This window comes from Prosthecobacter sp. (genome assembly GCF_044232965.1).
Classification (GTDB): Bacteria; Verrucomicrobiota; Verrucomicrobiia; order Verrucomicrobiales; family Verrucomicrobiaceae; genus Prosthecobacter.
In genome coordinates this window covers 1-57,671 of record NZ_JBIIKX010000005.1, presented here as the reverse complement: position 1 = coordinate 57,671, position 57,671 = coordinate 1, and the positions used below count along the sequence as shown (strand labels likewise).

Annotated in this window: 48 protein-coding genes and 1 pseudogene (1 of these 49 running past the window's edge); 29 read left to right on the top strand and 20 right to left on the bottom strand. The window is 60.3% G+C overall.

Annotated elements, in window-relative coordinates; genetic code table 11:
- On the top strand, positions 1-124 hold the final stretch of the coding sequence (locus ACILSI_RS03715) for a hypothetical protein (protein WP_395720499.1). It extends 194 nt beyond the left edge of the window; the window shows 124 of its 318 coding nt (coding positions 195-318); the start codon falls outside the window, past its left edge; it ends in the stop codon at positions 122-124.
- 15 nt (positions 125-139) lie between these two features.
- Here ACILSI_RS03715 and recN read toward each other — a convergent pair whose 3' ends face one another.
- Together recN and ACILSI_RS03705 are read right to left on the bottom strand one after the other, a co-directional pair.
- Positions 140-1,804, bottom strand: coding sequence for a DNA repair protein RecN (gene recN, locus ACILSI_RS03710; protein ID WP_395720498.1), 1,665 nt, complete (start codon positions 1,802-1,804; stop codon positions 140-142).
- 47 nt (positions 1,805-1,851) lie between these two features.
- A complete protein-coding gene (locus ACILSI_RS03705) occupies positions 1,852-2,712 on the bottom strand; it encodes an AraC family transcriptional regulator (protein WP_395720497.1) in 861 nt (286 codons plus the stop codon).
- A gap of 102 nt (positions 2,713-2,814) precedes the next feature.
- Between ACILSI_RS03705 and ACILSI_RS03700 the strand changes: the two genes are divergently transcribed.
- The 4 genes from ACILSI_RS03700 to ACILSI_RS03685 all read left to right on the top strand — a co-directional run bounded on the left by ACILSI_RS03700 (position 2,815) and on the right by ACILSI_RS03685 (position 6,582).
- Complete coding sequence (locus tag ACILSI_RS03700; RefSeq protein WP_395720496.1) at positions 2,815-3,723, top strand: dihydrodipicolinate synthase family protein; 909 nt, start codon at positions 2,815-2,817, stop codon at positions 3,721-3,723.
- 95 nt (positions 3,724-3,818) lie between these two features.
- Positions 3,819-4,178: a GxxExxY protein gene (locus ACILSI_RS03695; protein WP_395720495.1), complete on the top strand. Its 360-nt coding sequence runs from the start codon at positions 3,819-3,821 to the stop codon at positions 4,176-4,178.
- Positions 4,179-4,244: 66 nt separating this feature from the next.
- Complete coding sequence (locus ACILSI_RS03690; RefSeq protein ID WP_395720494.1) at positions 4,245-5,306, top strand: exo-alpha-sialidase; 1,062 nt, start codon at positions 4,245-4,247, stop codon at positions 5,304-5,306.
- 67 nt (positions 5,307-5,373) lie between these two features.
- Positions 5,374-6,582, top strand: a complete 1,209-nt coding sequence (locus tag ACILSI_RS03685; RefSeq protein WP_395720493.1) for an exo-alpha-sialidase — start codon at positions 5,374-5,376, stop codon at positions 6,580-6,582.
- Positions 6,583-6,709: 127 nt separating this feature from the next.
- Here the strand turns inward: ACILSI_RS03685 and ACILSI_RS03680 are convergent, their stop codons facing one another.
- Positions 6,710-7,123 carry a hypothetical protein gene (locus tag ACILSI_RS03680; RefSeq protein ID WP_395720492.1) on the bottom strand — a complete coding sequence of 138 codons (414 nt, stop codon included), beginning with the start codon at positions 7,121-7,123 and terminating at the stop codon, positions 6,710-6,712.
- A 656-nt stretch (positions 7,124-7,779) separates the two neighbouring features.
- Here ACILSI_RS03680 and ACILSI_RS03675 point away from each other — a divergent pair.
- On the top strand, positions 7,780-8,856 hold the full coding sequence (locus ACILSI_RS03675) for an exo-alpha-sialidase (protein WP_395720491.1): 1,077 nt from the start codon (positions 7,780-7,782) through the stop codon (positions 8,854-8,856).
- A complete protein-coding gene (locus tag ACILSI_RS03670) occupies positions 8,853-10,073 on the top strand; it encodes an MFS transporter (RefSeq protein WP_395720490.1) in 1,221 nt (406 codons plus the stop codon). The genes ACILSI_RS03675 and ACILSI_RS03670 overlap by 4 nt, the downstream gene beginning before the upstream one ends.
- Here ACILSI_RS03670 and ACILSI_RS03665 read toward each other — a convergent pair.
- On the bottom strand, positions 10,045-10,656 hold the full coding sequence (locus ACILSI_RS03665; RefSeq protein WP_395720489.1) for a phosphatase PAP2 family protein: 612 nt from the start codon (positions 10,654-10,656) through the stop codon (positions 10,045-10,047). The genes ACILSI_RS03670 and ACILSI_RS03665 overlap by 29 nt on opposite strands.
- Positions 10,653-12,188, bottom strand: coding sequence for an ArnT family glycosyltransferase (locus ACILSI_RS03660; RefSeq protein ID WP_395720488.1), 1,536 nt, complete (start codon positions 12,186-12,188; stop codon positions 10,653-10,655). Before ACILSI_RS03660 ends, ACILSI_RS03665 begins: the two co-directional genes overlap by 4 nt.
- Positions 12,189-12,287: 99 nt before the next feature.
- Between ACILSI_RS03660 and ACILSI_RS03655 the strand changes: the two genes are divergently transcribed.
- The 4 genes from ACILSI_RS03655 to ACILSI_RS03640 all read left to right on the top strand — a co-directional run bounded on the left by ACILSI_RS03655 (position 12,288) and on the right by ACILSI_RS03640 (position 15,542).
- Positions 12,288-13,163, top strand: coding sequence for a PEP-CTERM sorting domain-containing protein (locus ACILSI_RS03655; protein ID WP_395720487.1), 876 nt, complete (start codon positions 12,288-12,290; stop codon positions 13,161-13,163).
- A complete protein-coding gene (locus ACILSI_RS03650) occupies positions 13,160-14,386 on the top strand; it encodes a bifunctional folylpolyglutamate synthase/dihydrofolate synthase (RefSeq protein WP_395720486.1) in 1,227 nt (408 codons plus the stop codon). The genes ACILSI_RS03655 and ACILSI_RS03650 overlap by 4 nt, the downstream gene beginning before the upstream one ends.
- Before the next feature lie 75 nt (positions 14,387-14,461).
- The gene (gene pgsA, locus ACILSI_RS03645) at positions 14,462-15,061 is read left to right on the top strand and encodes a CDP-diacylglycerol--glycerol-3-phosphate 3-phosphatidyltransferase (protein ID WP_395720485.1); all 600 of its coding nucleotides are present in this window, start codon (positions 14,462-14,464) and stop codon (positions 15,059-15,061) included.
- A gap of 13 nt (positions 15,062-15,074) precedes the next feature.
- Positions 15,075-15,542, top strand: a complete 468-nt coding sequence (locus ACILSI_RS03640) for a RidA family protein (protein WP_395720484.1) — start codon at positions 15,075-15,077, stop codon at positions 15,540-15,542.
- Positions 15,543-15,595: 53 nt separating this feature from the next.
- Here the strand turns inward: ACILSI_RS03640 and ACILSI_RS03635 are convergent, their stop codons facing one another.
- Complete coding sequence (locus tag ACILSI_RS03635) at positions 15,596-15,994, bottom strand: hypothetical protein (RefSeq protein ID WP_395720483.1); 399 nt, start codon at positions 15,992-15,994, stop codon at positions 15,596-15,598.
- A gap of 138 nt (positions 15,995-16,132) precedes the next feature.
- Entirely contained in the window at positions 16,133-16,900 is a 768-nt protein-coding gene (locus tag ACILSI_RS03630; protein WP_395720482.1) for a DUF3313 family protein, read from the bottom strand.
- Positions 16,901-17,108: 208 nt separating this feature from the next.
- Here ACILSI_RS03630 and rseP point away from each other — a divergent pair, with 208 nt between their 5' ends.
- From rseP to ACILSI_RS03605, 5 genes are all read left to right on the top strand, one after another.
- Entirely contained in the window at positions 17,109-18,632 is a 1,524-nt protein-coding gene (gene rseP, locus ACILSI_RS03625) for an RIP metalloprotease RseP (protein ID WP_395720481.1), read from the top strand.
- A gap of 12 nt (positions 18,633-18,644) precedes the next feature.
- Complete coding sequence (locus ACILSI_RS03620) at positions 18,645-19,814, top strand: glycosyltransferase family 4 protein (RefSeq protein ID WP_395720480.1); 1,170 nt, start codon at positions 18,645-18,647, stop codon at positions 19,812-19,814.
- 106 nt (positions 19,815-19,920) lie between these two features.
- Positions 19,921-21,507 carry a serine/threonine-protein kinase gene (locus ACILSI_RS03615; RefSeq protein WP_395720479.1) on the top strand — a complete coding sequence of 529 codons (1,587 nt, stop codon included), beginning with the start codon at positions 19,921-19,923 and terminating at the stop codon, positions 21,505-21,507.
- A gap of 32 nt (positions 21,508-21,539) precedes the next feature.
- The gene (locus ACILSI_RS03610; RefSeq protein ID WP_395720478.1) at positions 21,540-22,973 is read left to right on the top strand and encodes a glycosyltransferase family 4 protein; all 1,434 of its coding nucleotides are present in this window, start codon (positions 21,540-21,542) and stop codon (positions 22,971-22,973) included.
- Complete coding sequence (locus ACILSI_RS03605) at positions 22,970-23,854, top strand: polysaccharide pyruvyl transferase family protein (protein WP_395720477.1); 885 nt, start codon at positions 22,970-22,972, stop codon at positions 23,852-23,854. Before ACILSI_RS03610 ends, ACILSI_RS03605 begins: the two co-directional genes overlap by 4 nt.
- A gap of 1 nt (position 23,855) precedes the next feature.
- Here ACILSI_RS03605 and ACILSI_RS03600 read toward each other — a convergent pair whose 3' ends face one another.
- Positions 23,856-24,659, bottom strand: coding sequence for a hypothetical protein (locus ACILSI_RS03600; RefSeq protein ID WP_395720476.1), 804 nt, complete (start codon positions 24,657-24,659; stop codon positions 23,856-23,858).
- 57 nt (positions 24,660-24,716) lie between these two features.
- Here ACILSI_RS03600 and ACILSI_RS03595 point away from each other — a divergent pair, with 57 nt between their 5' ends.
- The 5 genes and pseudogenes from ACILSI_RS03595 to ACILSI_RS03575 all read left to right on the top strand — a co-directional run.
- On the top strand, positions 24,717-26,195 hold the full coding sequence (locus ACILSI_RS03595) for a sialate O-acetylesterase (protein ID WP_395720475.1): 1,479 nt from the start codon (positions 24,717-24,719) through the stop codon (positions 26,193-26,195).
- A 5-nt stretch (positions 26,196-26,200) separates the two neighbouring features.
- On the top strand, positions 26,201-26,800 hold the full coding sequence (locus ACILSI_RS03590; RefSeq protein ID WP_395720474.1) for a methyltransferase domain-containing protein: 600 nt from the start codon (positions 26,201-26,203) through the stop codon (positions 26,798-26,800).
- Positions 26,801-26,845: 45 nt separating this feature from the next.
- The gene (locus ACILSI_RS03585; RefSeq protein ID WP_395720473.1) at positions 26,846-29,068 is read left to right on the top strand and encodes an ATP-binding protein; all 2,223 of its coding nucleotides are present in this window, start codon (positions 26,846-26,848) and stop codon (positions 29,066-29,068) included.
- An 85-nt stretch (positions 29,069-29,153) separates the two neighbouring features.
- Positions 29,154-31,307: a tetratricopeptide repeat protein gene (locus ACILSI_RS03580; RefSeq protein ID WP_395720472.1), complete on the top strand. Its 2,154-nt coding sequence runs from the start codon at positions 29,154-29,156 to the stop codon at positions 31,305-31,307.
- 148 nt (positions 31,308-31,455) lie between these two features.
- A pseudogene (locus tag ACILSI_RS03575) lies at positions 31,456-31,914 on the top strand (M15 family metallopeptidase); the annotation flags it as partial.
- A gap of 36 nt (positions 31,915-31,950) precedes the next feature.
- On the opposite strand, the gene ACILSI_RS03570 reads toward ACILSI_RS03575, so the two are convergent.
- The 6 genes from ACILSI_RS03570 to recF all read right to left on the bottom strand — a co-directional run bounded on the left by ACILSI_RS03570 (position 31,951) and on the right by recF (position 39,686).
- On the bottom strand, positions 31,951-33,534 hold the full coding sequence (locus ACILSI_RS03570; RefSeq protein WP_395720471.1) for a ribonuclease E/G: 1,584 nt from the start codon (positions 33,532-33,534) through the stop codon (positions 31,951-31,953).
- A gap of 32 nt (positions 33,535-33,566) precedes the next feature.
- Entirely contained in the window at positions 33,567-35,846 is a 2,280-nt protein-coding gene (gene mrdA, locus ACILSI_RS03565) for a penicillin-binding protein 2 (RefSeq protein WP_395720470.1), read from the bottom strand.
- Positions 35,836-36,450 (bottom strand): hypothetical protein, encoded by a 615-nt coding sequence (locus ACILSI_RS03560; RefSeq protein WP_395720469.1) that lies wholly within the window; start codon positions 36,448-36,450, stop codon positions 35,836-35,838. Before ACILSI_RS03560 ends, mrdA begins: the two co-directional genes overlap by 11 nt.
- Positions 36,451-36,455: 5 nt before the next feature.
- Entirely contained in the window at positions 36,456-37,292 is an 837-nt protein-coding gene (mreC, locus tag ACILSI_RS03555; RefSeq protein WP_395720468.1) for a rod shape-determining protein MreC, read from the bottom strand.
- A 76-nt stretch (positions 37,293-37,368) separates the two neighbouring features.
- Positions 37,369-38,400 carry a rod shape-determining protein gene (locus ACILSI_RS03550; protein ID WP_395720467.1) on the bottom strand — a complete coding sequence of 344 codons (1,032 nt, stop codon included), beginning with the start codon at positions 38,398-38,400 and terminating at the stop codon, positions 37,369-37,371.
- A 215-nt stretch (positions 38,401-38,615) separates the two neighbouring features.
- A complete protein-coding gene (recF, locus tag ACILSI_RS03545) occupies positions 38,616-39,686 on the bottom strand; it encodes a DNA replication/repair protein RecF (RefSeq protein ID WP_395720466.1) in 1,071 nt (356 codons plus the stop codon).
- A gap of 50 nt (positions 39,687-39,736) precedes the next feature.
- On the opposite strand from recF, the gene hisS reads away from it, so the two are divergent.
- The 5 genes from hisS (at position 39,737) to ACILSI_RS03520 (ending at position 48,671) form a co-directional block, all read left to right on the top strand.
- Positions 39,737-41,044 carry a histidine--tRNA ligase gene (gene hisS, locus ACILSI_RS03540; protein ID WP_395720465.1) on the top strand — a complete coding sequence of 436 codons (1,308 nt, stop codon included), beginning with the start codon at positions 39,737-39,739 and terminating at the stop codon, positions 41,042-41,044.
- A 49-nt stretch (positions 41,045-41,093) separates the two neighbouring features.
- Entirely contained in the window at positions 41,094-46,502 is a 5,409-nt protein-coding gene (locus ACILSI_RS03535; RefSeq protein ID WP_395720464.1) for a PVC-type heme-binding CxxCH protein, read from the top strand.
- Between the two features lie 105 nt (positions 46,503-46,607).
- Positions 46,608-47,510 carry a heme o synthase gene (gene cyoE / locus ACILSI_RS03530; RefSeq protein ID WP_395720463.1) on the top strand — a complete coding sequence of 301 codons (903 nt, stop codon included), beginning with the start codon at positions 46,608-46,610 and terminating at the stop codon, positions 47,508-47,510.
- 12 nt (positions 47,511-47,522) lie between these two features.
- The gene (locus tag ACILSI_RS03525) at positions 47,523-48,233 is read left to right on the top strand and encodes an SCO family protein (RefSeq protein WP_395720462.1); all 711 of its coding nucleotides are present in this window, start codon (positions 47,523-47,525) and stop codon (positions 48,231-48,233) included.
- A gap of 3 nt (positions 48,234-48,236) precedes the next feature.
- On the top strand, positions 48,237-48,671 hold the full coding sequence (locus ACILSI_RS03520; RefSeq protein ID WP_395720461.1) for a DUF420 domain-containing protein: 435 nt from the start codon (positions 48,237-48,239) through the stop codon (positions 48,669-48,671).
- A gap of 6 nt (positions 48,672-48,677) precedes the next feature.
- Here the strand turns inward: ACILSI_RS03520 and ACILSI_RS03515 are convergent, their stop codons facing one another.
- Entirely contained in the window at positions 48,678-48,986 is a 309-nt protein-coding gene (locus ACILSI_RS03515; protein WP_395720460.1) for a putative quorum-sensing-regulated virulence factor, read from the bottom strand.
- Positions 48,983-50,029 (bottom strand): 3-deoxy-7-phosphoheptulonate synthase, encoded by a 1,047-nt coding sequence (locus ACILSI_RS03510; RefSeq protein ID WP_395720459.1) that lies wholly within the window; start codon positions 50,027-50,029, stop codon positions 48,983-48,985. Before ACILSI_RS03510 ends, ACILSI_RS03515 begins: the two co-directional genes overlap by 4 nt.
- A gap of 391 nt (positions 50,030-50,420) precedes the next feature.
- Between ACILSI_RS03510 and ACILSI_RS03505 the strand changes: the two genes are divergently transcribed.
- A complete protein-coding gene (locus ACILSI_RS03505) occupies positions 50,421-52,256 on the top strand; it encodes a serine/threonine-protein kinase (RefSeq protein WP_395720458.1) in 1,836 nt (611 codons plus the stop codon).
- Positions 52,257-52,263: 7 nt separating this feature from the next.
- Positions 52,264-52,995, top strand: a complete 732-nt coding sequence (locus ACILSI_RS03500) for an RNA polymerase sigma factor (RefSeq protein WP_395720457.1) — start codon at positions 52,264-52,266, stop codon at positions 52,993-52,995.
- A 115-nt stretch (positions 52,996-53,110) separates the two neighbouring features.
- Here ACILSI_RS03500 and ACILSI_RS03495 read toward each other — a convergent pair whose 3' ends face one another.
- The 4 genes from ACILSI_RS03495 to ACILSI_RS03480 all read right to left on the bottom strand — a co-directional run bounded on the left by ACILSI_RS03495 (position 53,111) and on the right by ACILSI_RS03480 (position 56,468).
- Entirely contained in the window at positions 53,111-54,487 is a 1,377-nt protein-coding gene (locus tag ACILSI_RS03495) for an APC family permease (protein WP_395720456.1), read from the bottom strand.
- 110 nt (positions 54,488-54,597) lie between these two features.
- Positions 54,598-54,978 (bottom strand): Hsp20/alpha crystallin family protein, encoded by a 381-nt coding sequence (locus tag ACILSI_RS03490; RefSeq protein ID WP_395720455.1) that lies wholly within the window; start codon positions 54,976-54,978, stop codon positions 54,598-54,600.
- Positions 54,979-55,012: 34 nt separating this feature from the next.
- Positions 55,013-55,450, bottom strand: coding sequence for an Hsp20/alpha crystallin family protein (locus ACILSI_RS03485; protein ID WP_395720454.1), 438 nt, complete (start codon positions 55,448-55,450; stop codon positions 55,013-55,015).
- 241 nt (positions 55,451-55,691) lie between these two features.
- On the bottom strand, positions 55,692-56,468 hold the full coding sequence (locus tag ACILSI_RS03480) for a TerC family protein (protein WP_395720453.1): 777 nt from the start codon (positions 56,466-56,468) through the stop codon (positions 55,692-55,694).
- Between the two features lie 86 nt (positions 56,469-56,554).
- Between ACILSI_RS03480 and ACILSI_RS03475 the strand changes: the two genes are divergently transcribed.
- Complete coding sequence (locus ACILSI_RS03475) at positions 56,555-57,520, top strand: amidohydrolase family protein (protein ID WP_395720452.1); 966 nt, start codon at positions 56,555-56,557, stop codon at positions 57,518-57,520.
- Positions 57,521-57,671: the final 151 nt, after the last annotated feature.

Sequence of the window (57,671 nt, the reverse complement as noted above, 5' to 3'; positions counted from 1 at the left end):
CGGCAAAGGCAAAAAGGCCCCCAAGGGTTGGAATCCACAGACCCAGCTTGGTGCCCTCGCCCGCCTGGCCACGCTCAAACGTGTCAAAGGCCGCCCGCCACGTATGTCGATGCAGTTGGTGTGAGAAAGTTCGCGAGGCTCACTTTGCCGCGCCCTTGAGCAGGCTCTTGGCATGCTCCCGGGCGCTTGCCGCGCTGCCGCCGAGCATTCGCGCCAGTTCCTCAATGCGCTCGTCTGCGCTCACTTCCTGAATTTGCGAGCGCGTCGTGTTCCCCGTGATCTCCTTCGTCACGACAAAGTGACTGCGAGCCAGTGACGCCACCTGCGGGAAGTGCGTGATGGCGATCACCTGGTGCGTCGCCCCCAGTGCCGCCATCTTGCGGCCCACCGCCTCGGCGATGTTGCCGCCGACGTTCGCGTCGATCTCGTCAAACACCAGCAGCGGCACCGCGTCCTGCTTCGCCAGAGCGCTTTTCACCGCCAGCAGCACGCGTGACATCTCACCGCTGCTCGCCGTCAACCGCAGCGGCTTTGATGGCTCGCCCGGATTCGGCGCAAAATGGAAATCCACCTCCTCCAGGCCGCATTTCTCCGGCGAGGGCAGGTTGGCAAGCTGCGCCTCGAACACGCTGCGCTTGAATCCAAGGTCGATGAGATGAGAAGCCACCTCTTTGGCCAGTTTTGGGGCTGAATCGGCTCGTTTCTTCGAAATCTGCTTCCCAAGCTTCATCACCTCGACCTCGCGCTCCTTCACCAGCTTTTGCAGCTTAGCGATCTCCTCGCCGCGATTCTCCATCTTCGCGAGTTTGCGCTCCGTTTCGGCCAGGAACTCCAAAATCTCCGCGATGCTGCGGCCATACTTCCGCTTCAGCGTTTGGATCGTGTGAATGCGCCCTTCGAGCTTGTCCAACTCAGCAGGATCTATCTCCAAATCGCCCGCGTAATCCGCCACACTGCTCTCCAGCTCCGTCAGCTCGATCTGCGCCGACTTAAAGCCTTCAAACATCGCCGCCGTGCCGGGATCAATCTTCTCCAGTTCATGCAGGCTGCGGCTGATCTCACGCAAGCCATCAATCACACTGCCTTCGCCCTCGCTCAGGCGGCTCGTGATCGCTCCGCACAGCTCGGCAAGTCTCGCACCATTCGCGGCGATGCGATGACGCGATTCGATCTCCTCTTCCTCGCCTGCCTTGAGATTGGCCACCGCGATTTCGTTCGCCTGAAACTTCAGCATGTCGATCTGCTGGCTGGAGGCCCGCTCAGAGTTCTCCAGTTCATCGAGTTCCGTGACCACCGCACGCCACTGCTTCCAGGCGTCCTGATACTTGCCCAGCAGCTCCTCGATGCCGGTGAATTTGTCCAGCATCTCAAGCTGCCGCTCACGCGAGTGCAGCGACTGATGATCATGCGGCCCATGCAGATCCACCAAAAACTCGCCCAGGCTCTTGAGCACCTGAATCGTCACCGGCGAGCAGTTCACAAACTGCCTGTTCGCCCCGCTGGTGCTGATGGTGCGTTTGATCAGCAATTCCCCGTCCTGGCACGGCTCCAGCCCCGCTTCTTCGAGCACCGCATCAATCGCCCGCGTGTCCTTCAGATGAAAACTCGCCTCCACCGTGCAGGCATCCTGCCCATTGCGGATCAGCGACCGGTCCGCCCGCTCGCCGAGGATCAGCTTCAAAGCACCCACAATGATCGACTTGCCCGCGCCCGTCTCCCCCGTCACACCCACCAGTCCCGCCGCCAGCTCCCACGTCACATCTTCGACGAGGGCCAGGTTGCGGATTTTGAGGAAGGAAAGCATGCGGTGTGGATGGGGAGTGCGCGAAGATGGGAAGTCCCCGCCGCATTTCAACCACCACGAGGCGATCTTCCGCTCCACGCCTTGAAAGCACGCGAAAAATGCGCGGCGGACTTGTAGCCGAGCTCGGCGGCCACGTTTTTCACCAAGGCGTCCGGCTGGCGCAGCTTGATCGCAGCTTGGGAGAGTTTCAGGCGCGTGAGGCAGGCGAGGGGAGTTTCGGTGTCGTAACGCTGAAACAACCGCGTGAAATACGCCGCCGAGACGTGGCAGGCCTTCGCTGCTTGCTCAATGCTGCTTAGAACCGGGTAATTCCGCAGCAGATGACCGCGACAGCGCAGATACGTCGCGTAGGCGGGGTCGATCTTCGTCGTTGCAGGCTGGCGGCTGTCCGCGCAGAGCACCAAAGCGTGCTCCAGCGCCGCACAAGCCGCTCGTAGCCCGAATCGACCGCCACGCAGCGCATGATCGATCACCTCCTCCAGCAGCGTGACCACGCGTGAGGCATCCGCCACGCGCAAAACACTGCCGGGGGAGAGATCAAGATCGCTCATCATCTGCGCGGCGCGTTTGCCGGTAAAATTAAAGAAATACTTCACCATCGGCTCCTCTGCCGAGCTGCGGATGACGTGCGGCGTGGTGGAATCAAAAAAGAACGCATGCCCGGCCTCGACCGAGTGCTTTTGATCGGCCAGCGTGACGCTGCCCTGGCCGCGCGAGACGAACTCGAAAGCGAGAAACGGAAAGTCCCGCCGATCCACGACAAAATCCGGCGCACACCACTCGCAGCCGCCGCCCACGAGGCTGAGCGTGCCCGCATCACGCTGACGTTCCTCCCACTCCGGCAGAAAAAAGCGTCGGGTGCGCACGACTTGCGTCGAAAAGTAGTCGGCCTGGTCGGTGGCGGGCATGGCTTGGAGCATGTCAGGGCCATCAAGAATCGTCAAGCGGCTGCCAAGGATGGTCAGAACACGCGGTTTGCGTTGTTGGCGCGTTGAACTTGGTTGCGGCTTATGTCCCAACCACTTCGCGGCATCATCCCGCCTCTCGTCACCCCATTGCGTGATCGCGACGCGCTCGATTCCGCCGGCTTGGAGCGTCTGGTCGAGCACCTCATCAGCGGCGGTGTGTCCGGCCTGTTCATTCTCGGCACGACGGGTGAAGGCCCGAGCCTCAGCTACCGTTTGCGTCGTGAGTTGATCGAAAAGACCTGTCAGCTCACCAACGGCCGCGTTCCCGTGCTCGTCGGCATCACGGACACGTCGTTCACCGAGAGTGTGAACCTCGCGAAATACTCCGCCGACGCCGGAGCCACGCATGTGGTGCTCGCACCACCCTATTACTTCCCCGCCGCACCGCCGGAGATGCTCGAGTATGTGCAGGACCTCGTCGCCGAGATGCCGCTGCCGTTGTTTCTCTACAACATGCCCGGTCTGACGAAGGTGAGCTTCGAGATCGACCTCGTGCGGCGTGCGCTCGACATGCCCGGCGTCTGCGGCGTCAAAGACAGCTCGTGTGACATGATCTATTTTCACCGCCTCATCGAGATCGCCAAGCAACGCGCCGATTGGAGCGTACTCGTCGGACCCGAGGAACTCACTGCCGAGGCCGTGCTGCTCGGCGGCCACGGCGGCATCAATGGCGGAGCCAATCTGCATCCGAAACTCTACGTCGAGATGTATCAAGCCGCCGCCGCGCAGGACCTCCAGCGCACGCGAGAGCTTCACGCCCAGGTGATGAAGCTCGCCGGAGCCATCTACACCGTCGGCAAGCACAAGAGCGCCATCATCAAAGGCATCAAATGCGGCCTCAGTCTCCTCTGCATCTGCGAAGACCACATGGCCGAGCCTTTCCACCGCTTCCGCGAACCGGAACGCGAAATCATTCGTGAAAGACTCGTCACCCTCGGACTGCTCAGATAGGAACAACCACGGAATACACTGAATACACGGAAAGGTTTTTCTGGTTCAGTTTTCAGTGTGTCCTGTGTATTCCGTGGTCAATCCATCTCCTCCCAATGAACCCCAAACTCATCTATCCAGACGAAAGCTTCGCCATTCGCGGTGCGCTCTTTGAAGTCTATAAGAACAAGGGTTCTGGCTTTCTTGAGCCCGTTTACCAAGAGTGCCTCGAAATTGAGTTTCGACTTGCCGGGGTGCCTAGCATTTCTCAACCTCGGCTCCACCTCGACTACAAAGGAACCCCTCTGAAAAGCGAATACATCCCGGACTTCATCTGCTTCGACAAGATCATCATCGAACTCAAAGCCGTGAAGGAATTGACGGATGCTCATCGAGCGCAGGTTCAGAATTACCTCAAAGCCACCGGCTTCAAACTCCGCCTTCTTGGTCAATTTCGGCCACAACCCTCTCATTGAGATTGAGCGGATCGTACTCTGATAGCACAACCACGGAACCCAAACCAACCGAACAAACAACCCGCTATGAAACTTCATCATCTCATCCTTCCGTGTATTCTGTGTATTCCGTGGTTGTCTCATGCCGATCCCGCCATTCTCAAAACCGAATACATCTACGACACCGGCCCTTACCCGCAGATCCACGCTACCACGATCACCGAAACGCCCACGGGCCTAGTCACGGCCTGGTTTGGTGGCACGGCGGAGAAAAACCCGGACGTGTGCATCTGGGTCTCGCGGCATCTTCCCGATGGCAAATGGACCGAAGGCGTCGAAACGGCGAATGGCAAGCAAGCCGACGGCAAGCGGCACCCAACTTGGAATCCGGTGCTGTTTCAGCCGAAGGACGCGCCGCTGATGCTCTTCTACAAAGTCGGCCCGTCGCCGAGCACCTGGTGGGGCGAGCTGAAAACGAGCACCGATGGCGGCAAAACATGGTCGGCGGCTCAAAAGCTGCCGAAGGGCATCTTCGGCCCGATCAAGAACAAGCCTGTGCAGCTCTCAAACGGCGACATCCTCTGCCCCACGAGCAACGAGACCGACACGAAGCCCAGCGCGTGGGCCATCTACTTCGAACGCACGTCTGATCTCGGCAAAACATGGACGCGCACCGAGTTGCTGCACGACGGTTTGAAGATCGGAGCCATCCAGCCGAGCATTCTCTTCCTCGGCGGCGACAAGCTTCAAGCCGTCGGTCGCACGAAGCAGAGCAAAGTCTTCCAGATCACCTCCGACGATGCCGGCAAGACCTGGGGTGAGATTTCACTTACCGATTTGCCAAATCCGAACTCCGGCACCGACGCCGTCACCCTCGCCGATGGCCGTCACCTGCTCATCTATAACCACACCGCCAAAGGACGCAGTCCGCTGAATCTCGCCGTGAGCAAGGACGGCAAGACCTGGGAAGCCGCGCTGGTTTTTGAAGACGAACCGAAGAAGGAGTTCAGCTATCCAGCCATCATCCAGACGAAGGACGGCCTCGTGCATATTACCTACACCTGGAAGCGGGCGAAGGTGAAACACGTCGTCCTCGATCCCGCCAAGCTCACCACGAAGCCCATCTTGAACGGCCAGAGGCCGCAGTGACGTAGATTTGAGTGGCACTCGAATCCGAACCCCCTAGCCGATTCGATTACCAATCGAATCTACCATTATGAAAGCCGCCTTACTCGCTCTTCTCGCAGCCTCTGCACTGGCAGAGCCGCCGAGTCCCAGTTCGCCCGTGATGCTCTCCGGCCCGTGGGTGCCGGAGGATTCGCATCAACTCGACTTCGTCGCGCTTCCGCGTGTGCCGAGTCAGCATGTCGTAATCAACGACGTGACCGCCAAGGGCAACGACCCGACACAGCTCGACAAAAAGAAAGGTGGTGTGAATCAGCACAACTACCTCGCGCATCACGACGGCCAGTTTTGGGCCATGTGGAGCGATGGACCAGGCATCGAGGACCGCGTGGGGCAGCGCGTGAAGTTCGCTACGAGCTCCGACGGCTTGAAATGGAGCACGCCGAAGTTCCTGACGCCGATTCCGCCGAACTCGGGGCCTGATTCGCCGCATTACGGCACTCGCACGGAAAAAGGCATGCGCTGGATCTCGCGCGGCTTTTGGCAACGAGATGGCGAATTGCTTGCGCTGGCCTCAGTGGACGAGGCGGCAGGCTTTTTCGGCCCCAGCCTCGAATTGCGTGCCTTCCGTTTCGACAAAGCGTCCGGCGAGTGGCGCGATGCAGGGCTTGTGTTTGACAACACGATCAACAACTTCCCGCCGATGAAACTGCGCACCGGCGACTGGATGATGTCACGACGCCAGCATGACTACAAAACCAGCGGCGTGCACTTCCTCGTCGGCGGCATTAAATCAATCGGCGACTGGCAATCCTTTCCCGTGCTCGGCAGCGCGTCCGAACTGAAGGCCGAGGAGCCGGATTGGTGGATTTTGCCGTATAACACCCTCGCCGCCGTCTTCCGCGACAACCGCCGCAGCGGCTTCCTCTACCGCGCCTTCTCCACCGACGACGGTCACACCTGGAGCACGCCACAGAAGACGAACTTCCCCGACGCCACCTCGAAAATCAGCGGCCTCCGCCTCCGCGATGGTCGCTACGTCCTCGTCTCGAATCCCAATCCTAAGAAGCGCGATCCGCTCACGCTCTCGATCAGCGATGACGGCCTCGCCTTCACCAAGATGCTCTACCTCGTCGGTGGCCGTCACATCGACTATCCGCACGTCATCGAGCACGGCGACAGCCTCTTCATCGCCTTTGCAGGTGGCAAACAAAGCGTCGAAGTGCTCAAGGTGAAGCTCAGCGATATCGATGCCGTGAAAATGCCGGAGAAGCCGATGCGAATCGGCGACGCAAAGTAGCCCTCTCGCTCCGTCGAGAGGAGCTTGGCACTTCGCAGACTCCACTCGTCACCGCACTTCGATAACACTCCGAGCCTGCGGTAGCCCTCAGCTCATCTTGCGGAGCAAGATGGCCGCTTTGCTGACGCTACTTTCGCTCCGCCTTCAAATAGGGCCGCAGCGCCTCAAAGCGAAAATCGATCTCGGCGATCTCTTCCGCACTCAGTTTCAACTCGGAGAAGATGGGTTTGTCGGGGATCGACTGCTTGGGGCAGTATTGGCGGGAGATCATGTTTTTGAAGATGCCGCGCTTCTTCCACAGATGAAGCTGGAAGCCCCGCAGGTCGCCGCCGGGCAGATGCTGGCCGAGATTGAAGAAGAGCATCAGCTTCGCGTGGATGTCGCGCACGGTGTCGGGGTCTTTGCCGCTTTGCATGAGATCCCAGACGCGGGTGAGAACATCGGCATAGACGGCGCGTTCGGTGATGAGACCCTCGGTGCCGAGGTGGGATTCGTAGAGCCAGCCGTGAGCACTACGCGCCGGACTTGGATGGCACCTCACGCCATGGCGAGCCTGTGCGCAGGACGCAATAGTAAGCTTCCAGATGCGTGGGAACCACTTTGGGCCTTCGCCCGCGTCGCGCGCCCATTTTTTGAGGACTACAGAATGAATGAAGAAGCCCTGTCACGCAGGGCCAGTTCAAGACTACGGGGCGTTTTGTTGAACATGGTCCCTTCTCGACGAGCTCCGTTCCCATGTCTGTCAAAGCTCGCGCTATTTGCGAAGACACTGCTTAGATGCTTCTGAAAGTGAGGCATGGCTCACGAAAGGACTGATCGAAGCACGTTTGGGAAAAACTCGCCCTGCGCTTTCAGTGCTCTCACTGGCGGAGAAACTCGGCAAACCTCGTCATCTATGTTTGATGCAGATGGCATACGCCCACATGAATAACATGCCACCAAATAAGTCTCTCGCTCGTGCATGCTTGGATGAATCTGAATCGTCCATGACTGTTGATCGTCTCAGTTCAAAGCATTTTGCCGAGATCGCGAAAGTTTGGGCGCGGCTTTAATAGGCTCCGAGGGGAGCGGAGTCATCCAAGCGGCTGCGGCGCATCGCTGATCAGGTTCCTTGGCCTCGTTCGACTTCGCTCCTCTGGAGCTGATCTCCTGCGTGGATGCATGGACGGGTGAGCAGGGGACGTTTGATGGCCGGTCATGTCACGTTTCTTCATCTCGGCTCTCGCTTTGTTTGCCTCGCTCCTTCCTGCGCAGGAGATTCACACACTGGCCTCGGGTGACGACTATCTGGCCTTTCCGGCGGTGATCGAAGTGGGGGATGAGGTGCTGGTGAGCTTCAAGCGCGGGAAAGCGCACGCGGCGGACGCGGGAGCGACGCAGGAACTGCTGAGGCTGGGCAAGGCATCGGGCAAAGTGCTCGCCACGGGCACTCTGGCAGAGGTGAAGGGCGAGATCATGCAGATGGGCGAGTGGGTGCGGTTTGGGAACGGGGACGTGGCGAACTACATCGACGCGCAGGCGGCGCAGGGATCGCTGCGGACGGGATTGGCCGTGGTGAGGTCCAACAACGGCGGCAAGACCTTCGGGCCGGTGCAGCGGGCGGGCGTGATCGATGGCGTGGAGTATGGCTATGCGTTTGACTCGATCACTCGCGGGCAAACGACGTGGATGCTGGTGATGACCTTTGCGAACCTCACCGGTGGCAAGCTCGTTCACAAGACGAAGAGTCAGCCAGGCTCCGTGGATGTGATCCGCAGCGATGACAACGGCCTGACGTGGCGTTTCGTCCGCAGCATCACGAATGAACTCGGTGGTGCGCCGATCAATGAAAGCGCGTTCATGGCGCATGGTGATGGCTTCATCGTCACGGCGCGGGGTTATGACAATCGCGGGTGGCTGCTGCGCACGGATGCGGAGTTCAAACTGATCGCGAAGACCGATCTGAATGCCGAGAATGAAGTCATCACCTCGCACATTGGCCGGCCGCGCTTGTTTCAGCGAGACGGTGGCTTTTACCTGCTGGGACGGAACTGGATCGAGAAGGGCTTGATGCAGCTCGCCCTGTTCAAGTTTGATCCGCAGACGCTCGCGATCACACGGCATGTCGTCTTGGACAATGCGGAGAAGAAGCCGGTGGCAGATGGCTACTACGCGCAGCCGTATTGGACGGAGAATGAGGGGCACACGGGCTTCCATGTCATCACTTATAAAAGCGGCGCGCAGAAAGTGCCGGAGATCATCCGGCTGGAGTTTGACTGGGAGGAAGTGCGATGAACCTGGATCGTCTGCCGCGAGCTTGGCTCATCGTCGGTGTGCTGTGGGTCGTGGCGGCACTGAACTATCTGGACCGCATCATGATCACCACGATGCGGGATTCGCTCACGCAAGCGGTGCCGATGACGGATGCGCAGTTCGGCCTGCTGACCTCGGTTTTCCTGTGGGTGTATGGACTCCTGAGTCCCTTCGCCGGATTTCTCGCAGATCGCTTCAATCGCAGCCGACTGATTGTGTTCAGCCTGCTCGTGTGGTCGCTGCTGACGTGGCTCACGGGTCATGCGCGGAGTTTTGAGGAACTGATCGTCGTGCGTGCACTCATGGGCCTGAGCGAGGCGGCGTATTTGCCTGCGGCGCTGGCTTTGATTGCCGACTATCATCGAGGCAGCACGCGCTCGCTTGCCACGGGCATCCACATGACCGGGCTGAGCGTGGGCACAGGACTGGCGGGCATCGGCGGCTGGGTGGCGGAGAGGCACGGATGGTCGGCGGCGTTCGATGTGTTTGGCATCTTCGGTGTCGTGTATGCCGTGGGTTTGCTTTTCGTGCTGCGTGAACCGCCACGTCAGAGTGGAGTCGTGACATCGAGTGCGGATCAGCCACGACTCGGCCAAGCGCTCGTCAGCTTATTTAGCAGCCGTTCGTTTCTTTTGCTGCTCGCGTTCTGGGGCCTGCTGGCGCTGGCGGGCTGGGCGGTGATGGGCTGGATGCCCACATTCTTCAAAGAGCAGTTCAAGCTCGATCAAGGCGCGGCGGGCATCTCGGCCACGAGCTTTCTGGCGGTGGCGATGTTTGTCGGCAAGCTCGTCGGCGGCGCGTGGGCGGATCGCTGGAGCCGCACAAATGATCGCGCGCGTATCCTCGTGCCCGCCATCGGCCTGTTCATCGCCACACCTGCGACGTTGCTGGTCGCTAACACGGGTGTTCTGGCGATGGCCATCGCCGGGCTGTCGATCTACGGCTTCACGCGTGTGTTTTCTGACGCGAACTTGATGCCCATCCTCTGCCAAGTGTCCGACAGCCGCTACCGCGCCACGGGTTATGGCGTGCTGAACATGTTCTCCTGCATCGTCGGCGGGCTCACGGTGTACATCGGTGGTGTTTTGCGCGATGCGCAGATCAGCGTCAGCACGCTGTTTCAATTCGCTGCAGGTGGGCTGCTCGTGTGCGGGGCACTGATGGTTTTTGTCAAACCCGTGCGTTCCACCGGCTCATGAATCGTTTGGTCGCGCTGACGACTCCCAGACCGGTCAAGACACCGAGCGCCATGGAGGGAGGGATGTCAGAGGGCCAGTGCGCGCCGCAGTAGATGCGCGAATAAGCAACGGCGGCGGCGAGCAGATACATCGCCAGGCCGGCACCGCGATAAAAACAGGCGATGACTGTGGCGACGGCGAACATGTTGACCGTGTGGCTGGAAGGAAAGGACTTGCCGTGAGTTTCGCCACGCGGCTCGCTTGCTTTGATCACTGGCTTTTCAAACAATCGCATGAATGCGGGCGAGGCGTTGCCGAGATCACGAACGATGACGCCTTCCATCGCATCGCGAGGGCGCACGCGGCCGACGGTTTTTTTCAGGGTGTTGGAGATCACGGCGTCGCCGATGGCGATGGCGATGGCGAGGCAGAACAGCATGAGCCGCGCTTGCTTGCCGCCGCGCCAAGCGGTGAGCAGCACCGCGAGGATGATGGCCGGCAGCCACGCCTCAATGGCGGAGAGCGCGGGCATGAGCCAGTCGAGCGCCGGATGCGACCCGGCGGTGTTGATCTGATGCAGCAGGCCGAGATCCCAGGCGGTCATTGGGCGCGCACGGGTTTCCAAGATTTCAGGTTCGTGCCCAGATACACGCTGAACTCGCGTGTCTGCTGCCCGAGCACGATGCGGATGTCTCCGCGATGTTCGAGCTTTTCAAAGGCTGCGGTGAAGACCGGGTTTTGCAGCAGTTCTCGGCCCGGCGAGGGATCAAGAATGAGCGCGTCGAAGCCGAGGCGTTCTTCCGGCCCCGGCCAGACCTCGTACTGAGACTGCGGCGTGCCACTCGGCTCCCAGCGATACAAACGCGGATGCGAGGGCATATAGAAGGCCATCTGCGCCGCGTGGTAGCGATGGCTGAGCGCCATGACGAAGGTTTTTTCCGGTCGTGGCACTTGATCGAGAAATTTCCGCGCCTCGATGCCCGCCTCACGCCAGCCACGGATGCTGGCGAGCTTGCTGATGCCTTTAAGGTCGGTGGTGAAAACAATGACGAGCGCGAGATGAACGATGACGACGAATACGCCCCCGACACGCAGGGACCAGCGCTGCCAGCCGGGATTTGCCACCGTGGGCAGGCAACCGCGCATCCACGCCGCCGCCAGCACAAAGGCGGGCACGAAGAAGGCGGCGGGCCAGTTCGGATTGATGCGCTGCCGCAGCGCCAGCAGCGCGAAACAGGCCAGGGCGGGCGCTGAAGCCAGCAGCAGGAATAACGCAGGGCGCGTGAGCTTGGAGTGGTGCTTGATCCCAGCCAGCATCGCAGCCACGAGCGCCAAGAAGGTCACAGGCGTGTAGATGAGCGCCTGAAGGCCGACATTTTCCAGCGTGCGGCCGATCCATTGGCCAAAATCCAGGCTCTGCGTGTCGAAGTGATGCTTCGTGTGCTCCAGGGTGATCCAGGCGTGTTCCTGGTTCCACTTCAGCACGGGAATGATGAAGGCCATGCCGGCCAGGATGGTGAGCCACAGGCGCGGATTGCGCAGCAGCGGGCGGTCCTCGCGTGAAACGGCAGCGAAGGCGAGCATCAGCAAAGGAAAAGCCAGCATCATCTGCTTGCTGAGCGTGCCGAGGCCGATGACGAGCGTCAGCGCGAGCCAGCGGGTGTTGCAGGAGGGTTTTTGCACCGCGAACCAGAACAGCAGCAGCCCCAGCGTCCAGCACAGGAGCAGCGGCGCGTCGATGGTGAGCAGCAGGTTCAGCCCGGCGTTTGCAATCGTCAACAGCACGAGCACGGCGGTGAGGAAGGCGGTCCTGGCATCAAACAGCACGAGCGCGATGCGGTGCATGACGATGAGCGTGGCCGTGCCGAGCAGCAGGGCGGCGAAACGAATGCCCCACTCGGCGTTTCCAGTCAGCCAGCCGATCACGCCCATCATCCAGCCGATCATCGGCGGCTTGCTGAAGTAGCCCCAGTCCGGCCTGCGGCCCCAATCCCAGTAATAGGCCTCGTCACCGGCCAGGTCCGCGCCATTCACAAACAGCAGCATCACGCCCACGCGGGCGATGAAAACGGCGGCCAGCAGCCACCAGAAGCGTTTGAGCCAGGTCGGGGAATCAGGGTCGGGAGTCAAAGACATGCGACGGCACGATAGCGGCACCCAGCGGCTGCGAAACCAAGAATCCTCCGTGATGAACTTGTTTCTTGGCCGTCTGCGAAATCGCAGCATGGTAGAGTCGTGAACTTGTTCCAGGTCATCGGTTGTTTCGCGCTTCTGGCCGCCACTTCGGCCAAAGCACTGACGATTGTGGGCTATGACTCTGCCACGAATGACCGTTTCGCCTCGGGTTACCCGACCGCGCCTGTTGAAAACACCTCGGCGTCCTTCCTCGGCAACGGTTACGACCTCTCCGGCGTCGGCTGGAACGCGGCCAACTCAGCGCAGAGCTTCGCGATGATCAGCGACCAGCATTTTGTCTATGCGAATCATTATGGGCCTGGAGCTGGCTCCACCTTGAACTTTTACAGTCCCACCTTGGACACCGTCGTCAGCTATGGCGTGAGCAGCACGACGTACAACTTTACCTTCAACGGCCAGACGAGCGATTTCGCCGTTGGCATGCTTTCCACGTCTTTGAATGCCGCGCATGGCATCACCAGCTACCCCATTCTGGAGCTGAACACGCTGGCGTCTTACCTTGGGCTGCCAGCGCTCATTTACGGCCATGGTTCCAACGGGCCGCGCCTCGGGGCCAACACCGTCGATGTCCTGCTGCCCTACAATTTCCCCGGAGGAATAGGCGATGACAGCTATGGCATCGGCTACAGCCATAACGGCAGTCTTTCTGGCGATTCGATCGTCGAAGGTGGCGACTCCAGCGGGCCAACCTTCATCCCGTGGCATGGAAGTCTGGCGCTTGTCGGCACCCATTCGGTCGTTGGCACGATCAGCAGCGTTCCGTATTCCATCGACAATTTCATCCCGCAGTATCTCGGCCAGATGCAGACGTTCGGCATCGACTTCAGCGTCGTGCCGGAACCCTCGCGTTTCCTGCTGCTACTGCTCGGCGCTTGCGCCCTGCTGCGGCGCAGGCACCGTGCGCCACGCGAATGACCCACGACACGGCGCAAAAGGAAATCGACTGGCTTTACAGCACGCAGCTCTTCGGCATCAAGCTGGGGCTCGATAATGTGCAACGACTGCTGCGCGAGCTGGGGCTGCCTGCCGCCGGGCAGAAATTCATCCACGTCGCCGGGACGAACGGCAAAGGCTCCACCTGCGCCTTCATGCACTCGATTTTGAAGCACGCGGGTATCAACGCCGGATTATTCACCTCGCCACACCTGGTTCACTTCGGCGAGCGCATTCGTGATGCGGAGCGCATGATTTCCTCGGATGAGATCTCTGCGGGCATCAACCGCCTGCGTGAACGTGTCTCAGGCTGGAATCCGCATCCGACATTCTTCGAACTGACGCTTGCCCTGGCGCTCGAATGGTTCGCGCGGCGAGGAAATCCATGGGTGATCCTCGAAACGGGCCTGGGGGGACGTTTGGACGCCACGAACGCCCTCCGGCCTGCCGTGAGCGTCATCACGCCGATTGGCTGGGATCATATGGACATGCTGGGGGACACGCTGGCGAAGATCGCCGCTGAAAAAGCCGGGATCATCAAGCCGGGAGTGCCCGTGATCACGATGACGCAGGAGACGGAGGCGCTGGAGGTCATCCAAACAACCGCCGAGCAACGTGGTGCGCCGCTCACGGTGCTCGAAACCGGGTGGAGCCGCGAAACGGGCCTGCCAGGTCCGCATCAACGCTGGAATGCAGCGATGGCCGTCACTGCATTGAAAGCCGCAGGCTTTGATTTTGCCGAAAGCGTGATCGAAAGCGGCCTGCGCGAGGTGGAATGGCCAGCCCGCTTCCAAAAGATCCGTCCCGGCGTTGTCATTGACGGTGCGCACAATCTGGATGCCGCCCGTGTGCTGGTGCAGACGTGGCTTGAGCAGTTCCCGCAGCAGCGGGCGCAGGTCATTTTTGGCGCGGTGGCGGGCAAGGATGTTTCTGGAGTGTTGCGAGAGATCGCGTCCATCGTGGATGGCTGGCATTTCACGTCTTTTGGATCACCTCGGGCGCTGCCCGCAGAGGAGCTTTGTCGCGTTTGGCAGGGGTTGGGACTTGAGCCAAGGCCTGTGGCTATGCATGCCGACGTGGCGGAAGCGCTTCATGCGGCGGGTGGTGCACAACCTGTGCTCATCGCAGGTTCACTTTACCTGGCAGGAGAGGCCATCGCGTTGATTGAGGGGCAGGCGGATGCTTTTGAGCGCAGTGCTCAGTAGGTTTTGGCTTTTTTTGTCCCAGTCCCGGCATTGACAGCGGGGGCATTCCATCGCTACTCAGAAGGCCGCCCTCTCATGAACCTGCCCAACAAGCTCACCCTCTCCCGCCTGGTACTCACCGGCGTGTTTGTGGCGGTTTTTTACCTGCCATGGGAGAACGCGGTCTCGGTGGCGATGATCATTTTCGGCATCGCCTCGGCCACGGATTATTTTGACGGCCAAATCGCGCGGGCACGGGGCATCGTGACGAATTTTGGCAAGCTGTTTGACCCACTGGCGGACAAAATCCTCATCGCCGCTGCCTTCATCATGCTTTCGGCGGACAAGACGATCCCGGAGGAGCTGCGGATGCCAGCATGGATCACCATCATCATCCTGGCGCGGGAGTTTTTCGTGACGGGCATCCGGCTGGTGGCAGCGGGGCAGGGCGCGGTTTTGTCCGCAGAGAAACTGGGGAAGCACAAGATGCTCTGGCAGATCCTCACCGTGCTCTATTTCATGATGCGCCAAGCTTCGACGGAGCCGTTGTTCGGCTTCACACGGCCCGCGTTCATTGCCAACCCGGACACCGAGCGCCTCGTGTCCTACGTCATCGTTTATTTCACCACGCTGCTGACATTGGTGTCCGGTTTCAGCTATTTCTGGAAGAACCGGCGCTTGTTTGACGATGCGTGACTCACCGCTTTCCATGAACGCCGAAACAGCTCTCGCCTCCCTCAATCTGACCCTGCCACCACCGCCGCCACGCGGGGGTGTTTACAAGCCCGTCGTCATCGTGGGCAACATGGCCTACGTCTCCGGCCACGGCCCTTTCCTGGGTGATGGCGAATACATCTGCGGCCGGGTCGGCGCGGATCTGGATCTCGACGCAGGCAAGGCCGCCGCCAAACAAACCGCTCTCGCGCTCCTGGCCACGCTGAAAAGCGAACTCGGGAGCCTGGACCGCGTGAAGCGCGTGGTGAAGCTGCTCGGGATGGTGAATAGCACGCCCGATTTCCCTGACCATCCGAAGGTCATCAACGGATGCAGCGAGCTGTTCGGTCAGGTTTGGGGCGATGAGCATGGCATCGGCGCACGCAGCGCGGTGGGCATGGGTTCGCTGCCTGGGAACATCGCTGTGGAGATCGAGGGCATCTTCGAGCTGCACGACGCGTGAGCATGAAAAACCCGCGCCGCAGATGCGGTCGCGGGTTGCATCAAACCGGTGGCTTAGAACCAGCGCGAGCCAAAACCCAGGCCGCTCGTGCCCCAGCCGCTGTAAGGAGCGCAGCGCCCGTGATAACCGCCCCAAGGATGGTGGTTGTAGCCGGTCAGCAACGGCGTGTAACGATAGGCCGGACGCTGGTAGCTGCTGAAGTAATAAGGGCGCTGGTAATGCGACGAGGCGTAGTATGGCCTGCCATAGTAGGGGCGGCTGGCGAAGGCCGGGCTGCTGCGCACCGTGTAGAACTGGCTGCGGTTCACACCGCCCAGGACCGTGCCGCTGCGTTGATAGTTGCTGGCACCATAGTAGCCGCCGTTGGGGTAATACGGGTATTCGCACGAAGTCAGCAGCAACACCGCGCCAACGGACAGGATCACAGAAAGCCGAAGCCAAGGAGTTTTCATATGTGTGAGGATGTTTACGCCGAGCAGTAGCGCACAACGGCACCCGCCTTGGCAATCAGGAAAATCTCCTCCTGGCGAGGTAAAATTGCGCCTCGCTTGAGTGGCTTTGAAGATTATGGCCGCAGACGGCTGCGTTGATCAAAAACCAATGATCTGGAAAGGCAGGCTGTCCCGCACCTTCACATCCGAAGGCGTGCTCATGAGCTTCACAAACTGACGCGCCCACTCCCGGATGGCAAACTTGGCCTGTCCCAAAGCAAACAGTTCCTGTGGAAAGAAGATAAAGAGGGTCTTTGCCTCCTCCTTGTCGGCAAACTCGAACCAGGACTTGCGTGTTTTGGGTTCGATGACCATGCCTTCGATGGCGATCTGCCCACGGGCTGGTTTTGCCAGCAAATCGCCCACCATGGGCAGGGTCACCAGGTCCACGGCCTCACGCACGACCAGCCCCGTCAGTGTGTTGGGTTCCCATTCGAGGATGGAGAGCTTCAGGGTCATGGCGTCCTTGGCAGGAGCGTCCACAAGAGTAAATCGCGGTGTTTTGGCAGACTTGAAGGCGCGGGTGAATTTCTCGTGCGCGTAGTCGGCGAGCTGAGCCACTTTCTGGGTCCGCCGCTCCTGGCTGAACTCCAGTTTGGTGAGATGCTGCCGCATCGGCCGCAGGTGATCCGAGATCACTGGGGCGATGTAGATTTTTTTCACCTTCTCTGCCGCTTTTTTCACACGCGGGTCCGGGTTCCACCAGTTGCCGAGGAAGGGCGAGCGCTTGCGGTCTTCAGTCAGTTTCGCTGCATTGGGCAGAAAGCTGGAGGGCTTCACCTCCACGGCTGCCACCACGCTCTTCGCAGAACTACAGGAGAGCAGCATCCAGGGCAGGATCAGGCAAAGAGTGGTGCGGGTTAGCATCGAAAATAAGGGCACTTCAATACGTCTGAGGGCGCAGGATGGCAAATATTTCATCTTCATCGGCATGTGGCGGCGGCTGCCACCCGCCCGGCACAAACATCTGCGCATCATTTGCGCCAATCATCGCCGGATGTTAGCTTTCCGTCCCCTCTGCTGGCGCTCCTGCTGGTGAAGAACCCCGTTCTGACCGTAATTTCCCCCTTTTTCCATGGCCTGGCTTTCCTCTTTCGGCACTCTCGGTGAGATTCTCAGCTTCCTCATCCTCCTCCTGGAGGTCATCTTGGTCTTCAACCTCATGATCGTGGTCCACGAATGGGGTCATTTCCTTGCCGCCCGCTGGCGTGGACTGAAAATCGACAAGTTTTACATCTGGTTCGGCAAGCCGATCTGGAAAAAGACCATCAACGGCGTGGAATACGGACTCGGCAGCATCCCCGCTGGTGGATTCGTGGCCCTGCCGCAGATGGCCCCCATGGGTGGCCTCGAAGGTGAGACCAGCACGGAACCGCTTCCGCCAATCACCCCGCTCGACAAGGCCATCGTCGCCTTCGCCGGTCCGTTGTTCAGCTTTATGCTTGCCTGCGTGTTCGCCGTGGCTGTTTGGCTCGTTGGCAAGCCTCAAAGCGAGGCGCACACCACCACCATCGTCGGTCGTGTAGAGCAAGGCAGCCCTGCCATGCAGGCTGGCATTCTTCCCGGTGACAAGGTGCTCAACGTGGACGGCCAGCCGGTGAAACGCTTCGAAGGACTCGTGGACAGCGTGCGCTGGAGCGTCGTGGCCAGCGAGGGAGACAAGATCGCCTTCGAGGTGGAGCGCCCCGGTCAAGGCGTGATGAAATTCGACGTGGATCCGAAGGCCTGGCCGAAGTCCGACCAGCCCGCCGCGCCCACCTCCTGGTGGAGTGCCATTTTCAAGCGCCCTGACCTGCGCTCCGTCGGTCTTGAAGGCCAGATGACTCCCATGGTCGGCAGCATCGCCCCAAACAGCCCGGCAGAAGAAGCGGGACTCAAGGCCAACGATCTCGTGGTCAAGGCCGATGGCAAACCTCTGCGCAGCATGGGAGAGCTGGGAGATTACATCAGAGCCAACCCCGGCAAGACGATCATGCTTGATGTCGAACGCGATGGCAAAGCCCTTCAAATTCCCGTTTTGCCGCGCATTCCAGATGAGAGCAATCTGAAGGAATTCACTGAGGATAAAAAAGAATACCCGATGATCGGTGTGGCCTGGGATGTGGAGGGCAAGCGCACACCCATCACCCTCACTCCCTGGGAGCAGATCAGCGACGCCGTGCGTCACATGGGCAACCTCGTCTCCAAGCTGGTCTCGCCTAAGTCCGACCTCAGCCCCGCGCACATGAGCGGTCCTGTGGGTGTCGGTCGTCTCTATTACAAGCTCTTCCAGCATCCCGATGGCTGGCGTCTCGTGTTGTGGTTCAGCGTCGTCTTCAACATCAACCTCGCCATTCTCAACATGATGCCGCTGCCCGTGCTCGACGGTGGTCACATCACCATGGCCGCGATCGAGGCCATCCGCCGCAAGCCGGCGCAGGGGCGCATCCTCGAATACGTGCAGACCGCCTGTGCCTTGATGTTGTTCGGCTTCATCATCTTCGTCACCCTCAAGGACACCGGCGATTTCTTCGGCGGCGGCGCCAAGGATGGCAAGGAACTGAAGATCCAATGGCTATCCAAGGAGCAGCGCGCCGCCAAGGCCACCCCAGGTGCCTGATTTCCGCCCGCCATGCGCGTCCTCATCCTCGTCGAAAACCTTCCGGTGCCTTTCGACCGGCGCGTGTGGCAGGAAGCCTGTGCGCTGCGTGACGCCGGGCATCAGGTCATGGTGATCTGCCCGCAGATGCGCGGTTACACGCAGCCAGAGGAGGTCCTCGAAGGCATCCAAATCTACCGCCACTGGATCAGCGGCGAGGCGAAGTCGGTGGGTGGCTTTGTCTCAGAATATGCCTCTGCCTTGTGGGGTGAATTCCGCTGTGCGCTCAAGGCTTGGCGTCGCGGAGGCTTCGATGTGATTCATCTCTGCAATCCGCCCGATCTGCTCTTCTTCGTCGCCCTGCCCTTCAAACTCTTCGGCGGCGTGAAGGTCATCTTTGACGTGCATGATCTGTGGCCGGAGATGTTTGAGGCGAAGTTCGGCAAACGCGGCCTCATGTACTGGGCCGTGCGCATCGCCGAGCGCTGTACGCTTGCCCTCGCCAATGTCGTCATCGCCACCAACAAAAGCGTGCTCCGCGCCGTGAAGGAACGCGGAAAATTGAGTGATGACCGCGCCTTCGTCGTCCGCACCGCTCCGAACCGCATGAAAACCACGGCGGAACCGGATGAATCACTGCGGGTAGGAAAAAAACACCTCGTCGGCTACATCGGCGTCATGGGCAATGCCGATGGCGTCGATTACCTTGTCCGCGCCGCCGATCACATCGTTAAAACGCGTCAACGCACCGATGTGCAGTTCCTCCTCATGGGGTCAGGCCCCGAGCATGCCGAATTGCTCAAGTTGCGTGACCAACTCAGCCTCCAGGATTACATCAGCATGCCTGGGCGTGTCAGTGATGAGTTTTTATGCCGCGCCCTGCGCACCATCGACCTCGGCGTCGCCTGCGATCCCATCAACGCTTACAACGACCACTGCACCATGAACAAGGTGCTCGAATACATGGCCTTCGCGAAACCGATCGTCATGTTCGGCACCGTCGAGGGTCGTTTCTCAGCCGGAGATGGCGCGGTTTATGTCATGGAAAACAGCGCCGAACAGCTCGGAGATGCCATCCTCGCCTTACTCGACGACGAATCCCGCCGCCAAACCCTCGCCGCAGCCGGTCATGCGCGTTTGACCCAGGAACTGAACTGGGAACGCAGCGTGGAGCAACTCCTGGCAGCGTATCAGGCCGCTTGAAGCGCGAAGGATCCAAAAAGGGAAATCTCCTGAGGTTGTAAGGTTTATTTTGGGATTGTCGGGCGGGCGGTCTTGCTAAGCGGGCCACTTGCACTTAAAGCCTCCCATGCAATCGGCGCAGAACCAAGGCGGTGACGCCATCAAGTTCGAACCCTTCGCGTCGCCCTCGACGGCGGAGCTGGATGTCCTTATCCCCGGCTACCAGTTCCTCGAATTCATCGACAGTGGCGGCATGGGGGCGGTGTACAAGGCGGTGCAGAAAAGCCTCAACCGCACCGTGGCCGTGAAGCTGCTGCCGCAGGTGCATCGGAACAAGGCCACCTTCGCCGAGCGCTTCCGGCGCGAGGCCGAGGCGCTCGCCCGGCTCAATCATCCGCACATCGTCGCCGTGCATGACTTTGGTGAGACCGCCGACGGCCAGATGTATTACACCATGGAGTTCGTCTCCGGCATGGACTTGCAGCACCTGCTGAAGCGCGACTCGCCCGAGCCACGGCAGATTCTCAAAATCATCACCCAGGTCTGTGAGGCGCTGCAGTTCGCGCACGAGCGCGGCATCGTGCATCGCGATGTTAAACCGGCGAACATCCTCATCGACGAGCGTGGGAATGTGAAAGTGGCGGACTTCGGCTTGGCGAAAGTCGTCGGCCCGCAGTCGGCGGATTATACCGCCACCGGCACGACGCTCGGCACGCCGGACTACATCGCGCCCGAGGCGCTCGACCACGACGGGAAGATCGACCACCGAGCGGACATTTACTCCCTCGGCGTGATGATTTATGAGATCTTCACCGGGCACCTGCCCAAGGGCGCATGGGAGCCGCCCTCCGTCCGCTCCGGTGCTGACAAGGGCATCGACGTCGTCGTCAGCAAGGCGATGCAGAGCAACCCGGAGAAGCGCTACCAGCACGTCAGTGACATGACGCAGGTGCTGGAGAAGTTGCTCAGGAACAGCGACAACTGGAAAAATTTCCGCCGCTTTCCCAAGAGTGTGGTCGCCGCTCCCGCTGAGAAACTGGGCCGGATTCCCACCGACGCTGACACAATCCAGATCCAAACCCGCAAGCCTCTGGCATCGTGGCCTGCTAAGGCGGCGGCCTTGCTCCTGCTCAGTGCACTGACCGCCTTTGGTTGGCGTGCGGTGCGGCCTGCCACAGCCTCGGGGCTCGTTTCACCCTCCGTGTCGGTCGTAGAGCAGGCTCATGCAGCTCCAGAGCAAGTGAGGCTGGCCGAGTGGGTCTTCGCACACGAAGGATTTCTCAATGTCATCACTCCTGCCACAGCGGAGAAGGACATGGGCGGGAATGCCGACGTCTGGCAGATGGATCGATTGAGGAATGACCCTTTCACTGTCTGGCGGGTCTGTTTTGCCGTCTCTGGTCTGCCGATCTCCAATGAAATCGACCTGAAGGAACTCGTCGCTCTGCTCAAAGCGGCAGGCACGGTCACCAACCTCAATCTGCGTGGTCTGCAAGTGCCTGTAAAAGCACTGAACCACCTTTCCAGTCTCAGCAACCTCAGCAACCTCGATCTCACCGCAAGTCCGGTGATCACTCGTGAAGCCCTGCCCTATCTCTCATCCTGCAAGCAGTTGAAACTGCTGCGCGTGGGCGACTCAGGACTCCCCGTGGATCATGCGGTTGTGGAGGAGTTGCGCCTCTTGCTACCGGACTGTGATATTCACGAAAACTGACCCAAGAATTCACCTCAACCCACGCACATCCCATGAAAAAGCAGTCCCAAAGCAGCAAGGCGGCCAGCGTATCTTCCAAGAAGACGATCCGCAAAAGGGCGAAATCAAGTTCTGCAGTCATCAAAGAAAGCGACGCTTTGAAGCACCCGGTGTCGAAGGCGTCTGCTTCGACGCGGAAAACGAGCGCCGGCTCACTCACGGTGATGGCCAGCGGGGAGTTTGCCATCGGCACCACCACGGTTGAAAAAGAACCTACCAAGAAGGGGTGGTTCCGGCGGTTCTTCGGCGTCACGCGTCAGAAGCCACGTCTGCTCTGGATCGGCGACGCACTCGTGCCCACCGGCTTCGCCACCGTGACGCACGCTGTGTTGAATCATCTTCAGCATGACTGGGATGTCGTCGTCTCCGGCATCAACTATGATGGTTCCGAACACGAACTGCCTTATCAAGTCATGCCCGCCTGCCAGGGCGGAGACATGTGGGGCATGAACCGTTTTGCGCATCTCTATGCTGAGTTCGATCCCGCCGCTGTCATCATCAACAACGACTGGTGGAACGTGGCCCAGTTCGCTAAGATCGCACCGAAGGGCGTTCCCATCATCGGTTACATGCCTGTGGACGGTGGCCACCTTGATCCGGCGGCCATGCAGGAGCTGAATAAACTGAATGCCGCCGTGTGGTACACGAACTTCGGCCACCGTGAGGCTGTGAAAGCTGGATTCAAAGGCAAACGGCATGTCATTCCGCATGGCATCGACACCGCGTTGTTCCAGCCGATGAATCGTTCGGAAGCACGTCGCCTGCTCGATCTGAACGTGCCGCGCAACGCTTTCATCGTCGGCAATCTCAACCGCAACCAGCCGCGCAAGCGTTTGGACCTCTCCATTCACATCTTCGCCGACTGGATCAAACAGCACCGCGTCACCAACGCCTTCCTGCTCCTGCATTGTGCTCAAAAAGACACCGGCTGGGATCTGCGCCGCGTCGCCGCCTTCCACGGCATCGCTGATCGTCTGCTGCTCACTGGCTGCGATGACATTCGCGGCCTGCAAAGCTCGCAGCATCTCCAGCGCATCTACGGCAGCCTCGACGTGCAGATTTCCACCACGCTTGGCGAGGGCTGGGGCCTCACCACCATGGAAGGCATGGCCTGCGGCATCCCGCAGATCGTGCCGGACTCCTCCGCCTTGGCCGAATGGGCCGTGCCTGCGGTGAAAATCCCGTGCTCCAGGCTGCTCATGAACCCCGAGATCAACACCACGGGTGCTCTCGTCGATCACGCGCCGTTCGTGGCGGCCTTGCAGTCGCTTTACACCGACAAAGTGCTCCGCACGAAACTCTCCGCGCAGGGGATTGAGCATGTGCGTCGCGCTGACTTCGACTGGCGCAACATCGCGGCGCAGTTCCACGCCGTCCTGGCTCCCGTCGTCGGCAAAAAATCCGCGAAACGACCGCAGCACGCATGAAGATCGCCTTCGTCGGCGCGTCCGGCTACGGCAACGTCGGTGACGATACTTATCCGCTCGTCTTCGCGCAGCAGTTGCCGGAGCACGAGTTGGTGATCTACAACTCTGACCTACCTGCCGCCCTGCCGGACGATCTCGGGCTGCTGGTGCTCGGCGGCGGCGGCATTCTTTACAACAACCCGAAGGACGGGGCGGTGGACGCGGAATCGCCGCACTTTCGCGCCATGAAGTTCTACATGGATGCCGCCATCGCGCGTGGCATCCCGTGGGGCATCTTGTCCTGCGGCTTCCAATTTCAAATCAACCGCGAGGCCGAGTATGCCACCGCGCTTAGGCCGTGGGTGCCTTACTTGAAACAAGCGGCTTTCATCACGTTGCGCTCGCCGAACTGCGTGCGCATCGCGCAGGAGATCAGCGGGCGTGATGATGCGCAGTTTTTTCCTGACGCGGCCTATTTGTATCAACCGAAGGTTGAAGCGGACCAGCGCGCCGTCACACTCGTTCCCGCAGGTCTCGTCAATGCACGGAACACGCTTATCAATCACTATATACGTCACTTTGCCGCCAGCGGCACACCGACTCGCTGGCTGGGCATGGGCGCGCCTGTGGATGATGACAAACTGCTCGCTGAGGTCGCAGAACGCTTTCCACAATCGCAGATCATCGCCCGACCCGGTCCGCAGGCGGCGTTTGAAATCATCGCCCGTTCGCGGTTCGTCCTCACGGGCCGTTATCACGGCATGATCTTCGCCCGCGTCAGCCGCGTGCCGTTCATCACGCCCGTCGATTCGCCTTACAAGATCCGCATGGAGGATCTGAACGCGGACATCAGCTCTGCCATCGGCCACTTCGAGGTGCTGCGTCGGTTTCTTCCGCGCTAAATCACCAGCGCCGCAGAAACGCCTCCAGCGCCGTCGCATCCACCTGCGGATATTCGCAACCGAGCGTGTTGTCGCGCCCCATGCCGAAGGCGTAGGCGGTGTGCTTTTGCACGTCGATGTATTTGACCGGATAAAACACCGCCACCGGCTTGTTTTCGAGCCATGCCGCCTGCTGCAGGCTGCTCCAGCTTCCCACATAGGCGCGGCAGGTTTTGATGAGGTTCAGCGTCGCTGGGACGGTGAGGCTGTCGAGCACGGTGATGTTGCCACCTTCCAAGGTGCGGGCGTCTTCCACGGCATGGATCGTTTTCCCCTTCGCGCCGGGACGGAAATAACTGCGTGTGACGACAAACACCTGGCACGGCAGCTTGCGCAGCACTTCGGTGGTTTTCTCGATCAACTCCGGCGGCAGCGAGCGGTAGGAGGCGTTTCCCGCGAAGGGCTGGAACACGATATGTCCCCGCGATTCGACATCGTCTGGCGCGTCGAACGTGGGGATGTGACCGTCCGCGTTGCCACGGATCAATTTCGCATGATCCACTCCCGCGAAACCGCAAAGCGCGCGGTTGATGTCAACGCCGCGCAACCCGGCGTTGAAGAACTCCTCAAACTTGTGCGCCAGATCGTAGAGGATGAAGTTCTTCGCGTTGCGATGATGCCGAAAAATCTCGACCGTGAAGGGATTGTGCGAGGCCATGATGACCGGCGTCGGCTGCGTGGCCTCGCTGAGCACGCGGTAGGCGGCGTTCAGATAGCAGGAACGAATCACGTCCCCCAGACCGGCGGCAAAAAGTGCGGCTGACATTCATGAAGCAAACCGAGGGGTGACGACGTTGACAAGCCGCTTCTCAAGCCACCCGCCATGAAATCACTCCTCAGCCTCCTGCTTCTCGCCGTTCCCGCCTCCGCCGCGCTGACGCTGCCCGCCGTGTTCTCCGATCACCTCGTGCTGCAAAGCGGCAAGCCGGTGCCGGTATGGGGCACGGCTGATGCGAATGCGGAGATCGTGGTTTCCATCGCTGGCCAGAAAAAGACCGCCAAAGCCGGTGCGGATGGCCGATGGTCGCTCAAACTCGATTCGCTCACCGCTTCCACCGAAGCGCAGACGCTCACGATTGGCGACAAGACGATCAACGACGTGCTCGTGGGCGAAGTATGGCTCGGCTCCGGTCAGTCGAACATGGCGATGGCCGTGCAGAGCGCGAATGACTTCGAGGGCACGAAGGCCGCCGCGAATCTGCCGCAGATTCGCATGTTCGCTGAGGGCAGCGGTGCCAATGCGACGGCTCAGACGCAAGGGAAGGGTACTTGGGTGGTTTGTTCGGCTGAAACCGTGGGCCGCTTCTCCGCCACCGCGTTTTTCTTTGGCCGCACGATTCACGCGGCGCTCAAAACACCCGTGGGTCTCATCAACTCCTCCGTCGGAGGCACGCCCATCGAGTCCTGGATCAGTCCCGAGGCGCAGAAGGCCAGCGAGGAGCTCAAACCCTTCTTTGCAACGATGAAGCAGGAGGATGCGAAGTTCGACGAGGGCAAAGCCAAGGCGTTGTATGAGAAGCAGGTCGCGAAATGGAACGAGGACGTGAAGAAAGCGAAGGCCGAGGGCAAGCCGCTGCCGCGCAAACCGCGCGACCCTGTTGCTACCCGTCAACGCAAAGGCGATGTCGGCGGCCTGTTCAACGGCAAGATCGCGCCGCTCATCCCATATGCGATTCGTGGCGCGATCTGGTATCAGGGCGAGGCAAACAGCCAGGATGCGAAAGCACCGTTTTATCAGCATCAGCTCACGCTGCTCGCCAAAGACTGGCGCACACGCTGGAACGAGGAGTTTGCCTTCGCCTGGGTGCAGCTTCCGAATTTCACGCGTGCTGGCGAAGGCTGGCCGCTGGTGCGCGAGCAGATGCTGAATGCATTGAGCACGATTCCCAATAGCGGCATGGCCGTCACGCTCGACATTGGCGACTCGAAGGACATTCACCCGAAGAACAAGCAGGACGTCGGCTATCGACTCGCGCAGTGGGCGCTCGGCGCGGTGTATCAAAAAGAAGTCCCCGCCATCTGCGGGCCGCTGATTGACAAAGCGACGGCCAAAGGCGGCGAATTCGTGCTCACCTTCAAGCATGCGAAGGGTTTGCAGGCCAAAGGCGATCTCAGCGGCTTCGAAGTCGCGGGTGCCGAAGGTCAGTGGCAGCCTGCGGAGGCCAAAATCGAGGGCGAAACCGTCATCGTTGGTGCCAAGGCGGTTGCGGAGCCGAAAAGTGTTCGCTATGCGTGGAAGGACAATCCCACCGCGACCCTTTTCAACGGCGCAGGCATGCCTGCCTCACCGTTCCGACGTTGATCCAGATGGACCTCCCCAGCGCCCCGCAACCCATCCAGGAAGACATGGCGAAGCTGCAAACGCTTCTCCAGGAGTCCCTCGCTCCGCATCTGCCGGCGGGGAAGGAGGGCATGCGCATCCTCAATCTGGCCTGCGGGCGCTGCGATGAGGCGGAGACCTTGATCAAGGTCGGTTCCGACCTCACGAAGGGCGGCGCGGTGGAAATGGTCGGCGCGGACATCCGCATTCGCGAAATCCGCCAGGCGCGTGAGACGCACGGACACCTCCCGGCGGAGTTTTTGATCGAGGACGCCACGAAGATCGACCAGCACAAGACGATCGGGGACGACTTCAACATGGTCTTCCTCCGCCATCAGAACTTCTGGCATGGGCAGGAGCTGTGGAAGAAGATTTTTGACCAGGGCATCGCCAAACTGCGGCCTGACGGCATGCTGGTCATCACGAGCTATTTCGATGTCGAGCACCAGCTTGCGCTGCGTGCTTTGGAGTCGCTGGGGATGGAGGTGGTGAGCAACAAGCGCAACAAAGCCAGCCGCGCCCTCAGAGACGCGCCGGGCAAATCGGTGGACCGCTGGGTGGCCGTGCTGCGGCAGCGACGGGGGTGAATGATTGATTTGCAAATCAGAAATATACTTCTAATTTGCAAAACAATGACTCCCAGGCTTCATCGCAGTCTCATTGAGACTCGCCTCCAACAATTTCCTGCTGTGGGATTGGTTGGCCCGCGTCAGGCGGGCAAGACCACGTTGGCGAGGGCATTTTCCGACCTTTATTTCGATCTTGAACAGGAGCGTGACCGGGTGCGCCTCGATCTGAGATGGAATGAGCTGATGCAGCAGGAAAAGCTGATCATTCTGGATGAGGCGCAGACTTGGCCGGAGGTGTTTGCGAGATTGCGTGGGGACATTGACGCGCAGAGGAAACGGAACGGACGTTTTCTGATTCTGGGATCGGTATCGCCGCTCCTGATGCGTGAAGTCAGCGAGTCATTGGCCGGTCGCATCGCCATCGTCGAAATGTCACCGCTCGGGGCGGCGGAACTGCCAGACAGCTCACTTGATGCATTGTGGCGTTGCGGCGGCTTTCCAGATGGTGGTGTGTTGCAACAGGAGGTAACTGCCTTCCCGGTATGGCAGCATTCGTACCTGGAACAGATGGCGCAGCGTGATCTGCCTGCCTGGGGTCTGCCGTCGAAGCCGGGTGAGACGATGCGTCTGCTGCGGCTCACCGCCGCACTGAACGGATCAGCGCTCAATTACTCGCAACTCGGCCAGTCGATGGGAATATCGTACCACACGGTGCAAAGTCATCTGGACTACTTGGAAGGAGCCTATCTCATTCGCAGACTGCGCCCGTTTTTTGCCAACAACTTCCCCAAGCGCCTGACCAAGGCTCCCAAACTTTACTGGCGTGACAGCGGTCTGCTGCATGCCTTGATGGGCGTCACCGGTGCCACCTCACTCACGGACCAAGGATGGGTGGGTGCGAGCTGGGAGGGCTGGATCATCGAGCAGATTCTCGCCGCACGACAGGCGGCGGGCGAGACCTTCGAGGCATGGTATTTCCGCACCAATGATGGTCTGGAGTGCGATCTTGTGATTGAGTCTGGTCAGGAGCGCGAGGTCATCGAGATCAAGCTCGCCGCGCATCCCGAGTCAGGCGATTTCCGTCGGCTGGAAAAAATCGCGCATCTGGTCAAAGCCACACGTCAGGTCATGATCACCCGCATTCGCGATGCAGAAGTGGTGATGCAGGGAGATCGTTGGTCGGTAAATCTCGCCAGCTACTTGTCACATTTCACACCGCGACCGGTCGCCACGAAATCCGCCGCCCCACCACTTACGGTGCCGTTTCTTTACGACAAGCTGCGCGAGGCCGCCGGAGCCATGTTCGAGCGCGGTATCCTGACTCAGGAAATTCTTCTGCGGCGCGCTCAGTGGCTCAAGCAAGATCTGGACGCTATCGCATGGGAGGATTTTCAGATTTTACCGACGCAGATCATCACTCCGCCCGGAACTGGCATGATGATCCCACTCGTCGAATATTCCTGGGGCCAGGATCAATACAGCACTGAGAATCACACGGACCCGTTTGTCACAACCAAAGATGCGCAGGCTGCTGACGGCACCGGGTTGAGCCGCGAAAACCTCACCTGGCTCGGTCGCATCTCAGAAATCGGCCACACGCTCATCCCTGATCTCTGGCTCAGCGACAAGCGGCTTCTGCGTGAGGTGCGTGAGCGCAACCAACACCTCAACACGCTCAATGAAATCTGGTGGCTTTCATGCTGGCATGGCGTTGATGCAGGTTCCGTGCAGCGTGAATACTTGCTCCGTCGCGATGCGAAGAACCTTGCCAAACCCTATCCCGCGACAATGGACTGGCGCTTTACCATCATGGGCGGGCAGATAGCGATCAATCTGAGCGTCAAGAACCGCCAGGGCACTGTCACGAGCAAGAGCATGAACAAGCGGGTGAATCTCTTCAGCGAGAAAGACGCCTTTCCCTTCTCTCCGAGTGGAGCAGACGAGATCAACGTCCTCGCGCTCACCTGCTACCACGGCGGCGTGCTGACAGCATCCGAGCAGCATCAGCTCGTCACCAACTATCTCGAAAAAACACCGGAGATTGATGCCGTCGTCATCTGGATCAAGCTATGCATTGTGCCAGCGGCAAACGGCACGCTGACTGATTCGCTGCATCTTTACTTCCCGAAAAACCGCACTTTGGATCGAAAAGATCTTATCCTGCGTGCTATACTCAAGGAGGTGACAATCGAGGATAGTGCGGTCGTTGGCGTGCTTCATCACACGGTTGGTCTGAACGATCTCGTGGAGCAGATCAAGGAACCCAAGCGCATTTTGGAGTCTTGAGGGGGGAGGGGCGAGACAAGCCGCCATGCCCATTGCCAAAAACAGCAAGAGGCGGTAAACTCCGGCCCCCTTCCCGAAAACCACCATGAACCGTCTTCTTTTCGTTTTCACACTCCTGGCAGCGCTTGCCCTGGCCGCCCCTGTGTCGAATGCCCAGTCCATTGATGCGAGCAGCGAGGTGGCCGACCAGTATTTTCGCGGCTTCGTGCTGAACAATGAGGCGGTGAAGCTGGAGAGCGCCGGGGATTTCTCCCAGGCGCAGAGCAAGTTCAAGCAGGCGGGCGAGATCATGGACAGCATCGCCCGCAATTACCCGACGTGGCAGCCGGAGATGCGGGCCAGCCGCCAGCAGAAGATTCAGGACGCGCTCGGACGCATTCAGTTGCGGCTTTCCCAGCCTCAGGCCGCCCCGCAGCCAGCAATGGCGCCGACTCCTCAGGTGGTGACGCCTGCTGCCCCCGGGTATGTGCCTGCGGCCACCGGTGTGCCCGCCCCGGGCATTCTTGCCCAAACAGCGCCGTCGGCTCCTTCCACACCGGGCACACTGCCCAGCCTGAGCGACATGCTCAGCCAGTGGGAGGCGATGCACAAAAAGCGCATTCTTGAGTTGGAGACGCAGAACAACCAGTTCCAGCTCGACCTCGGCAAGTGGCAGCAGTGGTATCAGTGGGCCTCCGGCGAGATCACCACCGCCCGTTCTCAAAATGACGCGCTGGGCAAAAAAGCCTCCGCCATGGAGCAGAGCATTCTCGCGATGAGCAAGGATGTGGAGGCCGGCCGTGCGGCCCAGGGCCAGCTTGACAAGCTGATGGAGGAAAAAATGGCTGTGGAACTGGAAGTTCGCAAAAACGGCCAGCGTCTCATCGCCGCCGAGGCCGCCGCGAAGGACGCTTCTGAAAAACTGGCCGCCTCTTCCATGCGCATCACCGCCATCGAGCAGGAGCGCGACAAGATTCTCAAAGAGCGTGATGACGCCGTGAAACAGCGCGATACCGCCATCAAGGATCGTGACGTGGCCGTGAAAGACCGGGACGCTGCCAGCGCCCGCAGCCTCGGCCTCCAGGCAGAGGTGGACGATCTGAAGAAAAAGACCGGCAGCGCCGAGATGAAGCGCCTCGTCGCCGAAAACGAGCGTTTGAAGAAGGAACTCGGCGAGGTGCAGCAGCAGGTCGTGACCTTGAAGGCTGATGCGACGCGGAAAGACCAGGAGATCCTCGCGCTGCGCGGCCAGCTCACCGGTTTGCAGGGCCAGCTTGCCACGCTGCGCCAGGAAAGCGCCGCCTACCAGACCCAGGTGGCCGAGCTGACGAAGCAGTTGAAGGAAATGCCCGCTGCCATGGACGCCAAGATGGCAGCCACGCCCGAGCTCACGCAGGAGAACGAGATGCTCCGCTCCATCATCATGCGTCAACTCCGCGCCCAGCATCGCCAGCAGGCCGCGAAGGATCTCATGATCGCCGAGCTACAGAAAATGGAGAACGCCTCGAATGATCTCGTGCAGCAGGTTGAGGAGATGAAAAACGCGCGCATGACGCTGACGCCCGATGAAGAAAAACTCTTCTCCGATCCGGTGGTGCGTGAGCTGCTTGGGCCGAAAGGTGTGCAGGCCACGCTCATCGCCAACGCCTCGTCGGACAGCGACAAAAAAGCCGCGCCACCGGCTCCCGGAACCGCCGAAACGCTCATCACGCAGGCCAACGAGGCCTACATGAACAAGGAGTTCGAAAACTCCGCGAAACTCTACCAGGACGCGCTGCGCGCCGAGCCGAAAAACGTCGGCGCTCTCATTGGCCTGGGTATGACTCGCCAGCGTGAGGACAAGCACGCCGAAGCCGAGGTGGCGCTGCAAAAAGCGCTGGCCTACGACCCGGTGAACGAGCCTGCCGCGTTCGCGCTCGGAGTCACCTACTTCAAGCAGGAGCGCTGGAAGGACGCGATGACCTACTTCGAGAAGAGCCTGTCCAAGCGTCCGAGCAACGCCAGTGGCAGGCATTACCTCGGCATCATCGCCACCAAGCTGAGCCTGATGGAGCGAGCCGAGCGTGAGTTCAAGACCGCGCTGGCCATCGACCCGGCCTATGGTGAGGCACACTTTAATCTGGCCGTGCTTTACATCACCTGGGACCCGCCGCAGTGGGACAAGGCGCGTGTCGAGTACGACGAGGCGCTCAAAAAAGGGGTGAAACCGGACGCCAATCTCGAAAAGCTCCTGCAGGGGGCGAAAGTTTCCCAGCGTTGAGTTGAGGGATGATTCTTATCCGCGTTCTATTTCTCAGCGCGTTTTCTGCGGCTAGCCTTGCCGCGCAAACCCTGGTCGAAATCGGCGGGAAGGCCAACGGCATCGTCATTGAGCTGCCCTAAACGACGAAGGCGAATTTTTCAAGACCGCGTTCTACCCGAAAAACGCACGGACGATGCTGCGCCCGGCCACCGCAGCCAAACTGGCGAAGGTGCAGGCCGAATTGAAGGCACTGGGCCTCGGTCTGAAAGTTTGGGACGCCTACCGGCCGCTTTCTGTCCAGCGGGCGATGTGGAAGACGCTGCCAGATGCCCGTTATGTGGCTGATCCGGCCAAAGGCGGCCGCCACAACCGGGGCGCGGCGGTGGATGTGACGCTCGTCGATGCTTCTGGCAAAGAACTGCCGATGCCGACGGCACACGATGACTTTTCCGAGAAAGCAGGTGCGCATTTCAAGCTCGTGCCGCCGGCGGTCTTCAAAAATCGCGAAACGTTGCAGCGGGTGATGACGAAGCATGGCTTCGCGATCTATGACTCCGAGTGGTGGCACTTTGACGATGCCGACTGGCAAACTTACGAGGCGCTGGATGCCCCGGTGGCCCCGTAAGTTTGGGATCGTTGTTTCCGCAAGTTGCGTCTGCTGTCAGCGGATTTCCTCGCCCGTCGTCGCGTTCGCGAGCGTGATCTGCTCGCGGTGGTAGGCAGGGTCGCTGCGGAAGGTGAGGCGCGCGTGATACTTGCGCTCGAGATCGACGAGGAGCTCGCCATCCTCGGTCTTGAGGCGGGCGAGGACTTCCGGATGGACGACGACGATGATGCTCTTTTGATCCTCTTTGGAGCGGCCGAGCACTGCGATGAGACGACGCTGGAGCTCGACGCTCATGGTGAGCGGGGTTTTGACCTGGCCATTTCCTTTGCAGTACGGGCAGGGTTCGTAAAGCGTGGTGCCGAGGCTTTCATTGAGGCGCTGGCGGGTCATCTCCATGAGGCCGAACTGGGAGATGGGCAGCACCTGGGTCTTGGCCTTGTCACGCTTCAAATGGTCGAGCATGAGCTTGTACACGGCCTGCTGGTCGCGGCGGTGCTTCATGTCGATGAAATCGACGACGATGAGGCCGCCCATGTTGCGCAGGCGGAGCTGGCGGGCGACTTCGGCGGCGGCTTCGAGGTTGGTTTCGAGCAGGAGCTTATCAACGTCCTTGTGGCCCTTGTTGCGGCCCGTGTTGACGTCGATGGAGACGAGAGCCTCGGTCTGGTCGATGACGATGTAGCCGCCGCAGGGCATCCACACCTGGCGGTAGAAGGCGTTGTCGATCTGCTTCTGGATGCCGTAGTGCTCGAAGATGGCGTTCTGGCCCTGGTAGAAGTTGATGCGGCGCTTCGCGCGGCCGGAGATATGCGCGGCCATGCGCTGCATGCGCTCGACGGTGGGCTGGTCGTCGCAGGCGACCTCGTCGATGTCTTCCGTGAGGAAGTCGCGCACGGTGCGCTCGACGAGATCAGGCTCCTGGAAGCAGCAAACGGGGGCGTTTTGACCGTCGCGTTTGGCGACGATCTGGTCCCACTCGTCGAGCAGGATGTTCAAATCGCGCACGATGTGACGCGCACGTTTGCCGGAGGCCTCGGTGCGCAGAATGATGCCCATGCCCTCGGGCAGGCTGATTTTTTCGATGATCTTGCGGAGGCGTGAGCGCTCTTTCGGGTCTTCGATCTTGCGGGAGATGCCGCAGGTGTCGTTGAGCGGCATCAAGACGAGCAAACGACCTGCCAGGGAGATGTTGGTGGTGACACGCGGGCCTTTGTTGCCGACGGGGCCTTTGGTGACTTGCACCATGATCTCGGAGCCGACGGGGTAGAGCGTGGGGATGTCCTTGGCCTCGATGCGTTTCTTCTTTTTGCTGCCGCCGCGATTGATCTCCTCCAGACCGGCGTCGAGCGCGGCGGGGATGGCGTCCCAGAAGTGCAGGAAGGCGTTTTTGTCGAAGCCGATGTCAATGAACATGGCCTTGAGGCCCTGCTCGATGTTGCGGATGCGGCCTTTGAAGACGCTGCCGATGAGGCTCTGGGTGCCGACGCGCTCGATGTTGTATTCCTCGACGACGCCCTTGTCGAGAAGGGCGACGCGGTTCTCCAGCTTCTCGCAGTTGATGACGAGGCGCACGCCGCTTTTGATGTCGCGTTTGCCGGTGAGCAGTTCTTTGATTCTTTGAACGAAGGTCAATGCCATGGTGATGTGTCTCCCTGAAATGGTGCGGCTCTTCAGCGGAAGAGCTTGCGGAAAAATCCGCCGGCTGGGGCGGGTTCGGATGGTTTAGGTTCCTGGGAGCCACCTCGGTTGAAGATACCGGGACGGCGCACTGGCACGGCCTGGGGTACATTCTGCCCGGAGCTGCTTCCGGCCGATCCCGCTGAATCGGCCTTGCGGCGGATGTTGGGCGTCGCGTTCACACGCGGCGTCGCATCATCCACCGGTTCTGCGGAGGGCGCACCCGCGCCCACGTCGCCATCCTCATCCGTGTCGGGCACCAGTGGCACCCCAGCGTCGGCATATTGGACCTGTGAAACATGATTGAAATGGCCGGTGGCGGGCTCCATCGCGGCGATGGGAACCACATAGCCGTTCTCCAAGGCCAGGCACTGCTCCAGTACGCGGCGGGCGACGGGTGCGGCACAGCCACCGCCGGACTTCCCATTCTGCACCAGCACGCACACGGCGAATTTTGGATTCAGATAGGGGGCAAAGCTGATGAACCAAGTGTGGTTGTCATCCACCTTCACACCGCGCTCGTTGCGCCGCCAGTTCTGCGCGGTGCCGGTTTTGCCCGCGACCTCGATGCCGGTGATGCGGGCGGATTTGCCGGTGCCGCCTGGATCATTGACGACCTTCCACATGCCTTTGCGGATGAGCTCGATCTCCTCGGCGGTGACATTCGCGGACAAGTCGCCACGCAGGCTCGGCGGATTGTCGATCACCACTTTGTCGTTGTCCATGACACGCTTGAGCAGGTGAGGGTTCCAAGCTTTGCCGCCATTGGCGACGGTGGCGGTGACAGACGCCATTTGCAGTGGTGAGGCGAGGACCATGCCCTGTCCGATGGATGTGTTCGCGGTGTAACCGTCGCTCCAGCGCTCGGTGGGACGGTTGGCGCGCAACCAGTCCGGGTTGGGAAGGATGCCGGCTTTTTCATCCTCCAGTTCGATGCCGGTGCGCTCACCCACGCCGAGGATCTTGCCGACCTTGGTGATGTTGGCGATGCCCGCAGCATTGCCATAGCGATAGAAGAAGCAGTTGCAGGACTTCATGATGGCATCACTGAGGCCAATGGTGCCGTGCGAGCCTCCGTTCTGGCGCTGAATCCAGCACTGCATGGAAGTGTTCCCGTAAGTGACACTGCCGCTGCAGTTGAAACGGCTTTTTTGGATGCCAGCAAGACAGCCGGCGAAGGAGATCGGAATCTTGAAGGTGGAACCCGGCGCGAAGCCCTGCACCGCACGGTTGAGCAGAGGAACGGTTTTGCTTTCATTCAGAGCCACCCAGTCGGATTCCTGGATGCTGGGAATGAACTGGTTTTGATCGTAGGAAGGCACGGAGGCCATGGCCAGCACCTCTCCGGTGGCCGGGTCGATCACCGTCACCGCGCCGCGGCCGATTCCTCCGTCACGCAGCGCCTTGTCGGCGATGATCTGCATCCGCGCATCGAGCGTGAGGTAAACATCGTTGCCTTTGCGTGGCTCCTCATATTCCTCATGCACCTCGCCAACAGGCCGTCCGCGCTGGTCGCGCTGCATGACACGCACGCCGGGTTTGCCGCGCAGGTGAGCGTCGAAGCTTTTCTCCACGCCCGCGCCGCCGAAATCATCCGGCACATAATAGTCCCAGCCTTTGCGGTCCTCGGTGGAGGCTCGCTGATCATCCGGTAGCCGCACATAGCCGATGATGTGGCAGGCCAGAGCCTTGAGCGGATAAACACGCGAGGCGCGCTCGGCCACCGTGACGCCGGGCAGGCCGAGATTGTGCTCGGCGATGCGGCTGAACTCCGCGAAGGTCAGGTCGTCACGATACACCCACGGCACCGCGCCACCGAAGCTGCGGTAATGTACTCGCAGGGAGTCGGTGGAGTAGCCTTTGTCCACCCCCATCTCACGCATGCGCGCCGCGATGGTCTCCTCAAAGATGGCGTAGATGTCGAGCTCCGGCTTTTGTCGGCGGATGCCTCTTTCAACGACTTCAAACGTGACCTCAGGCAAGGGGGTTTTCTTTAGCTTGGCGACGCGCTTGTACTCCGTGACGACTTCCGCCAAATTGACGCGCACCTCGAAGCTGGCCTTGTTCGAGGCCAGCACCACGCCGTTGCGGTCTTTGATTTCGCCACGCGGGCCGGGAATGCGCGCACGTTCCTTTTTCGCGCCTGGGATCATCTTCACAAACTCCTCCCGGCGGTCGATTTGCAGCGACCACAGCCGGAATACAAGCAGCCCGAACCCGGCCAGGATGGCGAGGGTCAGCAGGTAGAGTCTGAAATGATATTTAACGACCATCGAAACGGTACCTCAGGCCATCGTATTTGATCTCGTAGCTCGACAGGCGGGCCAGCGAATAAAGCAGCAGAAAAATCAGCGGTGAGGCCAGCATCGCCAGCAGCGTGTCAGTGATCATCTTCGACCACACACCGCCTGGAAACTGCAGAGAGCCGCGCAGAAAGGTCATGATGAGAAATTGCGAAAGCAGCCACACAAACGTCGCCACTCCGACCATCAGCACAGGCAGTTCCAGACGTCCGCGTTTGAACAGAGGGCGGATGCCTTGCATCAAGGTGCCCAACATCCCGAACAGCACGATCGAGAGCCCGAAGGGCAGGGAATGACTGCCCGCGCTCAGCTCCGAGTCCGCGCCTGTGCCGAACAAGTCCTCCATGCCCGCCAGGCTCTCGGTCACTCCTTGCAGATGTCTTGCGTCCCAGATGAATCCGGTGATGAACGCCAGCACCAGCATCATGGAAAAAGGCGCGGCCACCGAGGCGCAGAAGAAAAAGACCGCCGGCAGGAACAGCGTGGCGTACTGCGCGATCTCCAGCCCTGGAATGAACTCCTGCACCATGAAGGTGAGGAGCAGCAGGATGATGGAGATCGGGTGAAACAGCATGGCGATCAGGGCTTGGCATTGGCCGGCGGCGCGGGCGCAACGGCCTGCATCTCGATCACAAAGACATGATCCAAGGTGGAGAAGTCAACGGCGGGCTCGACGATGGCCTCTCCAGAAATTTCCCGGTTTTCAAAACGCTTCACGCGCCCCAGCAGCAGGTCTGGCGGGAAGACGCCGCCCTCACCTGAGGAGTACACGGCTGCTCCAGCATTGATGTTGGCATTGCGGCTCAAAAAGCGCAGGTGCAGCTCTGGCCGCACCTCCAGCGCGGCGCGCTCGCCCGCCAGAATGCCCTGCTCCAGTGTTCCCTCCACCTTTGCGGAGACACGGCACATCTCGTCCGTCAAAAGAATCACCTTCGTCATGTGTGGCGCCAGTGTGGAAGTTTTTCCCACCAGGCCCACGGAGGTGATCACCGGGCTGTCTGTGCCGATTCCATCAAGCGACCCTTTGTCGATGATCAGGTTGTTCCACCAGGTGCTCGTGCTACGGCGGATCACCTTGGCCGCCGTCATTTTGAACGGCGCCGCCTGCTGAAATCCGACGATCTGCCGCAGCTTGGCGTTCTCCTCGATGATCTGATTGTATTTCTGTTGGACGATGCGCCCACGTTCCACCTGCACGCGCAGGTCGTCGTTTTCACGCTTCACCTCCGCCGCATTGACCTGCGGGGTTGTCACGGACTCAGCCGCAGTTTGCATTGCCGCGCTGGAATGAATGAACGGTGAGAGCAGGCTCAGCACGCGTGACTGAATCTGTCGCGTAGTCTCCGTGTCGAACATGAACACGGAGACCAGTCCTGCCACAAAGATGAGCAGCGCTAGGATGTTGAACTTTTTCATGCTGATCCTTTCCCCCGGGCCACCACACGCTTTGCCATGACATCTTCAGCAGCGCGTCTGCAGCCAGGAACGGGTGTCAAACTTCAGTGGTGCTCACCTTGCGCAGGAACTCGAGTTCGTTCAGCACACGTCCGGCTCCTTCACCGACGGCGCTGAGCGGATCTTCCGCCACATGCACCGGCAGCGCGGTTTCTTCCTGCAGCAGCTTGTCCAGCCCGCGCAGCAGCGCGCCACCGCCAGCCAGCATGATGCCACGGTCCACCAAGTCGGCGGAAAGCTCCGGCGGGCAGCGTTCCAGAGTCGTGCGTACCGCGTCGATGATCGCGTTGAGCGGCTCCAGCATCGCCTCGCGCACTTCCTGGCTCGTGATGGTGATCGTCTTCGGCAGACCGGCCACCATGTCGCGGCCTTTGACTTCCATCGTCGTCTCCTTGCCCAGTGGGAAAGCCGAACCAATGCGCAGCTTGATTTCTTCCGCCGTGCGCTCGCCGATCATGAGATTGTACGCGCGCTTCATGTAATTGATGATCGCCTCGTCCAGCTCATCGCCCGCCACCCGCACGCTGCGGCTGTAAACGATGCCGGAGAGAGAGATGATCGCCACCTCCGTCGTGCCACCGCCGATATCGACGATCATGTTGCCGGCCGCTTCCTGCACTGGCAGGCCCACGCCGATCGCGGCAGCCATCGGTTCCTCGATCAGATAAACTTCACGCGCCCCCGCCTGCTCCGCGCTTTCCTTCACCGCGCGCTTTTCCACTTCAGTGATGCCGGAAGGCACCGCGATCACCACACGCGGTCCGCGCATCTGGCGGCGTCCGCCCTGCACCTTGCGGATGAAGTGGCGCAGCATCGCCTCCGTCACACGGAAATCGGCGATCACGCCGTCCTTGAGCGGACGAATGGCCGTAATGCCACCTGGAGTTCGTCCGAGCATGCGCTTGGCATCATCACCCACAGCCACCACTTCATTGGTGCCGGTTTTAACCGCCACCACCGAGGGTTCTCTGAGGACGATGCCGTGATCTTTTACATAAACGAGGGTGTTTGCCGTACCGAGATCGATGCCGATGTCTTGGGCGACGAATCCAAAAAGTTTGCCGAACATTGAGAATGAGAAGGGAAAATGTTAAAAATAGAACAGGGTTGAAAGGCCAAATGCACCGCGGAGAATTCTAGCTTTTTTGAGAATCACGAAAAGCAACGCGGCGCAGTAAATTCTAACCCATATAAAACTAAAACCACCTGAAAAAGCGTCAAGAGAAGTTTCTAAGAGCTTAAAATTGAGGTTTTCAGGCCCTTTTCGGATGAAAACCGGCCTTTTCACCCCAAACCGCGCATCAGCGCCCCCTGCTCGACTCGATAAATGGCCCCGCTCGTCATTTCCGTGTCCGCCCAGTCGAGATGGGTTGTCGTGATGATTTTCTGCGTTCCTGGCGGCAGACAGGCCAGCAAAGCCCGCCGCCGGTGCGTGTCCAGCTCACCAAAAACATCGTCAATCAGCATCAAGGGAGCCTCGCCGCTCGATTTTTTCAGCACATGGGCCTGTGCCAGTTTCATCGACAACGCAAACGACCGCTGCTGCCCTTCCGAAGCGAACGTCGTCGCGTCGAGATCATTCAACCGCATCGCGATGTCATCACGATGCGGCCCAAAAGCCGTCGAGCGCAGGCGTGCTTCTTCATCGCGCATCGCAAGCAATGCCTCGAACAAACTCAGATCCTCATCACTCGTGCGCTTGAAATCAATTCGAACCTTTTCAGCACCATCACTCAATTTTGCATGCGCTGCGGCCACCTCGGGTTGCAAAGCCGCGCACAATTCCGCGCGTCTCTGCCACAGCACTTGCGCAAAACCATCCATCACTCGCGCAAACGCATCCGCCTGCTTCCACGCGATCACCGCGTCACGTTTCAGAACATAGTTTCGCCCACGCAGTGCCCGTTCATAACCACGCAGCGCATGCAGGTAGTCAGGAAACATCTGGCTCGCCGCGAAATCCAAAAAACGCCGCCGATGCTCCGCTCCACCGCGCAGCAGATTCATGTCGCGATGATCCATCCAAACCACGACACCTGATGCGGCCAGATAATCCGCCGATTTTCCACACGTCGTTCCATCCAGCGCGAGACGACGCGTCGTGAGTGATTGCGCGTGGCGCAGGCGCTTTCCATGCCATTCAGCCTCCACCAGGCATGTCGCAGCACCAAAGCGCACCAACTCGGCCCGGTTCGCTGTGCGCGGCGATTGCAGCCTCAGCAAGACGCACGCGGCTTCAATCAAAGACGTCTTCCCCTGCGCATTACGACCCACGAGCAGCGTCACATCGGGATGCAGTTCCACCTTCGCCTCGGCGAAGCAGCGGAAATCGCGCACAAACAGGTCGGAGAGCATAGGTGGGCCGCGCGGCGCAATTCCCGGTTGCGTTCCCGGTGCGTGCGAGGATGAATCGCACCCTTCTTATGGCCACCTTCCGCACCGTCAAAGGCTTTCGCGACTTCTTCCCCGAGGAATGCGCATTGCGTAACTTCATCTCCGATACCTGGCGCGTCGTCGCGCGTCGTTATGGCTTCGTCGAGTATGAGGCGCCCGTCGTCGAGAGCACTGACCTGTTTCGCAAAAAAAGCGGCAACGAGATCACCGCACAGCTCTTCTGCTTCCGCGACAAGGCCGACCGCGAGATCACGCTGCGCCCGGAGGTGACGCCGTCGCTCGCCCGCATGGCCACCGCACGTCAGCGCGACTTCAAGAAGCCCATCAAGTGGTTCCAAATCGGGCCCTGCTTCCGCTATGAGGAGCCGCAGGAGGGCCGCGGACGCGAGTTCATCCAGTTCAATGCCGACATCCTCGGCGACAGCGGCCCTGCCACTGCCGCGGAGCTCATCTCGCTGGCCATCGACACCATGCGCGAGTTTGGCGTGAGCGCCGACGACTTCATCATCCGCCTCAGCAACCGCGAGATCTGGAACGGCTTCCTCGCCGAGAAAAACATCGCCGCCGAGCACGCCACCGCCTTCCTCAGCATCATCGACAAGATCGAGCGTGCGAAGCCGGACGAGACTGAGAAAAAACTCGGCGAGATCGGCCTCACCACCGCCGAGGTCCGCGCCTTCATGGCCTCCACGGATGAAAATCACCCCGCCTTCGCCGAATTGAAGGCCAACCTCAGCGCCCGCGGCCTCTGGCAACACATCAAGATCGACGCCACCATCGTGCGCGGCCTCGCCTACTACACCGGCGTCGTGTTTGAGGTCTTCGATCTCAAGCACGGCCTCCGCGCCCTCGCCGGCGGCGGCACTTACGACAAACTGTGCGCCCTCATCAGCGATGGAAACGTCGATATGCCCGCCGCAGGCTTCGCCATGGGCGATGTCGTGCTCGGCATCCTGCTCAAGCGCACGCCCGGTGCGCAGATGAAGCTCACCAGCGCCCTCCTCGCCGCCAGCAGCATCGACGCCTTCGTCGTCATCGCCGATGAAGCCCAACGCCCACACGCCCTCGCCGCCATCCAGCAGCTGCGCGCTGCTGGTATGCGCATCGACTACCCCTTCGGCTCGCAAAAAGTCGGCAAACAATTCCAAGCCGCCGAAGACCGCAAAGCCCGCTTCGCCATCGTCTTCGGCGCTGAATATCCCGAGGTCATCGTGAAGAACCTTGTCGCACGCTCTCAGTCATCCTTGCCTGCGGCCAATCTTGTCGATGAAGTGCAGAAATTGCTTCTGGAACCTGTGATCGGTCCATTGATCGCCTAATCGAGGGGCAAACATGCGTGCCGCATGAGCGTTGGTTTGAGCCAACCTCATGAAGTCGCTTCTTTTTCTCCTCGGATTCGTCGCCCTCACTGCACACGCGCAACCCGTCTTCCGCGCCGGAGTGGCCACAGTGGACATCTCGCCGACGGAGTTCCCGCGCATCATCGCGGGCGGGTTTCTCGAAGGACGGGGCGAAAGGCTCGCGGACAAGCTCTTCGTGCGCAGTTTTGTGCTCGATGATGGGAAGATGAAGATCGCGTTCGCCATCGTGGACACATGCATGATGGAGCAGTCGCTCATCGATGAGGCCAAAGGCATCGCTGCGAAACAGTGCGGCATCCCGGTGGACCGCATGATGGTCAGCGCCACGCACACGCACTCCGCGCCGGCGGCGATGGGCTGCCTCGGCACGCGGAAGGACACGGTGTATGCGAAATTCCTCACGCCAAAGATCGCCGAGGCCATCGTGGCGGCGAATGCGGCGCTGCAACCGGCCCGCATCGGCTGGGGCTCGTTCGACGACTGGGAGCACACGCATAATCGCCGCTGGATTCGCCTGCCTGGCAAAGAGGTCGTCGATCCCTTCGGCCAGCCCACGGGCCGCGCAAACATGCATCCCGGCTACCTCAGCAAGGACGTCGTCGGCCCCAGCGGCCCGGTGGACCCGCAGCTCAGCGTCATCGCGCTGCAAACGCTCGATGGCAAACCGCTCGGCGTGCTCGCAAACTACTCGCAGCACTACTTTGGCACCGCACCGGTCTCTGCCGACTACTTCGGCCTCTTCTGCAAACACCTCGCCGCCAAACTGGGCCAGCAGGGCGATGGCAACGGCCCCTTCGTCTGCGCCATGAGCCAGGGCACCAGCGGCGACCAGATGTGGATGGACTACGGCGCGGAGAAAAAGACGATCACCATCGACACCTACGCCTCCGAGGTCGCCGACAGCGCGATCAAAGCCCTGCAAACCGTGACGTATGTCGATCACGCCCCGCTCGGCATGATCGAGAAGACCCTGGAGCTCAAGTATCGCGTCCCCGACGAAAAACGCCTCGCCTGGGCCCGCCTCATCGCCGCGAAGATCGAGAACGACGTGCCGAAGAACAAAGAGGAAGTCTATGCGAGAGAGGCGCTGATTTTGCATGAGCGGCAAAAGACCAGCGTGAAGCTCCAGGCGATACGGATTGGAGAACCCGGCATTGGCGAACTGAGCATCGCTACACTACCGAATGAAGTTTATGCTGTCACAGGACTGATGCTCAAGTGGTCGTCCCCATTCCAGAATCACTTCAACATTGAGTTGGCCAATGGTGCAGAAGGCTACATTCCACCATCTGCACAACATGAACTTGGTGGCTACACAACTTGGCCCGCTAGAACGGCAGGATTGGAAGTGGGCGCAGAAGCGAGTATTCGCGACGCGTTGCGAATCATGCTTCACGAACTCGATCTGGCTCCAGGACGCGGGCTCAGTGAAGATGCTCCGCCATACACGATGAAAGTTATCGAGTCGGATATGGAGCTATATCTCGATTTTCAGGATGGATTGTATGATTTGGGGGCTCGACACACCGGCGCAAAAACTATCGTCAAAGGGACGCATGCGCTTTGGCTGCCGGGTTTCAATGCTGGACTAGGTTACGGCGACGAATCCGCCCTCAAGCCTCAAGAAGTCCAGGTCCCTCGCGACAAGATCAACCGCGCCATCCACCTCGCTGGCGGACATCTTGAAACTTCAAACCTGAAACTTGGAACTCAGTCCTCCATCGCCCTCTGGTTCTGGCTCGGTCACGAAAGCGGCGCGAGTGATCGCACGGGCGAGTTGATCAACGCGCTGGGTGTCAGCTTGAAGGCGCATCAGTTCCCGGATCACACGGTGAGGCTCGAGTGGACCAAGGAGAGGGACTTGCCAAGTCCCCCCTCAAGCGCGGACTTGGCAAGTCCGGCTCCTTGTTTCGCCGACGACTGGCATTTCGCCGTGCTGATCCGCGATGGCGAAAACGTGCGCGTGCATCTCGATGGCTCCGAAAAGCCCGTTTTGACCGGAAAGGCCGGCAAAGCGGCCAACGAGGTGCTTTTTGGCCAAGGCCTCGAAGGTCGGCTCGACGAGATCACGATCTGGGATCGCGTCATCGAGCCATCACTCATCGCGAAGCTTTGGAACGTCTCGAAAGTGGGCGAGGAAAATGCCAAGCGGGCGGTTTCGCGGGCGGAGCGGAAGAAGCGGGCGCAGGTGCAGAGCTCGGCCTTGCTGAAGGCGCATGAGAACTGGTCCGCGTCGATGCGCTTCAAGAACACGAAGGCCAACAACGTCAGCGCCGTGACCGCCTACCTCATCTCACGCGGACCGAAGGGCGATCATCAGGCGCCGGGCGATCACCTCGGCATCGGCGGGAACTACAAGGACTCGTCGCCGGGCCGGTTGTTCGTCTTCAATGGTAACGCGGCCTCACAAATCGTGCGCGGCACGACCGTCATCGAACCGGGCACGTGGAATGACGTGAAGCTCGAGCGACTCGGCTCACGCGTGAAGGTCACGCTCAATGGCAAGGTGGAAATCGACGCCGAACTGCCCGTCACCGCGCCGGGCGCGAAGGAATTGTTCTTCGGCAGACGCTGCGATGACTTCGCGCCGCTGGAAGGCGAGTTTGAGAAGGTCGAGGTCGCCGGTTTGGAAAAACCCGCGGCACCTGCGCCCGCGCCGAAGATCGAACTGGCCTCGCAGCCGCTCTCCCCCGAAGAATCCGCGAAGAAGTGGCATGTGCGCGACGGTTACCGCATCGAACTCGTCGCGGCGGAGCCGGTGGTGCTCGATCCGGTCGCGTTTGATTGGGATGAGCAGGGCCGCCTGTGGGTCATCGAGATGGCGGACTACCCGCTCGGCATGGATGGCAATGGCAAGGCTGGCGGACGCGTCGTTCGGCTGGAGGACACGGATCGCGATGGCCGCTACGACAAGCGCCACGTCATCGTCAGCGACTTGAGCTATCCCACCGGCATCCTCACCTGGCGTGAAGGCGTCATCGTCACTGCCGCGCCGGACATCTTTTTCATTTCGCCCGATGGGACGAAGAAAGTGCTCTACACCGGCTTCAGCACCGGCAACCAACAACTCCGCGTGAACGGCCTGCGCTGGGGCATGGATGGCTGGGTGTATTGCGCCGCCGGTGCGCATCACGGCGGCTACAACAAAGGCACGCAAATCGAGTGCAAGCTCACCGGCGAGAAGATCGACCTCGGCAGCCGCGATTTCCGCTTCAAGCCGGACACGGGCGAGTTCGACCCGCAGAGCGGCCCCTCGCAGTTCGGTCGCGCTCGCGATGACTGGGGCCACTGGTTCGGCGTGCAGAACAGTTTTCCGCTCTGGCACTACGTCCTGCAGGATCACTACCTGCGCCGCAATCCGCACGTCATCCCGCCGGACCCGATCCATCAGCTCTTCCCGCGGAATCCGCCCGTGTATCCCGCCAGCAGCATGGAGAAGCGCTTCCACAGCTTCGACCAGGCCGGACGCTTCACCAGCGCCTGCGGCATCGAGGTGTATCGCGATCAGGTGCTCTTCAACGACAGCAAAACGCACGCCTTCACCTGCGAGCCCTTCCACAACGTCGTGCAGCATCACATCCTCGAAGACGACGGCGTCACCTTCAAAGCCGTGCGTGATCCCGCCGAGTCGAAGATGGACTTCCTCGCCAGCGAAGACCGCTGGTGCCGCCCCGTCATGGTCCGCACCGGCCCCGACGGCGCTTTGTGGGTTGCCGACATGTATCGCTACATGATCGAGCATCCGCAGTGGTTGCCGCAGAACGGCAAAGAGGAGCTCCTGCCGCACTACCGCGAAGGGGATGACAAGGGGCGAATTTGGAAAGTTGTTCGAGCTTCAGCTCGATCCGGAGCGAATGATTCGGCTAAAGCCGAAGCTACTTTTGCAAGCGCGAATGGTTGGTGCAGGGACAAGGCGCAGATGAAGGCGTTGTGGAGCAGAAAGTCTCCGACTTTTGACCCAGTCGCTTCCGGAGTTGGCACGATGCAAAGCGCGTGGGCTGCACTTTCTCTCGGCAAACTCAGTGCCTCGGACTGCCTTGTGCTGCTGAACGATGATTATGGAGAACAATCACGTGTTCGTGAACAAGCTCTCCAGATGGCAGAGAAGATTGATTGGAAGGGGGACGACATACGTCTGCTACAAATGGCGCTTGAAGCACGTCTTGAGGACAAGGATGCCAAAGTGCGGCTGCAACTGGCCTGCACGCTGGGTGAACTGAAATTTGAGTGGGTAGGCGATTTGCTGGTGGAGTTGCTGGATGCAGCTCCGGCAGGTTCACCGCTTCAAGGCGCTTCCATGAGTTCGGTGCTGCCGCACTTGGAGCGAGTTTGTGCATTGTTTCCTGAAGGTGGCGAACCAGAGAACAACAAAGCGATTGGAATGCTCTTCCGCTGCGCTTTGGCGACCAAGAACGAAAAAGCCATTTCTGCATTACTCTCACAAATAGAGGCCAAAATTCATTTCGAGGAGCTTCTGGCCGTCCTGGACGAGAAAAACCTCTCGCTGACGGATTTCGCGAAGCAGGTCACGGACGCAAAGGCGCGGGCGGCGGTCGATCAAATGGCGGCGAAGCTGCAACAGGCGGCGGAATCGCTCAAAACGGCTCCGACGATGGAATCGCTGGCTTTGCTGGCGACGGATCGCGGGCATCGCGAGACGGTGAAAGGCCTGCTGCCGGAGCTTTGGGCCAAAACGGGCGGCGCGGAGGTGCTGCGGCTCGTCGCGAAGCTGCAACCGAAGGGTGGCGAGCAGTTTTTGCTCGAAGGCTGGGACCAGCGCACACCGGCGCTGCGCACGCAGATTCTCGAAACGCTGCTCTCGAATGACGATTGGGCTCTGGCGCTGCTGAAACGGCCGGAGGCGAAGGCTTGTGATGCGGCGACGCGGGCGCGGTTGATGAAGCATCCGAAGAAAAACATCGCCAAGCTCGCGGAGAAGGTCTTCGCGGATGCCACCAGCGCCACACGCGCCGCGGTGGTGGAGAAGTTCAAACCCGCGCTCAAGCTCCGGGGCGATGCGGCACGCGGAAAGACCGTGTTCGCGAGTGTGTGCATCAGTTGCCACAAACTCGACGGCATGGGCCTCGAACTCGGCCCGGACCTGCGCAGCGTAGCGCAGCACGATGCCGAAAAGCTTCTCAACTCCATTTTGGACCCCAGCGCGATCATCGAGCCCGGTTTCATGGCGTATCACTGCACGCTGAAGAGCGGCGAGCAGCTTTATGGCGTGATCGCGACGGAGACGAGCGCGAGCCTGACGCTAAAGATGGCTGGAAACGTGACGAAGTCCGTGCTGCGGAGCGATGTGGCATCTTTGAAGAGCGCGGGCATTTCGCTCATGCCCGAAGGCCTGGAAGCCGCGATGACGCCGCAGTCGCTGGCAGATTTGATCGCGTATTTGAAGCTGGTGCGATGATGCGGCGCGATTTCGCGCCTGCCATGCATGATTCAGGGTTCAAATTGAGGTCGAGAGGACATGCGGCTTGCGATGAGGCCAAGTCTTTCGCATTGTCCGCTCTCCATGACCACCCGCGACCTGCTGACCCTGACGAAATTCCGCCTGAGCGCGCTCGTTATTGTCACGACATTTGTGGGCTTCTGGCTGCGAGCGCCGCACGGCTTCGACTTTTGGCTGCTGTTTCACACGATCATCGGCAGCACGCTGGCGGCGTTTGGGGCAGCGGTGTTCAACCAACTCATGGAGATCGAGCCCGACTCGCGCATGCAGCGCACGGCGGACCGGCCGCTGCCCTCAGGCCGTGTGAGTCCTTCTGCCGCGTTTGGCATCGGCTGGTTGCTGAGCGCCTGGGCGCTCATTCATCTGACGATTCGCGTGAACATGGAGGCTGCGGCACTCACGGCGCTCACGCTGGCCGTTTATCTGTTCATCTACACGCCGCTGAAGCGTCAAAGTGCCACCAACACACTCGTAGGCGCTGTTTCGGGGGCTTTGCCGCCGCTGATCGGCTGGGCGGGTGCCGCCGGGCCTCTACCTGCGGGCTCGGCACCGCATTTTCGCTGGGATTTGATGCTCGAACCGGGCGCGATCTATCTCTTTCTGCTGCTGTTCCTCTGGCAGCTCCCGCACTTCCTGGCCATCAACTGGATGTATCGCGATGAATACCGCAAAGGTGGCTTCGTGATGTTGGCGAACGACGATGAACTCGGCGCACGCACCTCGCAACATGCACTGGCCTATGCCATCAGCACGGTGCTGCTGATGTTTTACCCGGTGTATGCCGGAGCGGCGCACGCTTGGTGGTTTTTACCGCCGGCGCTGCTGCTCAGCGGCTGGCTGTGTGTGCTGGCGTTGCGGTTTAACCGCCAGCCGGAGCGCCTCACTGCTCGTAAACTTTTCTTCTGTACGCTGATGTACCTCCCGGCCATTCTGCTCGTATCCATCCTCGCCTGGAAGCGCGCGTAACACGCCCCTGACATGAACGAATCTCCCACCAAGCCCAAACTCAGCCCCTGGACCATCTGGGCACCCGTCATCATCGCCGTGCTCGGCATCGTCGTTTTTTACAACTACCTCATCTACCGCTCACGCATCGACAATGACGTGAGCCGTCCGCCGATCCTCGGTCGTCTCGAAAAAGATCTCGAACTCACCGAGCGCAGCGGCAAGAAGGTCCATCTGGCGGATTTGAAGGGTAAGGTGCTCGTCATCTCCTGGGTCTTCACCCGCTGTCCGCGTGGCTGCGCTGCGGTGATAGCTAAATTGAAGAAGTTGCACGAGGAGTTCGGCAGCGAGCCGGGTCTGCACTTCCTCAGCTTCACGCTGGATGCCGATGACACGCCCGAGATGATGAAGAAGTTCGCCAGCGGCCTTGGCATCGCGGATGACGCCAATTGGTGGTTCCTCAACGGCGAAAAAGACGCCGTGCGCAAATTCATGACCAGGCAGGCGCAGTTCCGCCCGGTGCAGGACATGCCGGAGAAGGACCGCCTCTCGCCCGATGACAAGTACATCCATGATCTCCGCGTCGCCGTCATCGACCACGTCGGTCATGTGCGCAGTCTGGCTGACATTTTGAATCCCGATCCCGAGTTCGCGAAGTTCTGGGATGAAAAGCTGCGCAAAGACCTGCGCTACCTGCTCAACGAGCAGAAAAAGACCCCCTACAAGCCTGCTGACGCGAAATAAGCCATGACAGTCCTCGAACTTCCGAAGCTCTACACGCTCTTCAACGCTGCCGCGTTGCTGCACATCATCCTCGGCTTGGTGATGATCAAGATCGGCCAGAAGAAGCCGCACATCGTCAGCATGGTGATCGCCTTGCTGTTTTCGACGGCATTTCTCGGCTGCTATCTCTATTACCACTACCATGCGGGCCATGTGAAATTCGCCGGCACTGGCATCACGCGTCCGATTTACTTCACGATACTCTTCACGCACATCCCGCTGGCCATTCTTAACCTGCCGATGATCATCATGACGGTCGTACCGGCGGTGAGGCATCGCTTCGACAAGCACAAGCGCATGGCGAAGTGGACCGTGCCCATCTGGCTCTACGTCTCCGTCACCGGCATCATCGTTTATTTGATGTGCTACGTCTGGTATGGCCCGCCGATTCGCGGTTAAACGAGGTCACTCCTCAAACTTCCACGACTTCCGTTTTGCTGGCTTGAGGTCAGTGCGGCCATGACGCTTGCGAAAGACATCAAACACAATGTCAGAGCCGTCCGCCTTCATTTGGTGAACCATGCGCAGCAGCTCGCCGAGCCGGCCTTTCGGAAAACCAGCTTTGTTCGCGAACCAGCCGAGGTATTCCGCCGGGATGTCGTAGATGGGCACGCCATTCGGCGGAAAATGCTGCGGTCCGTATTTGCCGAAGGGCATGAACGTTCGCCCGATCTCTTCGAGATCTGCCCGCATGCGTTCGGCGAGGTCGTTCATGGCTTCAGCGCCTCATGCGCTTCGCGCAATAGCGCTGCTGTTGTGTCCCAGTCGATGCATGCATCCGTGATGGACTGGCCGCGCAAGAGTTGATCGAGCGGCTGCGGGAATTTCTGGCTGCCACCGACGAGGTTGCTTTCCAGCATCGCGCCGATGATGGCTTTCTGCCCTGCGGCACGCTGGCGCACGATTTCGCGGAAGACATCCGGCATGCGGCGGTGGTCCTTGGCGCAGTTGCCGTGGCTGGCGTCGATCATGATCGCGGGCTTGAGTTTCGCGGCTTCGAGGCCGTCGATGGTTTCCATGACATTGTCCGCGCCGTAGTTCGGTCCGCTTTCACCGCCACGCAGGATGATGTGGCAGTCGGGATTGCCGCTGGTGGTCACGGCTGAGGCCACACCGTCCTCACTCACGCCGAGGAAGGTCTGCGGCTGCATCGCGGCTTTAATCGCGTTGATGGCGGGCGTGATGTGCCCAAACGTGCCGTTCTTGAAGCCGAGCGGCATCGACAAACCAGAAGCCATCTGGCGATGTGTCTGCGACTCCGTGGTGCGTGCCCCGATGGCGCTCCAACTGATCAAATCGGCGATGTACTGCGGGGTGATGGGATCCAGCAGCTCCGTGGCTGTTGGGAGACCGAGATCGAGCATGTCGCGCAGAATTTTCCGCGCGAGGCGCAGGCCGTCCGGGATGTTGCAGGTGCCGTCGAGGTCCGGGTCCATGATGAGCCCCTTCCAGCCGACGGTGGTGCGCGGTTTCTCGAAATAAACCCGCATGACGATGCAAAGCCGGTCTTTCAAATCCTGCGCCAATGCGGCAAGCTTCCTCGCATACTCCAAACCGGCCTCCGGGTCATGAATCGAGCACGGACCGAGCACGACGAGGAATCGCGCGTCTTTGCCGAAGAGTATGTCGCGGATTTCGCGGCGTGATTCAGCGATGAAAGCCGTTTGCGCCTCCGTGGGAGCGATTTCAGCCACCATGGAGCGCGGCGATGGCAGCGCGATGTTCGAGGCGATGTGGAGATTGGCGGTCTGGCTCATGTGTGGAGTCTTTCTGTGCAACAAGGAGAGGGACTTGCCAAGTCCCTCCGGCTCCTGCGGCACTTGGCAAGTGCCGCTCCTTGGGATAGCCCAGAGATAGAATGGCTTCACAAACAAAACCACGGCAGCGCGGTGATTTGCTGATGAAGCTGCATGGGATGCGGTGGTGAAGGCTGTTTTGGCGTAGGCGTGCTCGAGCGCAGCGCGGCGGTGCATAGCTCCGAGAAAAAGTTTGGATAATTTCCGGGTTGGCAGTAACCGGGGTTCCAAAACGGCTCAGGAACCCGGCACCATGACAAATCCGCACTCATCATCCTGTCCGAAATGTGGAACCGCCATCCCGGAGGGCGCACCGCAAGGCCTTTGCCCGAAGTGTGTCCTGCTGGACGTGATGATGGCCACTCAATCAGCGGCTCCTCCGTCGAAAAAAACGGCTCACCCCTCTGTGGCGGAGCTGGCCGTGCATTTTCCAGAGCTCGAGGTGCTAGAACTGATCGGAGCCGGTGGCATGGGTGCGGTTTACAAGGCTCGGCAGCCCAAGCTGGACCGGCTGGTGGCACTGAAAGTCCTTTCGAATGATCTCGCCGACGATCCGGCGTTCGCGGAACGATTTGATCGCGAGGCACGCCTGCTGGCGCGGTTGCATCATGCGAACATCGTCACCGTGTTCGATAGCGGTCTTGCGGGGCCTTTTGCGTATCTGCTGATGGAATTCGTGGATGGCGTGAACCTGCGTCAGGCGATGCGTGCGGGCCGCTTCACGCCGCCGGAGGCGCTGGCGCTGGTGCAGGACATCTGCGCGGCGCTGAAGTTCGCGCATGAGCAGGGCATCCTGCATCGCGACATCAAGCCGGAGAACATCCTCATCGACTCGCGCGGTCAGGTGAAGATCGCGGACTTCGGCATCGCGAAGCTCACCGGCGAGGACGGCAAGGATCAGCTCACCCTCACGCAGCGCGGCTTCGTGCTCGGCAGCCCGCATTACATGGCGCCGGAGCAGTTGGAGTCGCCCGGAGACGTGGATCAGCGTGCGGACATCTACTCGCTCGGCGTGGTGCTCTATGAGCTGCTCACCGGCGAGCTGCCGCTGGGCCGCTTCGCACCGCCATCGAAGAAGTCCGCTGTGGACGCACGCATTGATGAGATCGTCATGCGCACTCTCGAGCGAGAGCGCGAGCGGCGCTTCCAGACGGTGGATGAGGTGAAAACACAGGTCGCGGCAGCTTCTGAGCCGGGAACGCGTCCGGCTCAGGACTCGCCTGCTGAGAGCCCGGTCATTCGCTCTGGAAATACGGCGCGTTTTGCGACTGTGGCGGCCATATGCGCCACGCTCAGCCTGATCCCGGCCTTTCTTGTCGGCTTCGTGCTGATGCACAGCCAAAAAGTGAATGCCCCTCCTCTGATCGTTATCTTGTGGTTGCCGCTCGTGATCCTGGCCGGGCTTGGAATCGGGTTTGCGACGCGGTCGATGCGCCAGATCCGCGAATCGGGAGGAAGACCGCCAGGCACCAAGAGGGCCAAGTTTGCCGCCCTCATGTGGCCTTGGCTGTTAATCGTGTTCATGTTCGGCGCGGGCCTATTCACGCTGTTTGACGTTAACGTCCTCGGCATGAAGTGGAAGCTTCCGGTGGCCCTGTTGCTCATCGCGAGCACTGTGCTGGGCATTGTGATGAACGCTCAGATTTCCCGCTGGTTGAAGGAAGCACGCTCAGCGAAGATTTCCGGACACGTGTGGCGATTCGTTTTCGCGGCCTTGATCGCGCTGACCTGTTTGCATCATTACGGCAAGCAAAGGAATCTGGCCTGGGAGGACTACCAGAAAGAGAATAGTGCCGGGTTGAATGTGAAGATGACCATCGGTGCCGGGACCACGCTCCACTTCAAGGTCATTCGCGTGGATGCGGAGGGCAAGGAAACGCCTCTCGAACTGCAAAGCTCGCTCAGTGCGCCGGATGACCAACACCTGCATACCACTCTGGAGGTCGGCTTGACTGACCGATGGAAAAAAAGTGACCGCCAGAAGCTCACCGCGGTCTTGCCAGGTCTTCATGGGGACAAGTATTCGCGCTCCGTTTACCTCGACGACATCTGGGAGGTCAGCCGTGTTGAAGAAGGAACTGAATCGACCGGTGATCAGCGTTTTGAACTGGCCACGCGGCATGACTGGATGGGCAGAAAGCGGGAGACGCTTTACATCGAGACTTCCCACACCAAGAAACAGCCCTGAACCTGACATGAGCCTCGCTTCCGCCGATTCCGCCTTTCACAGCACGCGCTGGACGCTCGTGCTGCGATCGCGTGGCAATGCGCCCGAGGCACGCACCGCGCTCAGCGAGCTGTGCGAGGTGTATTGGGCTCCGGTGTTTCGTTTTCTGCGCAGCGAAGGCCGCAGCGACGACGACAGCCGCGAGCTGGCGCAGGAGTTCTTCGCTCGCCTGCTCGCACGCGGCGGTTTCGACGGTGCCGATCCGGCGAAGGGGCGCTTTCGCTCCTACCTGCTCGGGGCGCTGAAGCACTTCCTCGCCGAACGCCGCCGCAATGAAGGCCGGGAAAAGCGCGGTGGAGGTGCCGTGGTGGAATCGCTTGATGCCACCACGCACGACACGGCACCCGGATTGCAAATCGCCGATGCCAGCACCGCGATTAGCGACAGGCACTTCGACCGCGAGTGGGCCTTTGCCGTGATGGATCGCAGTTTGAAGGCCGTGCAGGAGGACTTTGAACAAGCAGGCAAGGCCGCTCACTTCGAGGTGCTGAAACCCTGGCTCGTGGGCGACACCGACAATTTGTCCCAAGTGGATGCCGCTGCCCGGCTCGGCATCACTACCGGCGCAGTGAAAGTGATGATTCACCGCCTGCGCAAAACGTTCCGCTCCGCCGTGGAAACCGAAATCGCCGAGACCGTGCCCGACGCTACTGAGATCGGCGAAGAGCTTCGTTACTTGATCGAAGTTTTGTCGATGTAAACCTCCTGAACTGACTTCTACTCGCTAAGCGGCGGCAGAGTTCGGTTTGGAAGTAGCTGCAGCTTTCGTCTTGGACGTCGAGCCAGATGACGTCACCGAGGTTTCAATGGACGACTTATTCCACCACCACCGGGTTCTTCGGCTTGAGCGCAAAATAGAGCACCACGCTGATCAAAATGATGGCACCGGCGATGAGCGGGGCGGGGCGTTGGGCGTGGTCGGCGCTGGTGATGGCGCTCTGCACGCGGACGATGATCAGCATGGCGCAGACGAGCGCGCCGAAGATGGGAACGAGGAGCGGCGGCTCGAATCCGCCGCGTGGCTCGCCGGGACGGAGTTTGAGGACGACGAGGGAGATGTTCACCGCCGTGAACACGATGAGCAGCAACAGCACGGTGGACTCCGCGAGCTGTTTCACGCTGCCGCTGAGGATGAGCAGCGAGACGATGCCAAAGAGCACGAAGACGGCGATGTGCGGGCTTTTGCGCACGGGATGCACGGTGCCAAGCACGGCGGGCAGCAGGCCCTGGCGGCTCATGCCGTAGAGCAGGCGCGAGCCCATGAGGTAATTCAGCAGCGCGGTGTTGCCGATGGCGAAGATGGTGATGGCTCCATAGACCGGTTTGATGCCGGTGAACCACGGCGCGGCACGACGGGCCACTTCCATGAGCGGCGCGTCGCTTTTCGCCAGCTCCTGCCAGGGCACGACGGACACGGCGGTGATCGCCACGGCCATGTAGATGCAGGTGGCGAGGATCATCGCGCTGATGAGGCCGAAGGGGACGTTTTTGGCGGGATTTTTGACTTCCTCGCTCACGTTGAGAATGTCCTCGAAGCCGATGAAGGAGTAAAAGGTGAGCACCGCGCCCTGCATGATCAGCGCAAAGGTGATGCCGGAGCCGACGCCGCCTGCTGCTGTGTCGCCGGGTGATTGAAAGTAGTCCACGCTGCCCCAGTAGCGCACGCCGACGGCGATGATGAAAAGGAGCCCCGCCGCCTCAATGACGGTGCAGAGGATGTTCAGCCACATGCTCTCGCGAATGCCGCGATAGATGACGCAGCCGACGAGAAACACGACGCCGATGGACATGAGCTTGATGCTGGTGGGGTCCAGACTCCAGGCGAAGAGTTCTTTGACCTGGCCGACGATGGCTTGCGAGCCGGTGGCCATGCTCGTGAGACCGCTCATCATCACGGCGATGCCGATGACGTAGCTGAGTAGAGGTTTGCGCAGCCCGCGCTGCGTGACATAGGCCGCGCCGCCTGCTTTCGCGTAGCGTCCGCCGACGCAGGCATATGAGAGGCCGGTGAGCATCGCGCCGATCATCGCCATGAGGAAGGCGAGCCATACCGCGTTGCCGAGCCCGGCGGCCGCTTTGCCGATCAACGCATAAATGCCGGCGCCGAGCATGGAGCCGAGGCCGTAAAACATGATCTGCCAGCCGCCGATGGTCTGAGCGAGGGCCGGTTGCGAGGAGGATTTGTCAGGCATGACTCGCTACTAGCCGAGATCGTGCCGGGCGGGAAGGTAAAAAAGAAGCCGCCCGCATCCCCTGTTTTGGCGATGCGGACGGCGCTGGAGTTGTTTTGAGAAGCGCTGGTTTACAGCACGGGAATCTGGCGCGGTTTTGCCACTTCCTTGAGCGGCAGGCGCAGGGTGAGCACGCCGTCTTCGAGCTTCGCGGTCATCTTGTCTTCTTCCACCGGCGTGTTGAGGCGCAGGCGGAGGAGATAACTCAGAGGGGAAAGCTCGCGGTGGAGGGCTTTCATGCCTTCCGGCACGGTGGTGTTGCGCTCGCCGCGGACGGTGAGGATGTTGTCCTCAAGGTCGAGCTTCACACCGCTTTTTGGCACGCCGGGCATTTCGACGCGGACTTCATAGGCCTCGGCGTTGCCGTTGACGTTGTAGAGCGGCTTGCGCAGCGATTCGGTGACGCCGGAAGTGGCGGAAGCGGAGGTGCGGGGGGAACAAGTGGCATTCATGATGTGTGATGAGTGAAGATTTGGCGGTGATGAGTTAATTGAGCGCGATGGTGCGGGGTTTGCGGTGCTCGGCTTTGGGCAGCGTCACGGTGAGGATGCCGTCTTCGAGTTTCGCGGCGATGGCTTCGACGTTGACGCCATCGGGCACGGACACGGAGCGGGTGAGGCTGTAGGAGCTTTCGTTGTCGCCGTCCTTCTCCCGCTTTTCAGCGGAGACGGTGAGCAGGCCGTTGTTCAGCTCGATTTTCACGTCTTCTTTCTTCAGGCCGGGCAGCTCAAAGCTGGCGAAGTAATTGTCTTTGTCTTCGTGGACATCGACAGCCAGTTTGTCACCGGACACGCCGGGGAAGACTTCGCCGAGGTTGTTGATGAAGTGGCTCAAGGATGGCAGTCCGGCAAACGGATGACGGAACCACTCGTCAAAGTCGGAGACTCGGCCGAGGCTGGAGGGATTGGTACGGATGAGTTTCATGGTCTGGATGGGTTGGGTTCGAGTTTTGGGTTGGAATTGAGTTCCGCCCAATAACCATGCATCAGCCGTGCCAAACCATGCCAAGCGCGCTGGAAGCCTTGATTTCACGAGGCTTTAGCGTGTTCACACCTCTTTGCAGCTCTCTTTAAGACACGGCTCAGAGTGCCAAAAATGGCCGGTTCGCGGCACAGCGTTGTGCCATTTTTGCCAATCCAGCCGACAAAGACCGGCCGGGCTTTTTTTAATGTCCGGCAGCCGCCTTGGCCGCCGCCCGCTTCTTCATGCGGATGTTCAGCATCTCGACGAAGATGGAGAAGGCCATGGCAAAATAGACGTAGCCCTTCTCGAAGTGAACGTGGAAGCCCTCGGCGATCAGCGTGGTGCCGATGAGCAGCAGGAAGGACAGCGCCAGCATCTTCACCGTCGGATGGGCGCTGATGAAGTCGCTCACCGAACCGGCAAACACCATCATGAAACCGACGGAGATCATCACCGCGATGATCATGACCATGATGTGATCCGCCATGCCTACGGCCGTGATGACGGAGTCGAGCGAGAAGACGATGTCGAGGATCGCGATCTGCACGAGGATGGCTCCCAGCGCGGCCCTGGCTTTGGTGGTCTTTTCCTCTTCGGCATGCCCTTCCACCTTGTGGTGAATTTCCGTTGTCGCCTTGTACAGCAGGAACAGGCCGCCCAGGATCAGGATCAAGTCCTTGCCGGAAATCTGATGCCCAAACAGCGCAAACAGCGGATTCTTGAGCTGCATGACCCACGAAATCGACAGCAGCAGCAGGATGCGTGTGACCATCGCAAAACCGAGGCCCAGGAAGCGGGCGCGGGGCCGCTCCGCCACCGGCAGCTTGTCCACGAGGATCGAGATGAAGACGATGTTGTCGATGCCCAGGACGATCTCCATGACCGTGAGCGTCAGTAGCGCGATCCAGGCCTCCGGGCTGTTGATCCAGGAGAAATCGAAGAAATTGACGGCGAGCAGGGGATTGAGGGCGAGTTCCATGAGCGGCGCGGAGAGTAGTCGAAAAGGCCGAATCAGCAAATGCCGGTGAAATGATCGCGCAAATGGGCGTACAGCCTTCCCACACCATGAACCGCCGCCAGTTCCTCCAAACCACGTCCGCTGCCGCTCTGACCTCCTGTTCCACGCTCAGCAGCCCGCCTGACGCGCTGATCATCGACACCCATCAGCATCTTTGGGACCGGTGGGTTTTGAACCTCCCCTGGCTCGGCGGTGCGCCGGAGGTGCTGCGGCATGACTTTCTGACCGCCGACTATGTGAAGGCCAATGCGGGCCTGAACGTGAAGGCGATCTACATGGAGGTTGATGTGGCTCCAAGTGACCACATCAAGGAGGCCGATGCCATCATGGCCCAATGCCGCGCTGGAAACACGCCCACCATCGCCGCAACCATCGGTGGTCGGCCCGCGTCGGATGAATTCGAGAGCTATGTGAAGCGCTACGCGGGCAACGGCGTCGTCAAAGGCCTGCGCCAGGTGCTTCACGGCCCCTCCACGCCAGCCGGTTTCTGTTTGAGCCAGGATTTCGTGCGCGGTGTGCGCACGCTCGGCAAACACGGCCTCAATTTCGAGCTCACCATGCGCCCCACCGAACTGAAGGACGGCGTGAAGCTCATCCAGCAGTGTCCGGACACGCGTTTCGTGCTCGACCACTGCGGCAACGGCGATCCCAAGGCCTTTAACCCGAAGCTCGGCCCCGGTTTGAAGCGCAGTTGCACCGCCGACGAGTGGAAACGCGGCATCGACGCCGTCGCCGCGCAGCCCGGTGTGATGTGCAAGATCAGCGGCATCGTTGCCTTCGTCCCGCCGGGGAAATGGCAGGCGGAAGACCTCGCGCCCGTCGTGAACCATTGCCTTGATGCCTTTGGCCCCAATCGCGTTTTCTTCGGCGGTGACTGGCCCGTCTGCCTGCTCGGCAGCCCCGTCCGCGGCTGGGTGGACGCGCTGAAGCAGATCGTGTCATCGCGTCCCGTCAGCGAGCAGCGGAACCTGTGGTCGGGGAATGCGATCCGGTTTTACGATTTGAAAGTCTGAGTGGCGGGTGTGTAGGTCGGACTCGCGAAGAGTGAAGCCCAACGGCCTTCCAAAAACGACAACGGGGACAAGGCATCAAATCGCCTTGGAGCCCTTATTCTATCAGGTTCCCATGCTGTTCCGGGAGTCTTGGTTGACAGCTCAACCGAGG

Bases quoted from the DNA above. Each gene is read 5' to 3' on its own strand.
- recN (WP_395720498.1), bottom strand. From the start codon at position 1,804: ATGCTTTCCTTCCTCAAAATCCGCAACCTGGCCCTCGTCGAAGATGTG.
- ACILSI_RS03705 (WP_395720497.1), bottom strand. From the start codon at position 2,712: ATGCCCGCCACCGACCAGGCCGACTACTTTTCGACGCAAGTCGTGCGC.
- ACILSI_RS03700 (WP_395720496.1), top strand. From the start codon at position 2,815: ATGTCCCAACCACTTCGCGGCATCATCCCGCCTCTCGTCACCCCATTG.
- ACILSI_RS03695 (WP_395720495.1), top strand. From the start codon at position 3,819: ATGAACCCCAAACTCATCTATCCAGACGAAAGCTTCGCCATTCGCGGT.
- ACILSI_RS03690 (WP_395720494.1), top strand. From the start codon at position 4,245: ATGAAACTTCATCATCTCATCCTTCCGTGTATTCTGTGTATTCCGTGG.
- ACILSI_RS03685 (WP_395720493.1), top strand. From the start codon at position 5,374: ATGAAAGCCGCCTTACTCGCTCTTCTCGCAGCCTCTGCACTGGCAGAG.
- ACILSI_RS03675 (WP_395720491.1), top strand. From the start codon at position 7,780: ATGTCACGTTTCTTCATCTCGGCTCTCGCTTTGTTTGCCTCGCTCCTT.
- ACILSI_RS03670 (WP_395720490.1), top strand. From the start codon at position 8,853: ATGAACCTGGATCGTCTGCCGCGAGCTTGGCTCATCGTCGGTGTGCTG.
- ACILSI_RS03665 (WP_395720489.1), bottom strand. From the start codon at position 10,656: ATGACCGCCTGGGATCTCGGCCTGCTGCATCAGATCAACACCGCCGGG.
- ACILSI_RS03660 (WP_395720488.1), bottom strand. From the start codon at position 12,188: ATGTCTTTGACTCCCGACCCTGATTCCCCGACCTGGCTCAAACGCTTC.
- ACILSI_RS03650 (WP_395720486.1), top strand. From the start codon at position 13,160: ATGACCCACGACACGGCGCAAAAGGAAATCGACTGGCTTTACAGCACG.
- pgsA (WP_395720485.1), top strand. From the start codon at position 14,462: ATGAACCTGCCCAACAAGCTCACCCTCTCCCGCCTGGTACTCACCGGC.
- ACILSI_RS03640 (WP_395720484.1), top strand. From the start codon at position 15,075: ATGAACGCCGAAACAGCTCTCGCCTCCCTCAATCTGACCCTGCCACCA.
- ACILSI_RS03635 (WP_395720483.1), bottom strand. From the start codon at position 15,994: ATGAAAACTCCTTGGCTTCGGCTTTCTGTGATCCTGTCCGTTGGCGCG.
- ACILSI_RS03630 (WP_395720482.1), bottom strand. From the start codon at position 16,900: ATGCTAACCCGCACCACTCTTTGCCTGATCCTGCCCTGGATGCTGCTC.
- rseP (WP_395720481.1), top strand. From the start codon at position 17,109: ATGGCCTGGCTTTCCTCTTTCGGCACTCTCGGTGAGATTCTCAGCTTC.
- ACILSI_RS03620 (WP_395720480.1), top strand. From the start codon at position 18,645: ATGCGCGTCCTCATCCTCGTCGAAAACCTTCCGGTGCCTTTCGACCGG.
- ACILSI_RS03615 (WP_395720479.1), top strand. From the start codon at position 19,921: ATGCAATCGGCGCAGAACCAAGGCGGTGACGCCATCAAGTTCGAACCC.
- ACILSI_RS03610 (WP_395720478.1), top strand. From the start codon at position 21,540: ATGAAAAAGCAGTCCCAAAGCAGCAAGGCGGCCAGCGTATCTTCCAAG.
- ACILSI_RS03605 (WP_395720477.1), top strand. From the start codon at position 22,970: ATGAAGATCGCCTTCGTCGGCGCGTCCGGCTACGGCAACGTCGGTGAC.
- ACILSI_RS03600 (WP_395720476.1), bottom strand. From the start codon at position 24,659: ATGTCAGCCGCACTTTTTGCCGCCGGTCTGGGGGACGTGATTCGTTCC.
- ACILSI_RS03595 (WP_395720475.1), top strand. From the start codon at position 24,717: ATGAAATCACTCCTCAGCCTCCTGCTTCTCGCCGTTCCCGCCTCCGCC.
- ACILSI_RS03590 (WP_395720474.1), top strand. From the start codon at position 26,201: ATGGACCTCCCCAGCGCCCCGCAACCCATCCAGGAAGACATGGCGAAG.
- ACILSI_RS03585 (WP_395720473.1), top strand. From the start codon at position 26,846: ATGACTCCCAGGCTTCATCGCAGTCTCATTGAGACTCGCCTCCAACAA.
- ACILSI_RS03580 (WP_395720472.1), top strand. From the start codon at position 29,154: ATGAACCGTCTTCTTTTCGTTTTCACACTCCTGGCAGCGCTTGCCCTG.
- ACILSI_RS03570 (WP_395720471.1), bottom strand. From the start codon at position 33,534: ATGGCATTGACCTTCGTTCAAAGAATCAAAGAACTGCTCACCGGCAAA.
- mrdA (WP_395720470.1), bottom strand. From the start codon at position 35,846: ATGGTCGTTAAATATCATTTCAGACTCTACCTGCTGACCCTCGCCATC.
- ACILSI_RS03560 (WP_395720469.1), bottom strand. From the start codon at position 36,450: ATGCTGTTTCACCCGATCTCCATCATCCTGCTGCTCCTCACCTTCATG.
- mreC (WP_395720468.1), bottom strand. From the start codon at position 37,292: ATGAAAAAGTTCAACATCCTAGCGCTGCTCATCTTTGTGGCAGGACTG.
- ACILSI_RS03550 (WP_395720467.1), bottom strand. From the start codon at position 38,400: ATGTTCGGCAAACTTTTTGGATTCGTCGCCCAAGACATCGGCATCGAT.
- recF (WP_395720466.1), bottom strand. From the start codon at position 39,686: ATGCTCTCCGACCTGTTTGTGCGCGATTTCCGCTGCTTCGCCGAGGCG.
- hisS (WP_395720465.1), top strand. From the start codon at position 39,737: ATGAATCGCACCCTTCTTATGGCCACCTTCCGCACCGTCAAAGGCTTT.
- ACILSI_RS03535 (WP_395720464.1), top strand. From the start codon at position 41,094: ATGAAGTCGCTTCTTTTTCTCCTCGGATTCGTCGCCCTCACTGCACAC.
- cyoE (WP_395720463.1), top strand. From the start codon at position 46,608: ATGACCACCCGCGACCTGCTGACCCTGACGAAATTCCGCCTGAGCGCG.
- ACILSI_RS03525 (WP_395720462.1), top strand. From the start codon at position 47,523: ATGAACGAATCTCCCACCAAGCCCAAACTCAGCCCCTGGACCATCTGG.
- ACILSI_RS03520 (WP_395720461.1), top strand. From the start codon at position 48,237: ATGACAGTCCTCGAACTTCCGAAGCTCTACACGCTCTTCAACGCTGCC.
- ACILSI_RS03515 (WP_395720460.1), bottom strand. From the start codon at position 48,986: ATGAACGACCTCGCCGAACGCATGCGGGCAGATCTCGAAGAGATCGGG.
- ACILSI_RS03510 (WP_395720459.1), bottom strand. From the start codon at position 50,029: ATGAGCCAGACCGCCAATCTCCACATCGCCTCGAACATCGCGCTGCCA.
- ACILSI_RS03505 (WP_395720458.1), top strand. From the start codon at position 50,421: ATGATGGCCACTCAATCAGCGGCTCCTCCGTCGAAAAAAACGGCTCAC.
- ACILSI_RS03500 (WP_395720457.1), top strand. From the start codon at position 52,264: ATGAGCCTCGCTTCCGCCGATTCCGCCTTTCACAGCACGCGCTGGACG.
- ACILSI_RS03495 (WP_395720456.1), bottom strand. From the start codon at position 54,487: ATGCCTGACAAATCCTCCTCGCAACCGGCCCTCGCTCAGACCATCGGC.
- ACILSI_RS03490 (WP_395720455.1), bottom strand. From the start codon at position 54,978: ATGAATGCCACTTGTTCCCCCCGCACCTCCGCTTCCGCCACTTCCGGC.
- ACILSI_RS03485 (WP_395720454.1), bottom strand. From the start codon at position 55,450: ATGAAACTCATCCGTACCAATCCCTCCAGCCTCGGCCGAGTCTCCGAC.
- ACILSI_RS03480 (WP_395720453.1), bottom strand. From the start codon at position 56,468: ATGGAACTCGCCCTCAATCCCCTGCTCGCCGTCAATTTCTTCGATTTC.
- ACILSI_RS03475 (WP_395720452.1), top strand. From the start codon at position 56,555: ATGAACCGCCGCCAGTTCCTCCAAACCACGTCCGCTGCCGCTCTGACC.